The organism is Micromonospora cathayae (genome assembly GCF_028993575.1).
GTDB classification, from domain to species: Bacteria; Actinomycetota; Actinomycetes; order Mycobacteriales; family Micromonosporaceae; genus Micromonospora; species Micromonospora cathayae.
Genome location: NZ_CP118615.1, coordinates 6,925,363 through 6,983,033 on the forward strand (window position 1 = coordinate 6,925,363; position 57,671 = coordinate 6,983,033).

The window sequence follows — 57,671 nt, forward strand, 5'->3', positions numbered from 1 at the left end:
GTCACATCGGCTGACGCCCAGCAAGTGGACCTCCATACCGTCCTTAAGTACCGGTTTCACGGCTGCCAGACACGCCAGGATATCCCGTGACTTGAGCGGCACCATTCCGCCGAGCGCAATGTGACGGTAACCGAAATCCTGCAGCTTCTCGACCGCCGCGGCGTACGACTCCGGGCTCCAGCCTTGTGCCACTCCATACGGGGTAAACGTGACACCGCGCGCATCACAACGGTCACGAAACTTCTCCGCGAGTTCGAGCGTGATCCGCTGGCGCTTTGCCCAGCCCTTCTGCTCAGCCTCGTCGCTGCTGGCGGCCGGATCGTACTGGAAGATGACGTGGTCTACGGAGATCCCGTAGTCGAACCCGCATCCGTGATAGAAGTCAATCACCTCGTTCACCGTGTACGGCGGTTCCACCTCGGAGACGTAGGAGAACGCCCCACAGTCTCCCATGATCTTGAGGGGGGTGTTGCCGTGGTCAAGCCGGAAGAATCGGCGTGCGCCCTCCCGGTAGAGGCGGTGCCGCTGAGCGACGGTGTACTTCCCAGCGCTGCTGCCGACTTGGCCATCGACGATCGCCTTCGAGACCAGCAAGCCGTCGAACGGGGCTCCGGTCAGCACCTCGTGGGCATAGAGATCGTCGCGCTGCCGCACACGGAACGGATCGTGTTCCTCCGTAACGAAGTCGAAAGTGGGATCGACCTGGTCCTGACTGTCGGGGAAAAAGAACCTCACGCGAGTTCCGCCCGGGAGTTCCGGTGAACGCGAATGAGATAGCTGGACAACTCTTGAATGTGCCGATGCATGTTCTCTATCTCGTTCCATTGCATGTTGAGTTCGTCCCATTGACCCCCGGTCCAGCGGCAATATGGCGCGATGAGGGCGAGGTGCTGCCGAACAGTTTCGGAAGCGTTGGGACCACGAGGATCGACCACGCCGAGGATGCGGTCCATCAGCCGGCCCATCGCACGAATGCCGGCGCCGTGCATCAGCCTGCTCTTGCTTGCTGGCTTGCCCCACGCGTCCGGAAAAGTGTCCCGAACCGCTGACCAGTAGATGAACAAGGCCTGCAGGATGCCGTCGAAGTCGGTCTCGTTCCGGCTGACGTCCCGGTAGGGAAACAGGCATCCGGACGGTGAGGTGAGACTCTCATTCAGCATGTTGACAACCACGGTATCGGTGATGACCGCATGCGGCGCCTGGTCTCGCGCCGTGGAAGCGCGTTTGATCAGCCCGTACATCGGTGAAATGGGCTCTGTGTTGAGCACATCGCACAGCGCCGCCGGGGCCTTGCGAATCGCCAGCCGTGGAGGAAGTGGGCTGTCGACCTCGGGCAGCAGTTCGGTGACCAAACCTCGTGGGAGCGGACGGGTGTTGTTGACCCGCAAGAACTGGTCGCGCTGCAGGCTGACGCTGTCGGCAACGAACGCGGTCACCGGCACAGGGAACTCGCTGCGGTTGGTTCGTGACAGGGCAAGTGCACGCTGTTGGCCGTCCACGATCCAGGCAGGTTTTGTTTTCCCCTTAGCCGGCAGCGGAATCGTCAGACGGCCGGAGGTCGCGAGCCCATCACTGGCCCCCGGACCTCGGCTCGACTCGAATCGGCTTCGCGACGATAGCGCCAGGATTATCGGGTTAGGAAACAGTGATCCGTCGGTGTTGAGGTACTCGATGATCTCGGCGACGTGGCGACGCACCTCCGGTCGTTGGTACCCGATTAGGCTGCCGGCCTCGTCTCGGCTTACCCGGGAGATATCGGCGATCTGCAGAACCTCGTCGGCACGCAGGGCGAACATGAACATCGGGTACTTGCCGGTCTGCTCGATTCGGAGCGCACGACGGACCAACTGCGTGGCTGAGGAGTTGGCGGTCATCCTGCTTCCGCCATGATCTCGGCGAACAGGCCGTGGAAGCGGGCCTGCTCGCAGGACTGCCCCGCAGCACGCAGACGCCGCAGCAGGCTCGTGGCCGTGCTCGGGCCGTCGCTGAGGGACTGTCGAATGTAGTTGCGAACCTCTTGGTCGCCTAGCTTCTGGCCGACGGGCCGGCGGGCCGGATCGGGCGGTGCCGACTGGGCGGTCTCCCGAGCAAGCTTGCGTAGCACGCTGAATCTTAGGTTGTCGCCCGCTGCGATGAGCAGGTGCGTAGCGGTACGGACATTGAGCGCTTGCATGCTGCCGCCGACCACCGGGCGCAGCGCGGCTGTGACCGGCACGACGAACTCGTCAAGTTCCGCACATCGCTTGGGCGGCCCCAGGATCGCGAACTGCTCCCGATCGGCTAGGCCAGCGGCGGCGTCCTGGAGATCCTCGCTGCATGCCCGCATGTATGACTCGGACAGCACCGCGATGATGGTGGACCGCGGATCCCGCCGGGCCAAATCGGCGAACGATCGCGACGCGTCGGCGGCCGGCCACTCCCATCGGGTTAACTGCCGCCACCACTCCCGCATCGCGGCCGGCGACGAACCGGCGGAATCGTCCCCGCCGGGAGCAAACGTGGCCGAGTACGGAACGAGCTGTGCGTCCATCGACACAAGGCCGTACCCTGCGGAGCAGACCCAGAGGTGAGCGGCGCCGTTTACAGCCTGGTGGAGGGCACGGACCGCCTGCCAATGCTCTCCGCCGTAGAGGTCGATCGCGGGGATGCGCGGTGTAGTGGCGACGAGTCGTTCCGCCCAGATCGGGAATCGCTCCGCCTCGGGGTGATCTCGGAGATCTCCGAGCCGAAGGCCTTTGGGAATCGGGGCTCTTTTTCGGTTAGCGCAGGTGACGATGATGTGGATCGGCAAAGCGCCCGCTGCCACGCTGGACATCACACGTCCCCGGTGGCAGCGGTCGTCGTCCAGCCTAACTGCGCATAGGCAGCGTGATTGTGGATGCTCTCGTCGTTGACAACACGCACCCGGAAGCGGGCGACTCGAGCGTCTTGCCGCAGTGCGACCGCAACATGGCGCGCCATGTCCTCAACGAAGACCGGGTTGTCGTACCCGGTCATGGTGACGTGCCTTTCGTCGGGACGCTTCAGGAGCGCGTATACCGGCGATGACCCCGAGGCCTCCGCGACATCGATAAGGTCGTCGAACCAGATCTGCGATTGATGCTCCGGCGCTGCCGCAACGGTGACGTAACCGCGCTGGTTGTGTGCGCCCCGGTCGCTGATTGCCTTGCTGCAGGGGCAGACGCTGGTCACCGGGACTCGGACCTGAAGCTCCAGCGATGTACCATAGTCGCTCGAAGTGACCGATAGGCTACATTGATACTCGGAGAAAGACAGGGCTCCAGTCACCGGTGCCGGGCGCTCGAGGAAGTACGCGAACGATAGCCGGACCTGGGCCTTATCGGTGCCGAGCCGGGTCCGGACGTCCTCGGCCAGGCTCAGCGCGCTCGCCCGGTCGAGTTGGTCCCGCCAGGCGTGCAGTACCTCGACGAAGCGGCTCAGGTGTGCGCCCTTAACGTCCGCGCCGATGCCGACCGACATGTCGACGGTAGCGACCGTCTCGCGTTTGACGCCCTGCCCGTCGGCGATCAGCAGCGGGTACCGCAGGCCCTCGATGCCGACTTCGTCCAGGGCGACGCCCCGCTCGTCCGGCAGTCCCTGCACGTCTGGCAACATCACGGCTTTCCTTGATAGAGGCAGCCTGAGGTGCAGGTCTCGCGAACCATCACGGCAGACAGCGGCAGTTTGTCGATGAGCCGGTCCCAGATCCAGCGGGCGAGCACCTCGCTGGTCGGGTTCTCCAGCCCCGGCACCTCATTCAGGTAGTAGTGGTCGAGTTGGGCATGCAACGGCTGGAATGCCTTTTTTAGGTCGCCGAAGTCCATCAGCCAACCGGCTTGCGGGTCAACCTCGCCGGTGACGTGCAGTTGAATTCGATAGGAGTGACCGTGCAACCGGGCGCACTTGTGGCCTTCGGGCACGTTGGGCAGCCGGTGGGCGGCCTCGAAGGTAAACTCCCGGAATATTTCCATCATGCGATTCCTATGTATTTGTGCGTTTGTAGACTTAGACGCCATTGCGGATGCTTCATACAGTAGCGGACCGCCGCTTCGGTGTTTGCCACTCGGGCCGGCCCGTCCATTGGTTGAAGCATGAAGTGCTCGAACTCCAGGTCTTCGAACATTTCGGGTTCGGCCCCGACCTGCGGGAAGACTAGTTTCAAGTCGTGTCCGCGGGTCAACACCACCGGTGCACCAGCTTTCGGGCTGACGCAGATCCAGTCGAGACCGGCCGGGGCCGGCTGCGTCCCGTTGGTCTCGACCGCGACCTCGAAACCGGCGTCATGAAGGGCATGCACGGCATCGTCGTCGAGTTGCAGTAGCGGCTCGCCCCCGGTGCAGACGACATAGGGCTTGCTCCGCTCGTGTGGCTCACCTGCCCAGGCCCGGGTCACCGCAGAGGCCAAGTCCGCCGCAGTGTGGAAACGCCCGCCACCAGGACCGTCGGTGCCGACGAAGTCGGTGTCGCAGAACTGGCAGATGGCCCGATGTCGATCCTTCTCCCGGCCGGTCCACAGGTTGCAACTGGTGAACCGGCAGAACACGGCCGGCCGGCCAGCATGCGAGCCTTCACCCTGCAGGGTGTAGAAGATCTCCTTGACGCGGTACATCACTGATCACCTGGCGGCAGGTGCCAGAGCCGGGTCAGTGAGACCAAGCCCCGCGAACCCGCGGCCCCGCAGCAGGCATGAGTCGCACGTCCCACACGCCCGGCCGTCAACCGGGTCGTAGCAACTGTGCGTCAGGGAGTAGTCGACGCCTAACTCCAGCCCGCGGCGGATGGTCTCCGCCTTGGTCAACTCGATGAGCGGAGTGTGGATCCGCAGGCGCTGGCGACCTTCCACGCCGGCCTTCGTCGCCAGGTTCGCCATGGTTTCGTAAGCCGCGATGAACTCGGGACGGCAGTCCGGGTAGCCGCTGTAATCGAGCGCGTTCACCCCGATGAACACGTCGCAAGCAGCAAGTGTCTCCGCCCAGGCCAGGGCGAAGGACAGGAAGATTGTGTTACGTGCGGGCACGTAGGTAACTGGGATGTCCTGGCTCACGTCATCAACGCTGCCGTAGTGCGGCACCTCGATCCCGTCGTCTGTCAGCGCGGAGCCCCCGAAGGCGCGCAGGTCGATGTCGGCAATGACGTGGTTACGGACCCCGAGCTGCTTCGCGACCGCACTCGCGGCGTCCAGCTCGACCGTATGACGCTGTCCGTACCGGAAACTCAACGCGTAGGCCTCATATCCCTCATGCAAGGCCATCGCGAGCACCGTAGCGGAGTCAAGGCCGCCACTGAGCAGGACCACCGCCTTCTGCTTCGTCTCAGACATACGCTTCGTCTGCCTTCCCACTGCGGAAACTACGCCACCAAGCTCGACAGCCTAGTCGCAGTATCTTGTCCGACGGCGCACCGGCCCGAGCTGGACATCGATCGCGAGATCATCACCGCCCACCACGGCGGCACCCTGACCATCGAACGCCTCCCACCGGTGCCGCCACGCGCATCCGCCTGCCGCTCAGCGAGGGCCGGCGTGACCGGCCTAAGGGCGCCTACTGTCCGAACGCAGCGCTTCCTCAATCGCCTGGACGAACCCCGTGATGCCCCGGCCTCTCGGAAGGACCTGCCGGGAACGTGGTCGTGCATCGTCAATCGCGCCGGTAGCCGCGTGTGTGGCATGCCAGGTGTCCACCACCAGGTAGTCGGCCCGGGTGGCGAACGAGCGCAGCGTCGCTGTGGCCACGTGGTCGGCGTTGCCCACCACGTCGGCGGGAGTTGCGAGCCTGTTGAGGCGTTCCTTGAGGCGTTCCGCGGCTAGTGGCAGCAGCGAGTAGACGCCGACCAGTTTGCCGTCGAGGCGCGACCATACGTCGTCCTCGGCGGGCGCGTCAGCTGGCCTGGCCTTGACCGACAGGCCGAGCTCGGTCGCCAGCAGGGCAATCTCGGTGTCCTGCCGGCTGCTCAGCCGGTGCCGAAACTCTTGACTCCTGATGACTACCTGAGTTGCCACGGTACGGCGGATACCGTCGTCCGGAGCCGGAGCCTCCTGCAACATGTCGACCAGGGCGATTCCCCAATCGGCTGCGGAAGGCGCAGCGATCTTGTGCCATAGGGCGCCGGCGCCCTCCACCCACTCCCGATAGTCCTTGGCCGTCGGGCCGGTACCGACCAGCCTCTCCAGCAGGTCCAGGTAGGCGTCCCGGACTGGGCCACTGAGGTTGTCCTGTTCGCTCAGGACGGTCAGTACGGCGTCGGCAATCGTGCCGGCCACGGTTCCGACCGTCGTCGTGGCCGCCCGGCACAGCAGGTCGAGCGCGAGCCTCGTCTGGTCCTGGTTCACGCCGGTACATCCCTCGAAGAGGGCAACACTGAACGCGTCCGCTTCGTTTGCCGACAGCCGGCCGGCGTCCGGCCAGTCGCCGAACGACGACCGAAGGGTCTTCTCCGCCTCCGGCCAGCGCTCAGCCCGGGCGAGCCGCCGGGCCCAGTCCAGCCAGCCGTCGACGGTATTGCCGGCCAGGCTCTCCAGTTCCTCCAAATCCCGGTTGAGACGGCGGTGCCGTTTCACCTTCCCCGAGGCGAGGAACGCGTGGGCGTGCGCCAGAACCTGCCTGGCACGTGCGCTGTCCTCGCTGTTCAGCACCGATTCGACGGCCGCGTCCACGGCCTCGGCACTGGGCGAGCGGAGAAAAGCCGCCACTGCGGCCGGGTATCGGCCCTGCTGGTACAGGTGCGCCACCGACTCATCGGAAATGTGGATCGGGGCCTCGCGGGTGGGCAGCAGGCTCTGCAGCCAGACCCGCTCGGTCTCATCGGCTGCGGCGGCCAGAACTCGCTCGACCCTGCCGTGGTCGGCCTGGGCAACGCCGGACACCAGGACGGCCGCACGACCATGTGGGGTGCTCGGCACATCGACGGATCCGAGCAACGCCGCAAACCGGGACTCGGCATTTCCCGGCCCGGTCTTGCCCCGATCACCGAACTCGGTGTGCCAGACCATGTCAAGGAGGATCTCGTTGACGGCGCGTGGTCGTCGTGCCTGCAAAACTTCCGGCAGATTGGCCAACTCGGCCAACTCTCGCCAGCGTTCCAGCTTCCCCAGTTTCTCGATCTCAAGGAACCGCAGATTCTCCCGGCTCAGCCGCCCAGTACCGCGAAGCGCGGTCAGTAGGTTCTCGGCTTGTGTCCCGTCCCGCCGTAACAGCGCAAGGCGGAAGTCTCGCAGGAGATCCACGAACGAGTGCAGAAGCGGCCGGGTGTGAATCTCTCCCCGGTCCATCCGTACCGAGACGAGCGTTTCGATCCGCTGGAGCATCTGGCCGGGTTCGACGCCGAGTCGTCGGATCAGCGACAACCGCTCAAGACCGGCGTCCCGTAGCGCGGCGTCGACTGGGCACCCGCCAGGGTCCGGTTCCACCGATTCGAGGGTCGCTACCGCCGGGCCGAGGAATGCCTCTAGCACCTCACGTCCCTGTCGCTGCCCCTCATTGCCCGCGGACACCAGATAGAAGCCCTGAGGCTTGCGGACAAGCGGAAGGATCAGCCAGTGACCGACGCCGGGGGTCCAGCGGGTGAGCTGTTTGTCCAGCAGGATGTCGACCCGCTCGGCGAGCTCCCGAAATCGGCTGAGGTCTCCGGCCGCCGCCCGCAGGGCCGTCGCGTTGCTCATCGCGGCGCGTCTCCGAACCGGTCCCACATCTCCATCCGGGCCTCGGTAACGTACGGTAGGTCGGCCCGCAACTCCACCTGGCACTCCCGAAGTTCAATGCCACCGTAGGTGAGATCCATGCCACCGGTCAGCACGAAGTCATCGCCGACCAGCGTCTTCGCCCCGGACTGCTCGATGTCGTCGACGACGAACCGCACTCGGTCACTAACGCGCAAATCTTGAGCGAGGAACTCCAACCGGTGCCGAAATGCCCGATTTCGCTGGTCGAAGCTCGTCACGACCACGATCGACGCACCCCTATCGGCGAGAGCGCCAAGGACCTCGGCGAGCCGGATCGCGCGGCGCCCGAATCGCGACAACTCGGTGTACATCCCGGCACTGTTGTCCAGCATCTCCATGTCCGCCACCGACGGCGCCACCAGCCAAAGATGTGTGCTGGGCACTACCAACTCGGCGGCAAGGACGGCACCTAGCAGCTTCTTCGTCTCGATTTCGTTCTGCGCCTGCGACCTGTGGATGACCCGACTCACTGCGCCTCCCTCAGCAGAAGGCGTGCGCTAACCTCGTCCGGCCCTGCAGTGACCCCCACCACGACGGGATGGCACAACAGGGTGCCGACCTCGACCGGTGTGGTCTGCAGATCCAGGAGTGCGGCACGCAACTCCCGACGATCGGTGACGACGCAGCGGAGCACGATCTCGGCCTCGTCGAGTAGCGCCTGATGGATTTCCGCCCGCCGGTCGTCGTTCCACGGCGCGGCCTCTACCCGGACCGGCCCCAGGTGGGCAAGTCGCCGGATGTCGTCGAAGTCGACCCGCAACGACGGCGCATACGGGTTGTAGGTGATGTCCGCCTGAGCAGTGTCGGCCCACGGCCACAACAGGTTCGCCACGGCCCTGGCCCGCCGGCGGCTGTCGACCTGCCCGTCCAGGCGCAGCACCGGGTCTATCGCAATTTCATGGGCGAGCAGGCCGCCCAGGGTACGGCCGTCCACCGCCAACCCCGACGCCTGATCCGCCCGGTCACGCAGGTCAACCCAGGACCGCACGGTCTCCAGTAGGTCAGGATGAGCACCCGGACCGGCCAGCCGGGTGCTCAGCACCGACCGGGCCGGGCCGCCGAGGCGCAACCCGATCCGGGAGACGACGCCGTCCACGGCGTGGCTGGCACCGGCCACCGCGCTGTGGCCCAGCCGCCACGCGCCGCGCAGCTCGTGGAGCGCGGCGTCAAGCTCGCCGGATCCGAAACGCAGCAACGTCACGAGTTCAGCGTCCATGGTCTCGGTCTCACTGGGCCGCAGCGCGTCCTCCAGAGCCCGCCCGAAGGAGTCCGGGTCGGTGGTCGCCGCGAGGTGGAAGGCTTCCACCTGTCCGGTGCCCCCGGGGGAGCGTTCTGATAGCCAGAAGACATCGTCCTCGGACGGATCCAGATCGACCATGAGCTCCTCGATGTCCAGGCCGGGGCACATCGCCCCAAGCGCGGCAAGCGTCAACTGGGCCGACGACAGGGTGTACCGATGCCGCCACCACGCGATCCACGCGGGCGACCGGTCCCTGGCGGTGACCTCGTTGATGGCTGCCTCGACGGCGGCCAGCAGTCCCAGGTCACGAAGCCAGCCCTCCCAGTCCTCCACCTCACCGTCGCCGGTGGATTCCCGCGAACCCACCCCCAGGTCGGCCCGAGCCATGTCGAGATGATCGCGCAGCCCTGGTCCAGTCAGCGGTCCCGCGCCGTACATCCCGGCCCGAGCCACGCCGAGCAGGACGCAGCCGGCGAGAGTAGTCCGATCCAGGTCGGACATGGTCTCCGGCAGGCTCGCCTCGGCCGTCAGCACCTGTCGCAGCCGCTGTGCCCGCTCCAGCCCGGTGATCGCCGGCAGGCGGTCCGGCATCCGGGTTCGGCCCTGCAGCGCGTCCGCGTGCACGTCAACACCGAGGGCCGCAGGTTCCCACAGCTCACCGCTCATCGCACCGAACTTCAGCCGGACCGGTTCGGGCCGGGGACGCCAGATCGTCCCGTGGGCAGTACGCGCGAACCGGACCGTTCGCACGCCGCCGCCGTGCGCGTGCAAGTGGGCCGTCATACCGGCGATGAGCCGCTGGGTCCGGGCCGTCAGGTCTATCTGCTTGCCCTGCCCGAATGGGGTCACCTCGAACTCCCAGTCGGGCCGGACCGTCGATGCGTCCCGCACCTGCTCGTCATTCACACCCTCGAGCGTTGCCGCCACCGGGGAGTAGACGGGCACCCGTCGGTCGCCCGAGCCGATCACGTCGATCAGGGTTCCCCGGTAGGTCTGCCGCACGTCGACCCGCAGTTCCAGCTGGGTTGGATCGGCCTCCGGCAGCGGGATCCAGTGCCGCTTGTTGGCGGCCCAGATGCCAAAGTGCCGGGTAACGTTTCCGGGGCAGAACTCCCGCAGTGTACGCAATGCGGGGAGGTGCTCGACCATGATGACGTTGGACGCGCCGGGCAGTCGCAGCTCTACGTCCGGCACGATTAGGTCCTCGAAGAGATTCCCCGGCACGAACTGGCGCAACGGCGTCCGGCTCCGTATCCCGCGATCGTCATCTGCGGGCTCCTCACCCCGCCACTGATCCTGCAACTGCCGGTGGATCGTGGGCACCACAGCGAGCAGGAGCGGTCGTGGCGCCTCCCAGAAAAGAGTGTCGACCAGCGAGTCGCCCCACTCGCCCTCTAGGCTCAGCGCATCGCGGACATGGCGGCGCAAGCGCTCCCGCTCCGGTCCCGGATGCATCAGCCCGCCGAGCAGCTCGGCCAGCAGCAGCTGACGTGCCCTCGCCGCCTTCTGCCGGTCGGCGTTCTGGTGCAGCAACTCGGCCGGGCCGCAGAGGTCGGCCCATACCGAGTCCCGGCCCCGATAGCGGAGTTCGATGCCGAGCCAGTCGAGAAGCGCGTAGACGGCCTGGATGCGAAGTACGTACAGGTTTTCCAACGGTAGGTTCCGGGGCGGAAGCTCTGGATCGAAGAGCGCCTCGTAGCCGTCCCACGCGAACCGGTCCCGGCCCCAGTCGCTGAGCACCACAACGGTCCAGGGCCGAGTCGCCGGGTGTCGGCCCGCCCGCCCTTTCCGTTGCAGGAACTGGGCGGCGTCGTGCGGCGCCTTATGCTGGAGAACCGCACCGACCCGGTCGTCGTCGAAGCCTACCTCCAGGGTCGCGGTGGCCACCACGACCTGAGCGTTCGCCGCCACGCCGCGATCCTGGGAGCTCGTGCGGTCGATAATAAGCGGCTGGTCGTCCTCGATGCCGTGGCCGAGGTACTCGGGCATCCACCACCATTGGCCGTCGGCATCCCGGTCCGCCGCCGCTTGCGCGGCCCCCGGCCGGAGCCGGCTCTGCTCGGCACTGCGCAAATGCGCCAGCGTCAGCGGCCGGCGTTGCAGGGCCACACCCGGCCACCGCAGGCCCTCGGCGTCGAGCAGGTCCCAGTAGAGCCGGTTGGTGCTGTCGAGCTTGTCGGTGAAAACAAATAGGCGGCTGCCGAAGGCCCGATTCGACGACGGGATCTCCGAGAAAAGGTCGTCGTCGTCAACCTTGTCGAGGCTCCGGGCGAGCACCATCGCGGTCTGGATGCTTGTGGATAGCGTCCCAGCGCCGGAATGCGGATCGCTGCGCAATGCGAGAAGGTACTCGGCACCATCCTCCACCAACTCCTCGGCCTGCGGAGTGACCTCTAAGGCATGACCGGGTGGCAGCCCGACCAGCCGCGCGAAGAATTCCGGTGCCTGGTGCAGCGTCGCGGAAAGCCCCACCCAGGTGAGCGGGCGGCCGCCCAGACGGTGTTTCAGGCGACGAAGCAGGATCGCGTTCTGCGCGCCGGTGGTGCCCTGATAGGTGTGCACCTCGTCAAGGAGGACTGCTGACAGAGTTGCCGGATGCACGCCGAACGCGGCCAGGCTGCCCGGTGCGGCGAGCTGGCGATTGAGCGACTCCGTCGTGCTGAGCATGAGATGTGCCGGCCGCTCCCGGGCGCTGTCGCGGGTCAGCCGCAATGTGCCGTCGTCGATCTCGGTGCCGCAGTTGGCACACGTCAGCCGCTCGCGCTGAGCTTTCAGGTCCGGACCGGACCAGTAGAGGTCGCCGTCGGGGCAGTCGACGCATCGAAGGAAGGGGCAAAGGAAACCGTTGCGCCGGTCCGGCTGCCAGCCCTCGACCCAGCCGTTCGCGACATAGTGCGAGCTGGATGGGGTGAGACCGAACCACGTCGCGATGCTGATCGCCGGCCCGCCAGCAGCACGAATCCGACGAAGGTAGCGGACGATCGTACGCAACTGATCCTTCAGGAGTTCGTTGCGCGGATACAGCGCTAGCGCCACGGTCTCCCCGTGGCGGGTGCCCGCCATCTGGTCCGTCAGCCAACTCAGCAACGGCAGGTAGAAAGCCAGGGTCTTTCCGCTACCCGTGCCCGCGGTGATCATGACCCCGGCGGACTGCCCGCCCCGAAGGGCACCCAGTACGGCGCTCGCGCTGCGCAACTGGAAGCCGGAGACCGTCTCCGGGGCAAGCAGGCTGGCGGTCTGCTGCGCGGAGCGGCCCAGTGCGGCACTGACCTGATCGAGCAGCAGACCTCGGTCGAGATTGCGCTCCGGCCGGCGACGCGGCCGGTGCAGGAAACGATGGTCCAGAACCAGCGGACGGCCCTCGGTGACCCGCCGGCTGGGAAATGACTGGCGCAGGGTGGCGAGCAGCCGGATGGTCTCCGCGCTACGGCTCCGGAATCCGGCGCCGTCGGGCGTCCGGACGACGAGCGCGGCTTCCGTCAACGCCGCTAGGTCGGCCCGACCGGCCCCGTGCTCGGCCAGCAGAGCGAGCAGTTCCGCCTCGGTCCACCAGGCGCCCACCGCACCCCAGGTGAGCAACTCCGCCTCGCGAAGTTCGATCGCGGTGAGCAGGTCGGCCAGACGGGTCACGATTTCTGGTCCCCGCTGGTTCCGAACCGGACCCGCACGGAGCCGAGCAGGTTGTGCTCGGTGAGCCAGTCGCGGACACCGTCGAGCAGGTCGACGCTCGCCCCGCCAGGCCTCGTCGCGGCTATGACGAATGTACGTACACGCGCCGGCAGTTGCTTCTCGATCTGTTCGAATAGAACCGTGGCATGTTTGAGCGCCTGCACGTCGGCTTTCTTGGGTGGGCGTCTGAGCGCTGTCTCGAGGGGCCGCACGACGTTGTCGAGTTGGGCTACCTGGGCTTTAAGGCCAGTGTCGGCACCGCCGAGCATCTTAATCGCTCTCGCGAACTCCGGCATCTCACCGATCACTTCCTTGACGTGAGCGGACCACAGTGCCACGATGCCGACACGAATCTGCCGGTCGAGGAACTCTTTGAGGTCCCGCTCGAAACGTTGGACCGTCCGCTCGCTCGGATCGTTGGCCGTGTGTTGAAGCTTACGCAGATCGACATCAATCGAGGTTGGCACGGTGACGCCGGTCCACCAGTAGCCCTTGCCCAGTTCGGCGGCTTCCGCGAGGCCCGGCAGCTCGGCCAGGAGCCGATCCAGTGCCTCCTGAAGTTTGCCCAGCGTCTCGACACGTTTCCTGGTGCCGGCAACGTCGCTGGCTTTCCCCACCGCTGCCTCGGCGGTGGTGATCCAAGTGGGTAGCACTTCGGTCATACGGCACCTCCGCCGGCAAGGACCTGCATGAACTCCTCCACCCGGCTCAGGTCCTCGCGTGCGACCTGCGCCAACTGGTCAGGATCGCCGTGTACCCGGCTCTGCCGGACCGCCTCGGCCGCTGTCTGTTCGAGACACAGCTTCAGGAAGCGCAACGACTCTACGCCAGACAGCACGTCCCTGAGGTAAGGCCGGAGTGCGAGCACGTCATCCACCGGGTTGCCCGCCGTCGGGCGCGCAACGTCGGCAAGCAGCTCCGGACGCAGGTCGCGAAGCAGTTCGACCTTCTGGAGAAACATCTCCCAGCCGTTGGCCGGCCGGAACATGTTTACCCCGGCTCGGGCGGCACGCAGCCCGATCTTCTCTGCCGCGTCTGCGATGGTGGTCGGATCGCAGTGGGCGAGGCCCTCGGCGAGTTCAGTGATCAGGGCCTTCGCTGCGGCCAGCCGGGCTGGCCCCTCGGCGGTCAGGGCCTTCAACAGCTCGCTGGCGGCGAGGGCGACCACCGGCGCCGCGTCCTGGTATTCGGCGGCGGTCGCCCGGAGGAAACCGGCGGGTGACTCGGCGGCCTCTCGCAACGCACTATCGAGTTCGGCGATGTCGAACAACTGCGGGTTGGGCGCGGTGCCCTGGCGGACGGCCGCAAACTGGTTCGCATAGTCCAGGGCGGGAGCACGCCGCAAGGCAGCGCGCGCCGCCAGGTGGACCGGTCCCCAGTCCTGGGTCTCGCGCTGCTCGGGGATGTCGTCGCGGTATCGGAGCACCGCTGTGACGCCGTCCAGATCTTCGGGCGGCACGCCGAGCGCGCGCAGGGCGATGGTACGCACTCCCAGAGCGGCGCGGGCCGGTCCACGTCCCTTGACCTTTTCCCGGAAGCGCTGCCGAACCTGTTCGGCCCAATCGTCGAACCGGGCCTCGACCTCGGCCATGATCTCGCCAACCTGGTAAGAGTCCGGCCATTCCCAGGTGCCCTCATCGGGCTTCCAGTGGCCATGGATGTACCACCAGTAGGCGCCGAACAGAAACCGCACGTTCTCCTTGCCGCGCTTGAGCTCGAAAGGCCGGTTGGTCGCTGCGGCGACCCGCCCGTAAGGGCCCTCAATGTCGAACGAGGTCAGGCCTAGAATGGAGTTCAGCACATCCTTGCCGGCCCCCTTCTCGGTGTAGTACAGGTCCTGGTCGAGTTGGAGCCGGGCGCCGAGCATGTCGCGCAGCATGTTGCGATACCGGTCGACGTCGACGTTGGGCAGGTCCTTGCCGCCGCCCCAGGGCGCCAACTCCCGCATCGGCGTCCGCTCTTTGGCGACGGGCTGTGCCGGAGGGGCCGGGGGTTGTGGCCTGGGCTGCGGCGCGACCGGGCCCGCCGGCTTCGGCGCGGCCTGCCGGACCGGCAGGCCGAACGCCTCGACGATCTGCGGCGGCAGCGGCTTTTCCGCACCCCAGAGCACCAGGGCTCGCAGCAGACGCTGGGCATCCGGGCCCTGCTGTGTACCGATCAGGCTTTCCTCCGGACGTTCCTGCTGCCAGTTGAAGCGGTCCTTGATCTCGGGGTCCGGGTAGTGGCCGGCGGCTAGATGGGTGTCGGCCCGGATGAGCTCTCCTTGGATGAGGGTCTCCAGCAGGCGCCGTGGCGTGACGGCCTCTCCAGGCGGGTTGGCCTTCGGCCCGGCCAGCGCCTGCCGCAGTGCGTAGTCGTTGTACGGGAACAGCCCAACTCGGCCCAGGCCGCTGACCTCCACCGTGCCGAACCCCGCGTGGCACTCGCTCCGGAACCGGCATGGCGAGCCGTCTTCCCGGGTGTCGCACGCGTTCGGGATCCAATCCGTGGCGTCCGGGCTTTCACCGGCACGGGCCTCGTCGATGTTTTCGCGCCCGACCCGAACCAGGTTCAGGTAGCGAGCGAGAAAGGTTGAACGATCCTTCAACGCGGAGTCGTCGACCTCGAACTCATGGGTGATCCGGGTCAGAACCGTCTTTGGGATCCTGCTGTGACCGGTGGTGACGGCATAGACGACGCGCAGCGGCGCCAGGTCCGCACCGGGCTGGATCACGAACTGGTCGTACAGTTCGCCGTCTATCAAACCGAACTGGGCCAGGTCCTCGAAGAGCAGCACGAGTTCGAGCCCTTCGGCCCACAGCGCCTCCCGGGATTGCCGGAACAGCGAGTCTAGGGTGTCGCCGTCGGCCGCCCTGGTGCCGAACGCCCGTGGGACGGCGACTTCGAGCGCATCGCCCAACAATTCGAGAGCCGGTTCCGGGAAACTGACGATTAGATTCCGGATCTCCTGGAGCCCGGCTCGGCTCCGCGCCTCCTTCGCGAATTGAGCCTTCCGCAGGGGCAGGTCGTCGACGGTAAACCGATTGTGCTGCCGATCGCGCCGGGAACTCTCCGTCTGGCTGGTCCGGGCAATGTCGCGAAGCAGGCCCTCCTTGCGCAGCAGCCACCTGTTCAGTTCGGGCAGGGCCAACAGGTCGGCCAGCCCGTCACGGCGTTTACCGTTTTCGTCGCGTTCCCCGAGGAGGTTGTTGCGGTCCTCCCGCAGATCACGCTCCTCGTCCGACTCGCCGGGGACGGGCGACTGCTCCTCGATCTGCCAGGTGAGCGCGTACCGCATCTCCTCCAGCAGTTTGTCGGCCAACTGCTCTTCGCTGATGTTGCCGACCGCCGCGTCGATGCGCTTCATGAAGTCGCTGCCGTCGACTCCGGGCAGTTCGGTGACCAGGCGGCGGAGCAACTCCCGCAGCGTCTGGATCGCCCGGGGCACATAGAGAATCCGGTATTGGTCGTCCGCGGCGCGCAGGTGGGCGTGGACCCAGCGTACGATGTGGCTCTTGCCAGCGCCGGAGCCGCCCGTCACAGCGACGAGAGTGTTTCGCTCGCTGTCGCCGAAGCCCTCCATCAGGGCGGTCAACACCTGCTGCTCACCGGAGAACCCCGGGTTTAGCGCGATTCCCTTGGCATGCTTGATCGACATCGGGGTGTGCGCGGCAAGGAAGACGGCGTCGGCGTCGATGGATAGCGCGCCGATGTCCGAGTACACGGTCCTGCGAACGTCCGCAGTGCTCCAGCAGCGGAACGACTTCATCGTTTCGGTCATCAGGCCTTCTCCAGGGTGCGCACCGCGCCGATGGTCCAGGACGCTCCAGCGACTCGCAGGGTGACCGTCTGGGGCGAGTCATCCATCGGTGTGGTCTCGATGAACTTGCGCAGTGCGAGTTTGCGCACCGCTAGGGCGACGGCCGGGCTGACTCCCCCGTGTTCGTTGCGGTACGGCAGCGGCTGCCGGAGTTGCTCCCTGCCGAGAACCGGTAGGACTTCGAAAAGCCGGTCGAACCAGCGCTCAGCCGGCCCGTCGTCCAGCAGGTACAGGACGTGGGCGATGGCGACGGACGGGTCGGCGGCGAGTGCCTCCCGCGCCTTGCCCTTCAACCGGACAGCGAGGCCGAGAGCCAGCGTCCACCGCCGGAAGGCCCGCCACTGGTTGGCATTGATGATCAGGGTCTTCACCCGGTAGTGGCCGAATTCATTCTCGGGCCGGTCATTCCAGTCCCAGTCCAAGGCCTTGGCCGGGTCTTGGTCCAGGAACCAGGTGAGCGCCAGCGCGAGGTCGGGTACTTCCTGGCCGGTGCTGGCGGCCTCATGCGCCCGCATGCAGAGCTGCCGGAGAACTGCGCCGGAGAACTGCGCGGCGTCGGCGGACTTCACATCGGTGGCTTCCGGGGCGATGCTCCACCGCTCTGGGCGGGTCGCCGGGTCGGACGTGAACAGGTCCAGGTAGCGGCCGATCCGCAGCGACGCGGTGACCACGTCCGACTGGTTCGACGCTGGGCGGTCGGCATCCGCGTCGAGGGCCTTCAGGTCCGCCCGAATCTTATCTGTGGTGGCCGGTTGCGGGCTGCTCGCGAGGTAGTCGAAGATCACCCGCATCGCCGGAACACTCGCCAGCAGGTGAGTCGTTAGGAAGTTCACGCTCGTCCTCCAAGGACGTGTAGTGCGGTACTCGCATCGAGCGCCCCAATGTCCCGACCGACGGCTCGGTTGCCGATACTCGCGCCGGTCCTCACCAGTAGTACGTCGTAGACCCGTTCAGGGCCGAACGGATGACGGGCGCTCCGTCGCAGCCGTGCAATTAGCCAGGACGCCGGCACCCGCCGGTCATTGAGGTAACCGACGAACGACGAACACGGCGTCAAGTCGCCCGGCGAGATCGGCTCTGGATCGACGAAGATCGTCGCCGCGGTGCCCGTCTCCGGCACGCCGACCCCGCTGAAATGCCGCACGCCCCGGGCGAGTAGCGCCCCGGCGAGCTCAGCGGCGACGCTGTCCGGATACGGGTCGTGCAGGACGATTAGGCCGTCGGCCGCCGCGGCTGCCGCCGCTAGGTCGTCCAGGTCGGCCACGAAACCCGTCGCGACTGGCCAGGAATGGCGCGGCGCGGGATGCGGTTCGGCCGCACGGCGTACGCCCCCCGCCCGGCAGCCCGGACACCGGCCGCACCGTTCCGCGATCGCGGCTGTGTCGGCCGCATGCCCGAACAGGCGGTAGGGTTCCTCGCCGGGTTCGTAGTAGTTGGCAATGGCGGTGCAGGCCGGCATGGTTTTCCTGGCCAGTTCGGCCATCGTGCCGAGCATCGCGCCGGACCGAGCCATTTGTTTCTGCCGCCACGGTTCCCAATGCTCTTCCCAGAACTCGAGTTCCTCATGGTCGGTGCGCACCACCTCGACGGCGACCCAGTCGCGCGTCCTGCCGGGAGCGGCCGGCGGCAAGTCCCGGGTATCCTCTATGTAGGCCAAGCGCCTTCTCAAGACCTTCAACTCGACCAGGCCCTGTACCAGGTGCGCATTCCAGCGGCGATTATAGGAACCTTCGCGGGAAAATCCGCTGTGTTCCTCCAGATCGAGGAAAGCGCTGATCGCCCGTGAATCGCCGGTGCCGAGCCGGATTCGGTGTTCCCAGAGGTTCCGCCAGCGCTTGTGGGCCTTCCTCGGCGTGAGCAACGTGACGCCGAGGCTGTCTGCCTCCTTGATATCGGCCGGCAGGTGGGTGAGAAGCACAGCAGCGGACGGCTCGCCGTCCCTGCCGCCACGACCGATCTCCTGGTACCAGCGGTCGACGGTCTCGGGCAGGCACGCATGGACGACCGAACGCAGGTGCGGATAGTCGATGCCCAGGCCGAACGCCGACGTGGCCACTACCAGATCGACGGTAGGCGGCGAGCCGTCAACTCCGGCTCGCAGTCCAGTGAGCACTGCCTGCCGTTCCGTCCCGCCGGTTTGGCCTGTGACCACCCGCACCCGCTGCTGACCGTAGCCGTGGTCACGCAGCCAGCGCGCCCACGTCGTCGCCTCCTCCGGCCGCGTGACGTAAAGCGCGAGTGGGCGCGGCAGATGATCGACCGCGTCGAGAACCCATCGCTTCCGCTCCTCGGCGTCCTCGGTGCTGCCGATCCACATCTCCGGTTCGGCCCGCAGGGCATTGGCGGCGATAAGCGCGCACGGCCCGGGATCGCTGAACAACTCGTGCAGATCAGCGATTTCGTATGATCCCAGCGTGGCGCTCAGCAGAAGGGTTACCGGGGCGTCGTACTCGCCGACCCGGCTGAGCAGGTCACGGCGCAGATCGGCGAGCATTCGGAACTCCGGCCGGAACGAGCGTCCCCAGTGGGTCACCAGATGTGCCTCGTCTACCACGAATCCGGCTAGGCGGCCACGTGCTGCGGCTTCCGCGAGCGTGTTCCGAAGCGCGCGTGTCATCGACTCCGGTGAGGTCACCAACAGCGGCTGTTTCCCAGACAACACGCGCGATCGCATTTGTTCACGCACGTCTTCCTGGGTGTCGCCGGTCCAGGCGAACTTCAACTGCGACGGGTCACCGCGCACCATCCGCGGCGCATAGTGCTCCCGGAACCGGCGCTCGAAGTCATAGGCCAGCGCCACGGTCGGCACCACGATGAGAGTCGCCGAAGCTCGGCGTGAGTCCGCGAGGCTCAACGCCACCTCGGTCTTGCCCGAACCGGTGGGCAGCATCGCGATGATCGTGCTGCCAGGCTTCGCCGACACCACGGCCCGACACGCGGCCCGCTGCCCGGGGGTGCGATAGGTGTTGAATCCGGTGCTCGCCAGAAAGAACGGGTCGGCGGCCGGGAGTTCTCGATCGCCGTCCGGTGTACTCCAGCGGCTACCGGGGGCGGCGGCGTCATCCGGTCGGTCCGGATGACGACCGATATCGAACTTCTGCCAGTGCGGCTCCCAAGGACGCGCAACCCACTGTCCGGGAGAAACCTCCCGCAGGCCGACCTGGTCCGCGGAACGCCTCAGCCGTGCCGACACATCCAGGGACACCGAGACCTCGTCAGAGTACGCGGGGATGAGCCGCCATCGGCGCACAAGATGACGGACCAGCACCGCCAGATCGAGATCACTACCTCCCCCCTGGCCCATTACGTCGGCCACCCGCTGATACAACGCGTCCTTGAACGTACCGCCCGCCGGCTGACCGACGAGGATCGCGCGTAACCGGTCCGCCTCGTCGTCCGTCCAACTCCGTTCCATCAGCTGGTCTCCGGCTGGAGGACGATGACCCCGCACGCCACAGCGGTGATCCGTGGTGCGCTGATGCCACGCTGAAGCGCCTCGGCAAGCTTCTGCTCCCGCAGCAGTTCGTTACGGGCGCTCGCCTTCGCGGACTCGCCTCGCAGCCGCTGCGATCGTGACTGGAGGATCGCGGCGCGGGCAGTGTGTTCCTGCCCGGCCCGGGCCAGCGCCTCCCTGATCGACGAGTTCAGTGCGGGGTCCGAGCGCAGTTGGGCGTACGCCTCGTCTCGACCGAGCCGGCACAGGTGCTGCCAGTCCGGCAACTGGCGATTGAGTTCGTCCCAGCGGGTACCACTGATCGCACGGTCCCGGGACGGGTCGAAAGGGGCCCCCACCTCCCGGACGAGCCGGGCGTCGGTCAGCGGACCGTCGGCGGTGGACCGGATATGCAGCAGCATTGGTGGTAGCAGCGCGTCACCACGCCGCTGAAGCCGTGGCCGCAGGCCGAAGTTCTCAACCACCAGCGACGGATCGAACTCAACCATGAAGTCCACGGCCAGACAGAGCAGGGGAAAACGTACGCCACGGCTGACCCGGGAGAAGATCCGGGCACGGCCCCGTTCATCGGTGCGCAGGTGTTCGGCCAGCCAGTCCACCAGCGGATCACCGATTCGCAGCGGGACCACTCCGCCGCCTCGCTGAGTGGCCAGATCGCGGTTGAAGGTCACCCGCCGGGACAGCAGTGGCCGGATCTCGTCGGCCTGGTCCGTGGAGAGTCCCGGGTAACGTGCGCTGCGGGCATTGTTGAACCGCACGATGCCTTGATCGTCCTCGGACGGTTGCAGATTGATGCCGCCGGAGGAGAGCACCAACTTGGTGAACGCCTCCCGGAAACGCATGCCGTCCTTCTCGGACTCCCGCAACTCGGCCACCCGTGCGTCGTCGAAGTCGCTGCCCACGGCAACCGACTCCAACTCCTCGACTAGGTCGATCCCCTCCAGTTCCTCGTTCAGGTCGGTGCGCACTTCCTCGAGGTCGAGCTCGAAAGCGCGATGCCCGTCGCTGAGCATGCTGGCCCGGCGATCCTGATACATCTCTCCGAGTTGCGCGTGCAGCGTCGCGATCGACCGATCGAAAATGCCGATGCCGTCGGCCAGGAGCCGAATGTAGGCGCTGACCCAGGCACTCTCGGGCTCGTCGAAAACGACTACTTCGGCCGGTTCGCTGTGCCGTCCGAAACGATCGAGCCGACCGATCCGCTGTTCAAGCCGGTTAAAGTCGACCGGCAGATCGAGATTGATCAGTGATCGGGCGACCTGAAGATTCCTGCCCTCCTCCGCGGAGAGGTCGACGACCAGCACTCGTGGTTCGCCGCGATGGAAGTCCTGGACATCCCGATCGCGCTGCTCGGCGGACATCGACTCCAGATGCCCACCCGCCCGCCGCGGCCAGCGTTCCAGCGCCATCTCGTGGAAGGCGGCGGCCATCGAAGGGCTCCCTGCCACGACGACCTTGTGCCCCGCGGCCATTCGCTCGTCGGCGAGCTGCGCCGCGACCCGCAAGCGCAGACCGATTTCACTCATCCGGAGCCGGGCCGTCATGTTGTCGAAAAGGGCACGGAACCTCGCCGGGACCACGGCCGGTCCCTGGGTGGCGGCGAGCCGCGCCTCGAGGTAGTGCATCAGGGGCAATGGACCACCCAGTGCGTGCTCGACCAGTTCGGGGAAAAACTCGTCGGAATCGTCACCGAGGTCCTCGCGGAACTGCTCGACGAAGGCGTCCACGATCGCGCGTGCGGGATCGTGGATCGAAAGGACATTGCCCTTGCGGCCCACCACGGGATACTCCGTGGCAGCGACCGCGGTGCGCCGGTGACGGATCATGCGCCGGGAGATCCGGTACGTCTCCCGGACGTGGTCCGCCAGTTGGCCCCACCCCACCGCACCCAGATCGTCGGTGAGGCGGCACGCCGCCACCAGTCGGGCTACCACGGGATCGTCGGCGTGCCGTTCGATCAGCGTGTTGAGCACCCGCGACCGGTGCCTCCGGGCGGCCCGCGGGTTCCGCAGTAGTTGCAGGTCACTGGCCTCGGTGTCGCGTTCACGGAGCCGCGCAGCGAACTCCTCGGCGCTGTCGAGTGGGTAGGCGATCGGGTCGATCAGGTGAAGCAGCCGCAGCAGCGTCTCCGGATCTCCACCCCGCACCGGGGTCGCGGAGAGCAGCAGCAGTCCCTGCGAGCGGGTGAGTGACTGTTGCAGCGACTGGTTGCCATCGATAAACGGGAGTAATTGGTGCGCCTCGTCGATCACCACCATCGTGTGATCACAGAGACGCGGCTCGGCGCCCAACTGCTCGTGTGACACGACCCGCAGCCGCTGGGCGCGCAGCGCATCGCTGAGAGCAAGCCGGTCACGCAGCTCGGTGTGCCACTGCCAAACTAGTTGCGCGGGTACCGAGATCAGGGCGGTGGTTCCTGGATCGTCCAGGAGCAACTGTCGGAGGATAAGCCCGGCCTCGATCGTTTTACCGAGGCCCACCTCGTCGGCGAGTAGGTACCTCGGCACCGGGTCCTGGAGGACACGCGCCATCGTGTCCAACTGGTGCTGGTAGAGCTTGACCGGCGCGGATAGCACCGCCGAGTACCCACCGGCCATGCGCCGCTGGAGAACCATCTCATCCCGGAACAAGCGCCGTGCCTCGTACGACGCCGGGAAGTCGCAGAACCCTGCGACGACCGCAGCGACCGGGTCCGTCAGGGGCCGACTCCAGCGGATGGTAATCAGGCCAGCCGACACCTTAAGGGGACGCCCGAAGCCGGGCACGTGCAGGACGTACTCCTCATATCCTGCCCACGTGGTGACTTCGGCCGAGATCCATCCGTAGGGCTTTCCGGGCAACCACACATGGCTGCCGACGGGTATGGGCTTGATCTGGAGATCGGCGATCGGAATGGGTTTGAACTCGACCGCGACACCGGGAATGTCGACGAACTCGACGATGGCCATGCCACCTTCGGCTGCCGCTACCCGGCCGAACCCCAAATCTTGGGTTGCGGTCCACACCCAACGCCCAACATAGCCCCTTTTGTCGGATTTTCTAATCGCCACCTAGATTCCCGGAAAGGCGCTAGCCGACCACCACTGTCCCAAACTCATCCGTATCTTCCTCCCCCACGCCAACCCTGCGTCATCGAGTGCCACCGGACCGGATCCACCAAAATCGGACATTATCCAGTATCGGTCTCGGACCGGTGCGGCTAAGGATCACATATCACCGTTCTCCGCGACCGATTGAACACCGATCCACGCGACCCGGCAACCCTAGTCAACGCCGCTCGAATCACGGAGACCGACCTTACACGGCGAGTCTCACGGCGGGCGGTGGGCGGCAATCTGGGCCCCGGATAGACGGCCGGTGTCGAAGGCGAGGCCGCAGCCCATCGAGAGTGTGCTGCACCGGGTGATCTCCGCGAACCAGCCCTGCCCGCTCGACGGATCGGGCCCCAGCCGTCGCAGCGGCGCACGTCCCCCCACATTGAACGTCCAAGTGCTACGGTCCTTACTCTGCATCTTCGAGATCTAGAGGTCAACTTGGACGAGATCACCGTGGTAGAAGAAGAGCTGTACGCCCACGAGTGCCGCATACGTGACCTCTACGCATCTCGTCTACGAGAGTTCCGGCCGGACGAGCGACTGCTCCAGACGGAGCACACGTACGAGGAGAGCAAGGTCCGGGGTGACATGCGGACGATCGATCGAGTCGACACGATCCGGATCTGGGAGTTCAAGATCAACGCCGGATACGAAGGGCTGGGGCAGATCCTGACCTACCTGGCACTAGCCAGGAAAGACCTTGCCTTCAAGCGGCAGGTTCGAGGGGTCCTCGCGGCCTTCCATATCCAGCCGGAGGTAGCGCTGGCCATTGAGGTCCTCAACCTAGGAATCGAAGTTGTCATGCTTCCCGAGAAGATGCGCCTTGCCGGAGCCATACCGAGGGTTCGAGAGCCATTGCTCCTACCCCAAATCCCTGAGCTTTCAGCACTCCTGCCGCCACGAGCAAAGGACGAATGATGACGATCCCCGCAATCCCGAGGACCACCCTCGTTCCAAATGAAGCAATCCCCGCAGATGAAGCTTTCGGCGGCCTTAAAATTGTTCGATACCAGAGTAATGCTGAACAACGAGCCACCTACGAGGGGTTTCGTTACGAGTTTCAACACGAGCTCGCGAAAAGGCACATGGTTCATGGTGCAATCCTCGCCCTGAAGGGCGCGTCGCCCAACTACCGGATCACCGTGATGCTCCATCCCACCCTTCGGCAGTTCATTGAGATCGTTCGGTATGATCCGGCCGCGCCACCACTAGAGGACTACGAGGCGCTTGGCATGCGATCGGCACACGAGCAAACCCAGCAGGACTTCAAGGGCGCCAAGAAGGAGAACCTTCAAAACTTCAAGCAGTACAACGTCGAGGCCATAAGAGGGGACCGGACGGCCTACCTGCCACCGGTGAGCGGATGGCAGTCCAGCGAGGTATTTGCAGACACGATTTTCGTTGCCCTCGACGAAAGCAATCCGATGGCCCTGTACGGGATTCTGTACCTTCCCAAGAAGCCAGTGATGCAGTCTGACGGGCAGACCCAGACCGCTGCGCTTTTTCAGGCCGCAGCGGCAGGAGTCGCAATCAAGGCGGGTGCTCTTGACACTTTCGGCACCACCATTGAAATCGAACTCAACGTTACGCCACTCAAGGCTGGTCAGAGCTTCGCAGACCGCAACGGACGGGGCTCGAAGAAGAACAAGAACTTGGTCGCCCTCATGGATAACTCATCGGCGCTAGCCCGACTTAGGCAGAGCGCCATCACGGGCACAATCTTCGAGGGCCGATTGGCGGACGGTCGATCGGTGGGCGCGACTGAGACAGCCACGAAGAACATCGTTGACCTATCAACGATGGACCAGATGCTGCTCAACGTCATTTCGAAAGGCTCCAAAAAGCCAGAGCAGATTAAGCACTATCACGTTGAGCATCTGCTGCCCCACTGCCGCGAGTTCCTGCTAATGCTTCAAGATGAGTTTGGGCCATATTGGCTTGACCCCACCCCAAAGGATAGCGAACCGTACCGGCGGCTCTACATACATGGATGGGCGTTTGCGCTTAAGGCAATAGCGCTCGCTTATCACGACGCTCGGCGGGACGTCATCACACCACTTGCCGCCCCGATTGGGATCGGGCTACGCGATGAGCACACTACCACCGCGGAAGCCGAAGTAGCCTATATCAAGGCGACCAAGGATGCGACCTCACCAGAGGTGGCCGTAACGTTCGACGAATTCAGAAGCCGCCTCAGCAGGATCGACTGGCTTCGTTACCGCAAACACTGGATCGACATCACCGGCTACAAGCTCAGTACGACGGGATCCAAGAAGACCAGAATAATCAAGGATGGCAGTCCTTATGGCAAGAAGATCGTCGACGGGAAGGCAGAAAACACAGCCGCTGCAATTTCCAATGTAGCTCGGAAAATCATGTCTGATCACTGGATTGACCTCACCTCCAAGGAGGACGCTCCGGCCGATTAACCTCACTGGCGCCGCGCCCTCGCTAACGCAGACGTGCCACGAGGGTGCGGCTGGCGACTCAGGCTAAAGGATGTCTCGTCACTCGGTGAAAGCCTGGCCGGTCAACGGTCGACGTTCAGCCGGCAACGATGATGTTGTGGAGATGAGCGATGCCGGATGCGGTGTCGGTCAATGTGCTGGCGGCACGCCGGTAGTCGCGCAGGATCTTGAAAGTCTTCATGCGGGCCAGGGCGTGTTCGACCTGCGCGCGGACGGTGCGGTGTTGCTTGTTCAGGTCCGCCTTCCACTCGGGTAGCTCGCTGCCGTCGGCGGGCTTGCGGTACGGGATGATCACCTCGGGTTGCCGCGGTAGGCGCCGTCGGCCATGACCGGCCGTCCGGCCAGCTTCTGGTCGATGCCGCTGGTGCGGTAGACGATGGTGTCGTTGCGGTTGCCGGGTTGCGGATCACCGAGGGCGACGACGAGGCGGGTGTGGGCATCGATGGCGACCTGCAGGTTCGTGCTGCGGTAGTTCTTGCTCGGGGCGGCCAGCCGGTGGTCCCGAGTCGGGATGAGCGTGCCGTCGACGATGGTGATCTGCTCGACCCGACGCCGACGCCCCGGCGTCAGAGCGAGCAGGGGGCCGACGGTGTCGATGACCCGATGCGCAGCGGAGTGCGACACCCCGAACAGCGGGCCGATCTGCCGCATCGTCAGGTTCGTGCGCCAGTACGCGGCCACCAGCATACCCGGTCGGCGAGATCGAGAGACCACTGCCGGCCCGGCCGACCGTCAGCGATCGCGTCACCGCCACGCTAGGCGACCAGCCAAACGAGGCGGCGGAACTGGGCGGGCTGCAGCCCAGTGAAGGGAAAGAACCACTCCGGGCGGGCTGCCGCGATCACCTGCACCCGGACATGATCCACCATGGACCGGCCACGGAGTTACGACCTGGCCGCGGACGGTGCGGTGCTGGCTGCTCAGGTCCTTCTTCCAGCCCCACGGGGACATTCGGTAGCTCGCTCGCACCACGAGCAGCACCACGGAAAGCTCGGCTAACCTGCATTCTTCCTGGTGGGGCGGGCGGGGCTCGAACCCGCGACCGAGGGATTATGAGTCCCCTGCTCTAACCGGCTGAGCTACCGCCCCCCGTACCAGCGCGGGGATATTAACCCGGTCGCGCAACCACCGGCCACCACGCACCGACGCGGCGTCGACGATCGTCGGCACGATGGGCAACGCGAGGATAACAGCCTGCACTGATCATCGACGCCCGGTGGGGGCGGCTCCGGGCGCCCGGGGACCTCCCTGACCCGCCCGCAGGTCGTGCAGCACGGCCCCGGCGGCACGCCAACCGCTGGCCAGGGCCCCCTGGATGGACGGGCTGTCCCGGTGGTCACCGGCCACGTAGAGACCGTCGCCGAGGGCGACCGGCTTGCGTAGCCGGCCCTGCGGGGGCGGGGCGGCCGGCAGGGCGTGCGGGATCGAGATCGTGGTCAGGTGTTCCCACTCGTCGGTCGGGCGGCCGTAGAGGCGGGCGGCCTCGGCGCGTACGACGGGTTCGGGCGGGGCGGACGGGCCGACCACCGAGGTGGCGACCAGGTGCCGTCCGGCGGGGGCGTACCCGGGTACGGCGTTGCTGAGCACCACCGTGTTGGCGACCAGTTCGCGGCGGTCCCCGTCGAGCAGCAGGATCGGCTCGATGAGCGGCGGCGCGGCGGCGCTGTGGTAGTACGTGGTGTAGCTGTGCATCCGTACCGGGGGCAGGGTCGGCAGCAGTTCGGCGGCGGCCGGCGGGTCGACGGCGACCAGCACGGCGCGGCAGCGCAGCTCGCCGTCGGCGGTGCGGACCCGGCCGGACGCGACCGCCGTCACCGGTGTCCGTAGGTCGATCAGGTCGGCCGGCAGCGGCGCGGCGACGGCCCGGGGCAGCGCGCCCATCCCCTCGGCGGGCAGCCCGATCCTGCCCCGAACGAACGAGCGCAGCACCATCGCCAGCACCCGGCTGGAGGTCTCCAGTTCCCGGTCGACGAGGACGCCGGAGAGGAACGGCCGCAGCAGCTCCTCGATGATGGCGTCGGAGAGACCGGCCCGGCGCAGCGCGGTCTCGCTGGTGCTCTCCGCGGCGTCCAGCAGCCGGCGCGGCGGCAGGGTGGCGCAGCCGGTGGCGAGCAGGGCGAACCGGAGCCGGTCGGTGAACGTGCCGATGCCGGCCAGGGCGGTGCCGGGGGTGCCGGCCGGCTCGCGGACCGGATGGACCAGGCGGACCAGCTCCCCGCCCCGGCGGACCAGCACGCCGGAGGTGAACCAGCCGAGGTTCAGGGTGTCCGGGTCGAGCAGGGTGCCGAGTTTCGGGTACGCGGTGTTGAGGACCTGGAAGCCCCGGTCGAGCCGGTATCCGTCGACCTCGTCGGTGGCTACCCGGCCGCCGATCCGGTCGCCGGCCTCGACCAGTCGCCAGGGTACGCCGGCGCGGTGCAGGCGGCGGGCGGCGGCCAGGCCGGCCAGGCCGCCGCCGACGATGACGACGTCGGGGTCAGCGGGCATCGGTCGGTCTCTCCTCGGGTTGGGGAGCGCGGGACAGTCGGCCCGGCCACCAGATCCGGGGGCCGAGGTCGTGGGCGAGCGCGGGGACCAGCAGCGACCGGACCACGATGGTGTCGATGAGGACGCCGACCGCGACCGCGACGCCGAGTTCCACCAGCACCACCAGCGGGAGTACGGCCAGCGCGGAGAAGGTGGCGGCGAGGACGACCCCGGCGGACGTGATGACGCCGCCGGTCACCACCAGCCCGTGCCGGACGCCGGGTCGGGTGCCCCGCCGGACCGACTCCTGCCGGACCCGGCTCATCAGGAAGATGTTGTAGTCGATGCCGAGCGCGACCAGGAAGACGAAGGCGAACAGCGGGAAGGACGCGTCGACACCGGGGAAGTCGAACAGGTACCGGAAGACCAGCGCGCACAGCCCGAGGGTGGCCGCGTACGACAGCAGCACGGTGAGGATCAGCAGCAGCGGGGCGAGCAGGGCGCGCAGCAGCAGGGCCAGGATCAGCGCGATCACCGCCAGCACCACCGGGATGATCACGTTCTGGTCGCGGGTGGCCGCGTCCGAGGTGTCCACGTTGATGGCGGTGAAGCCGCCGACCACCGCGTCGGCCCCGGGTACCCGGTGCACGGCCTCCCGCAGGTCACGGATGGTGCGTTCGGCGGCGTCGCTGTCCGGTGGGTCGGCGAGGGTGGCCTCGAGTTCGATCCGTCCGTCGACCACCCTGGGCGGGGCGGCCGGGTCGGGCGGGCCGGCGGTGTCCCCGGTGACCGGACGGACGGCGGCCACCCCGGGTACGCCCCGGGCCACCTCGGCGACCTGCTGGGCGGTCTGCTGCCGGGTGAAGATGGTGGCCGGGCTGCCGGTGCCGCCCGGGTAGTGCCGGGCGATCACCTCCTGCCCGGCGACCGAGTCGGTGCGGGTGGTGAACAGGTCGGACTGGCCGAGGGTGGTCGCGCCCAACTGGGTGAGACCGAGCGCGAGGACGGCCAGCGCGACGGCGGTGACCAGCCAGACCGGCCGGGCCCGGCGGGCCACGAAGTCGGCGATCCGGGTCCAGAGGCGGTGTTCGGTCTGCGGGTCGGCCCGGTCGGGGTGCGGTACCCGGGGCCAGAACGCCCAGCGTCCGCCGAGGACCAGCAGGGCGGGCAGGAAGGTGAGCATCACCAGCAGGGTGGCGGCGATGCCGATGGCGGCGACCGGCCCGAGGGCCCGGTTGGAGTTGAGGCTGGACAGCAGCAGGCAGAGCAGGCTGGCGATGGTGGTGCCGCCGGAGGCGACGATGGCCGGGGCGGCGCCCCGCCAGGCGGCGCGCATGGCGGCCGGGGGTCGGTCGTGCCGGTGCAGTTCCTCCCGGTACCGGGCGATCAGCAGCAGCGCGTAGTCGGTGCCGGCCCCGAAGACCAGTACGGTGAGGATGCCCTGCGCCTGCCCGTTCAGCTTGACCACGCCGGCGTCGGCGAGCAGGTACACGAAGACGGCGGCGAGGGCGAAGGACATGCCGGCGGCGAGCAGCGGGGCGATCCAGAGCACCGGGCTGCGGTAGACGATCAGCAGGATGACCAGCACCACGACCAGGGTGACCACGAGCAGGGTGCCGTCGATGGCGGTGAAGACCTCGATCAGGTCGGCGAGCAGTCCGGCCGGTCCGGCCACGTTGACGGTCAGCCCGCCGGATCCGTTGCCGGCGATGCGCCGTAGCTCGTCGACGACCTCGCTGATCCGTTCCCCCGCCGAGTCGTCGATCGGAACGACCACCTGGAGGGCCTGGCCGTCCTCGCTGGGGATGGGCGGGGGCAGCGGGCCGACCACCCCGGGCACCCGGGCGAACTCGGCCGCGTCGGCGGCGGCCTGTTGGCGGTCGGCGGCGGTGATGCCGCTGGTGCGTTCGTACACCACCAGGGCGGGGGTGGTCGGTTCCTTGACGAAGCCGGCGGCCAGGTCCTGGGCCCGGGTCGCTTCGGCGTCGGTGGGGAGGAAGGCGGCGTTGTCGTTGGTGGCGACGTCGCCGAGCTTGCCCGCGTACGGGCCGGCGACCGCGCCGACCACCAGCCAGCCGAGCACGACGGCCACCGCGACCAGCGTGGCCGTGCCGTGCCGCGGTTTCCCGGCCATCTCCCCCCGTCCGTACCGGAAGCGACGCATGAATCGACGCAGCCGGAGTCTAAGCCGACACTGGTCATCCTGCCGGGCGGTGCGGCGCCACGGGGCAAAACCGGCGGTACGGGAGCGGCGCGGGAGCGAAACCGGGGGTCGAGGCCGAGCGCCGGGCCGGGGATACGACGAAGCCCGCCGGGAGTGACCGACGGGCTGAGGAGTGGAGAAGCTCCCCCGTTTGGACTCGAACCAAAAACCTGCCGGTTAACAGCCGGCTGCTCTGCCAATTGAGCTACGGGGGATCGCGTCCCGGTGCGGATCTCTCCGCTCGGTGCGACGGGACAAGAGTACAGGACTCCGGGGGGTGTTGGTCCAGGGGGTTACCCGGCAACAGTCCAGGGGGTTACCCGGCAACTTAGAAACGCCACGAAGGCGGACAAATCGTCATCCGGGCGCAAGGAGGTATGAGCGCGGAGCAGGATGGGTAGTTAGCTGCCGACAGCGGAAGCAGGCGCGACACGACCGCCTCGGCCGGATTCCCGGCACGGGGTCGGTGGCGCGTCAGGTACGAAGGGAGCCGCCATGCGCGGAAAGATCATGTTCCTTGGCGGGCTGGCTGCGGGATTCGTCCTGGGCGCCCGTGCCGGCCGGGAGAAGTACGAGGAGCTGGTCGTACGGGGCCGCAAGGTGCTGGACCACCCGACCGTGCAGGAGGCGGCGGGCGTCGCCCAGGCTCAGGCGAACCGGCTCTACAGCGAGGGCAAGGACAAGCTCAGCCACTCGAAGCTGGGTGAGAAGCTGGCCACCGGCAACGGCGACCGGCAGCAGCTCACCTCGGCCGACGACGCGTTCGCTGGCACGCCGGCCACCGTCGGCGCGAAGACGGGGGCCACCACCGGGACCACCGCCGGCGGCACGTCGTCGGTCGGCAGCACCGGACCGGGCAGCACCAACCGCAGCAAGCCGACCGGGGCGGGGAACACCCCCGCCTGACATAACCGATCCGTAGCGGGCCGGTCACCTTCGGGTGGCCGGCCCGCTGTCGTGTGCGCGGCGACTCACCATCAGCGCTGTTCAGCCCACTTTTGTTTCAGGGAGCGAAAGTAGGAGCACTTCCAAAAAAACTCCTCCCTTCGGCTACTTCTCTTTCGGCGGTGTCACAAATATGGTCCTGCTACGAACCTGGCCAGGCTCTCAACCCGCTAACCACCCTCCTCAGCCCGTCCCCGGCTGAGGCGGACCCGCCTCCCCAGAGCGAGGTTCGATGCGCAGACCGATCGGCCGCAGGGCCGCCACCCACCTCAGCCTTCTCGCCCTCGTCGGGGCGAGCCTGGTGGCGACGACGCCACCACAACCGGCTCCGGCACTCGCTGCCGCCACCACCACCCCCGCCTCCCCCAACGGCATCCAGTACAAGGTCCTCGTCTTCACCAAGTCCTCCGGCGGCAACCACGCCGCCACCGCCGCCGGCGTGCAGGCCGTGCGGCAGCTCGGCAAGGACCGGCGGTTCACCGTCGAGGTCACCGACGACGCCCGCAAGTTCGACGAGGCGCACCTCAAGCAGTTCCGCGCGGTGGTCTTCCTGAACACCGCCGGTGACGTCCTCAACGACACCCAGCAGGCCGCCTTCGAGCAGTACTACCGTGAGGGCGGTGGCTTCGTCGGCGTGCACTCGGCCATCGAGGCCGAACCCGAGTGGTCCTTCCTGACCGACGTCCTCGGTACCCGCGCCACCGGGGCCGCCGAGGTCAGCCCGGCCACCATCACCGTCGCCGACCGGGTGCACCCGGCCTCGGAGGCCCTGCCGGAGCGCTGGCAGCACACCGACCGGTGGTACAACTTCGCGACCAACGTCCGTGGCGTCTCGCACGTGCTCGCCACGGTGGACGAGAAGACGTACACCGGTGGCACCATGGGCTTCGACCACCCGGTCACCTGGTGCAAGGACTACCAGGGCGGCCGGTCCTTCTACACCGGGCTGGGCGCCACCGCGCAGAGCTTCCGCAGCGTGGACACCCAGGCCCACCTGGGCGGGGCGATCCAGTGGGCCGCCGGGGTGACCGACGGCGACTGCGGCGCGACCGTGTGGGCGAACTACCAGATGACCGTGGTCGGGGCGCAGCCCAACGTCAACGAGCCGATCGGGTTCGACGTGCTCCCGGACGGCCGGGTGATCCAGACCGACCGGCGCGGCGGCGTCCGCCTGCACGACGCGACGACCAACGAGACCACCGTGTTGGCCCAGATCCCGGTCTACACCCACAGCGAAGACGGGATGTACGGCCCGGCGATCGACAACGACTTCGCCAACAACAAGTGGGTCTACCTGTACTACGCCCCACCGCTGGACACCCCCACCGGCGCGGCGCCGGTCACCAGCACCGACCCGAACGCGTGGGAACAGTGGAAGGGCTACTTCCAGCTCTCCCGGTTCAAGTTCGTCGACGGGCCGAACCCGTCGCTGGACGTGAGCACCGAGCAGAAGATCATGCAGGTCCCGGTGGACCGGGGCGCCTGCTGCCACGTGGCCGGTGACATCGCCTTCGACTCGAAGAACAACCTCTGGCTGGTCACCGGCGACGACACCCCGTCCGGGGCGGGCGGCTCGGGCGGCTTCTCCCCGCACAACGACTCGGTCAGCGCCACCGGCGTCTACCAGCCGCCGTTCGCGGACGCCCGGCGTACCTCGTCGAACACCAACGACCTGCGGGGCAAGATCCTGCGGATCAGCGTCCAGCCGGACGGCAGCTACACCATCCCCTCCGGGAACATGTTCCCGGAGGCGCAGGACCCGGGTGACAAGACCCGCCCGGAAATCTACGCGATGGGCCTGCGGAACCCGTTCCGGATCACCCTCGACAAGAACGACGTCGCGTACATCACCGACTACTCCCCCGACTCCTCCACCGCCGCTGTCGGGCGGGGGCCGGCGGGCACCGGTCGGATGATGGTGGTCGACGCGCCGGCGAACTACGGCTGGCCGCTGTGTGTGCAGCCGAACCTGCCGTACATCGAAATGAACTGGACCACCAGCCCGATCTCGCCGGTCGCGCCGTTCGACTGCGCGGCACCGAAGAACACCTCGCGGCACAACACCGGTCTGACCGCCCTGCCGGCGGTGAAGAAGTCGGAGCTGTGGTACTCGTTCCAGGCGCCCACGCCGTGCCCGGAGTCGTACCTGTCGACGCCGACGCAGACCTGTCCGGTGCTCTTCCCGGAGCTGGGCACCGGCGGGGTCGGCCCGCACGGCGCGGCGAAGTACGACTACGACCCGAACCTGGCGTCGGAGACCAAGTTCCCCGAGTACTTCGACCAGTCGATCATCTTCGGCGAGTTCACCCGGGACACCCTGAAGGAGGTCCGGCTCGACGCCAACGGTGACATCCTGAAGATCAACAACCTGTTGAACTGCGGGCCGGCGCCCGCGACCCCGGCCCGGCCGTTCCTCTGCGACAACCCGATGGACATGCGCTGGGGCGCGGACGGCAACCTCTACCTGCTGACCTACGGCGACGGCTTCTTCAACATCAACCCCGACGCGGCGATGCTGAAGTTCAGCTACGTCAAGGGTCTGCGCGCCCCCAACGCGGTGCTCAACGCCACCCCGACCAACGGACGCGCGCCGCTGACCGTCGCCTTCTCCAGCGAAGGGTCGAACGACCCCGACCCGGCCGACTCGATCTCGTTCGCCTGGGACTTCGACGGCAACGGCACCACCGACTCGATCGACCCGAACCCGTCGTTCACCTACACCACCAACGGCGTCTACACGGCGCGGTTGACGGTGACCGACTCCAGCGGGAAGTCCTCGTCGGCCAACACCACCATCACCGTCGGCAACACCGCGCCGACCGTCACCGTCACCACCCCCGTCGAGGGCGGCTTCTTCGAGTGGGGCGACAACATCCCGTTCACCGTCACCGTCACCGACCCGGAGGACGGGCCGGTCGACTGCTCCAAGGTCGAGGTCACCTTCGTCCTCGGGCACGACGAGCACGGCCACGGCGGGGCCAACACCTTCGGATGCTCCGGCGTGCTGCCGACCGACCCGGACGACGCCTCACACGGCGGCTACATCTTCGGGGTCATCAGCGCGTCGTACACCGACAAGGGCGCCAACGGTCAGCCCGCGTTGACCACCGTGGACCAGCAGATCATCCAGGCCAAGTTGCAGCAGGTCGAGTTCGCCCGGGAGCAGTCCGGCACCACCGTCGGCAACACCGGTGACGTCGGCGGCGGGCAGCAGCGCGGCAGCCTCGACCCGGGTGACTGGATCGCCATTAACGGCACCGTGAACCTGACGAACATGCAGTCGGTCACGCTGCGTACCTCCGGCGGCAGCGCCGCCACCGCCGGTCAGCCCCGGTTCGGCGTCGAGTTCCGGCTCGACTCCCCCACCGGCCCGCTGCTGACCACCGCCACGGTCAACGCGACCACCGGCAACACCGCCTTCACCAGCACCACCGTCCCGTTCACCGACCCGGGTGGCAGCCGCCGGCTCTACCTGGTCTTCACCACCGTCCCCGGTGGTCCGACCAGCGGTTTCGGCAACCTCAACTGGGTCCAGTTCACCGGCCAGGGCATCGGCGTCACGCCCTGACCTCCGACCGGGGGTGGGATCGACTGCGGCGGTCCCACCCCCGGCAACCACCACCAACCGGCAGGCCCACCACGTCCGTCCGGGCCGCCACCACCCCATCAAGGAAGGCAGCACCTGACATGAGCGACAACCAGCAGGGCATGAGCCGCCGTCGGCTGCTCGGCACCGCCGCCGGTGTGGCCGGCGCGGCGGCCCTCGGCGCCACCGGGATCTCCGGCACCGCCAGCGCCGCCAACGGCGTCCTGGTCCCGCCCGGCAAGCGCGGCATCATCCTCTACAGCGTCCGGGACCGGATCTCCGCCGTCCCGGACGACAGCGGCGTCCCGTACGGCTTCGAGCGGGTGCTGGGCCGGCTGGCCGAGATCGGCTACAAGGAGATCGAGTTCGCCGGCTACAACCAGAACACCTCGATCCTGGGCCGGCAGATCACCGCCGCCGAGATCCGCAAGATCCTGGACGACAACGGGCTGCGGGCCAACGGCAGCCACGCCTCCGTCCCGAGCACCATCACCCCGACCACCCTCGCCGCGTTCGAGGCGCAGCTCGACATCGCCGCGACCCTCGGGATGAACTACATCGGCACCGGCTCGGACCCGACCAACAGCAACTACAAGGCCGACTGGGACGCCGCCGCCGAGCGGTGGAACATCCTGGGCGAGCTGGCCGCCAGCCGCGGCCTCAAGCTCTACACCCACAACCACGACGCCGCGTACAACTTCCTGCTGGACAGCGGCCCGCTGGACGCCCTGGGTCGGCCGACCCGCTCGTCCGGCATCCGGAAGCTGGAGTACTTCTTCGAGCAGACCAACCCGGAGCACGTCTTCTTCGAGCTGGACATCTACTGGGCGCACGTGGCCCAGCACCGGTGGCACACCTACACCGACCCGGACGGTGTGGCCCAGACCAACATCTTCGACCCGCTGGCCATGGTGCGGGCCCGGACCATGCGGTTCCCGCTGTTCCACGCCAAGGACGGCAAGCGCAACCCCAACGTCACCAACGGGTACGAGTTCGCGCCGCTCGGCCAGGGTGACATCGACTACGGCAACTTCTTCGCCAACATGGGCGCGAAGGGATACCACAACCCGATGTGGGAGCAGGACAACGCGCCGGGCGGCACCGCCGACCCGGGCCGGTCGCTGCGCTACGCCGAGATCAGCTACCAGCACATGTCGAAGCTGCGCGGCTGAGAACCGAACGGCCCGGGGCCGGGTCCGGATGATTCCGGACCCGGCCCCGGCCGGTTGTGCGGCGGGGCCGTTCCGGTACGCCCGGACCCAGCCCCGCCGAGCGTTCTCAGTCCTTGCTGCTGAACGCGGCGTCGAAGGCCGCCGACGGGGCGTCGAAGGCGAGCCGGCGGACGAACTGGAGCGCCTCGGGCGCGCCGACCAGCCGGTCCATTCCGGCGTCCTCCCACTCGATCGAGATCGGCCCGTCGTAGCCGATCGCGTTCAACGCCCGGAAGCAGTCCTCCCACGGCACGTCACCGTGGCCGGTGGAGACGAAGTCCCAGCCGCGCCGCAGGTCCGCCCAGGGCAGGTGGGACGCGAGCCGGCCCCGCCGCCCGTCACCGGTACGCACCTTCGCGTCCTTGCAGTCGACGTGGTAGATCCGGTCGGCGAAGTCGAAGATGAAGTTCACCGGGTCCAGCTCCTGCCAGACGAAGTGCGACGGGTCCCAGTTCAGGCCGAACGCCGGCCGGTGCCCGATCGCCTCCAGGGTCCGCTTGGTGGTCCAGTAGTCGTAGGCGATCTCACTGGGGTGTACCTCGTGGGCGAAGCGCACACCCACCTCGTCGAAGACGTCGAGGATCGGGTTCCACCGGTCGGCGAAGTCCTGGTAGCCGCGCTCGATCATGGCCGGCGGCACCGGCGGGAACATCGCCAGGGTGTGCCAGATCGACGAGCCGGTGAACCCGACGACGGTGTTCACGCCGAGCTTCGCGGCGGCCCGCGCGGTGTCCTTGATCTCCTCGGCGGCCCGCTGGCGGACCCCCTCGGGCTCCCCGTCGCCCCAGATCCGGGCCGGCAGGATGTCCTGGTGGCGCTCGTCGATCGGGTGGTCGCAGACCGCCTGGCCGACCAGGTGGTTGGAGATCGTGAAGACCTGGAGGTTGTACTTGGCCAGCGTCTCCTTCTTGCGCTCGACGTACGAGTCGTCGGCGAGCGCCTTGTCGACCTCGAAGTGGTCGCCCCAGCAGGCGATCTCCAGCCCGTCGTAGCCCCACTCCGAGGCCAGCCGGCAGACCTCCTCGAACGGCAGATCGGCCCACTGGCCGGTGAAGAGCGTGATCGGTCGCGCCATGGTCCTTCTTCTCCCCTGATCTGGACGGGGGATTCCGGTGGGTGCGGGACCGGGGCGAGGGTGACCGGCCCCGGGACACGGGGCCAGGCCGCTGCGGTGGGCCGGCGGGCGCGTACGCACCTGGAACCCAGCGGGTTGCGCCTCCCGCCGGGTCACCGGCCGCCGACGACGGCTGCCGCTGCCCACTCTAGGACCGTCGCCGCCGCGGGGGAAGGCCCGATCCGGGGACTCTCCCGCCGGGCCGGGCGACGCGGCCGTCATGACGGCCGGAGCCCCCGCTGCCGGTCCGGGCCGGCAGCGGGGGCTCCGTCTTCACCTACCGGGTCAGGGCAGGGTCCACTTCTGGTTCGCGCCGCCGTGGCAGGACCACAGGTGGACCGCCTGACCGTCGGTGGCGCTGTTGTTGGAGACGTCCAGGCACTTGCCGGTCGCCGGGTTACGCAGCGAGCCGTCCGCCTGGGCGGACCAGTTCTGCGGGCCGCCGCCGCTGCAGGTCCAGAGCTGGATCTTCGTGCCGTCGGCCGACGCGCCGGCGTTGACGTCCAGGCACTTGTTCAGCGCCTTGATCGGGCCGTTCGGCGTCACCGTCCACTGCTGGCCGGTCGCACCGTTGCAGGTGAAGATCTGGATCTGCGTGCCGTCCGTCGACGAGCCGTTCCGCACGTCCAGGCACTTGCCGCCCAGCCCGACGATCCGTCCCCCGGTGCCGGGGTCGGGGTTGGTGCCGGAGCGGACGAGGGTGAACTCGTCGATGTCGAACAGGCTGCCGCCGGAGCCGGTGAACGTCAGGTACAGGTTCTGGCTGCCGGACGGGACCCCGGACAGGTTGGCGGTGACCGTGGTGAAGCTGTCCCAGCTGCCGGTGACGGGCACCGCGACCTGGCCGAGCACGGTGCCGGTGGGCGAGCCGGTACGGACCTGGATGGTGCCGCCGGCCCCGGCGGAGGCGGTCCGGGCGCGCAGCGCGGTGACCCCGGTCAGGTTGACCGACTGGTACGCGGTCCAGTCGCCCGGATCGATGTAGCCGACGGCCTGTCCGCCGTTGGCGGAGGACTTGGAGACCTTGGTGACCCCGCTGGCCGAGGTGTACGCCTCGGCCTGGACGACGGTGTTGCCGCCCGGCGGCGGGGTGGTGCCCAGTTCCTTGATCCGGATGTTGCGGAACGAGACGTCGTCACCGGTGCCGTGGTTCTGGATGCCGATGTGGCCGGCCAGCCCTCGGGCCGGGTCGGTGTTGGTGAAGTCGTTGATCTTCGTACCGTTGAGGAAGACCTGGAGGCGTTCCCCCTCGACCAGCAGTTCGTAGCTGTTCCACTCGCCCGGTGGGTTCAGTGCGGCGTCCCGGGCGGCGATGTCGGCGGACTTCACCCCGTAGATCGCGCCGGTGGTCCGGTCGGCCGCGTCGGTGGCGTCGATCTGGACCTCGTAGCCGCTCGCCAGGGCCCCGTCCGGGCTGCTGCCGGCCGGGAAGCCGAGGACCACGCCGGAGTTGTCGTCGCCGGGCATCCGCCAGTCCAGCTTCAGCGAGTAGCTGGCGAACTCCTTGGCGCTGTACCAGAGCATTCCCATGCCACCCACGGAGGTGAGGGTGGCGTCGCTGTTGGTGAAGCTGCCCGGCCCGGCCTGGGTCCAGCCGGTGGTGGAGCCGTTGTAGAGGGCGGTGTAGCCGGTCTCCGGACGGCAGTCCGCCTTGGCCCGACCGGACGCGTACCGGATGCCGCCGAGCAGGTGCGACCGGAACGCCGCCTCCGAGTACGACGCCTGGGTGTGGCCCAGGCCGGTGTAGAACGACCGACCGGAGTTGACCGTCTTGCACCAGGAGATCGGATGGTCACCACCCATCGACCCGCCCGAGTACGACGACTCGTCCAGGGCGGCGAGGACCCGGGCCGAGGACCGGGGGTTGGCCCGGAAGTTGTACCACTCGTCGGTGCGGGTCCAGTTGGACGACAGGTGGCCGGTGGCCGGGTGGGCCCGGTTCTCGACCTTGATGGTGGCCTGCTGGATGGCCGGGTGGGAGGAGAAGTAGCCGCCCACCAGGTTGCCGTAGTAGGACCAGTCGTACTCGGTGTCGGACGCCGAGTGGACGCCGACGTAGCCGCCGCCGCCGTTGACGTACGACTCGAAGGCGGTCTGCTGGCTGGCGTCCAGGACGTCACCGGTGGTGTTGAGGAAGATCACCGCCTCGTACTGGGCCAGGTTCGCCGTGGTGAACCGGGACGCGTCCTCGGTCGCGGTGACGGTGAAGTTGTTCGCCGTGCCGAGTTCCCGGATCGCCTGGATGCCCACGGCGATCGAATCGTGCCGGAACCCGGCGGTCTTCGAGAACACCAGCACGTCGTACGGAGCGTCCGCCGCACTGGCCGGGGTGGCAGGGGTGGTGCAGGCGAGCACCGCGGCGGCGGCGGTGACCGCGCCGAGGGCGGATCGGAGGAGTCTGCGCATGTCGCTCTCCCAACGGAGGGTCAGGCGGGGTCCTCACCGGTGATTATCCGGCAGGGACCCCGTCCTTGCTGGTTACGGCAGGGTCCACTTCTGGTTGGCGCCACCGTGGCAGGTCCACAGGTGGACCGCCTGACCGTCGGTGGCGCTGTTGTTGGAGACGTCCAGGCACTTGCCGGTCGCCGCGTTGCGCAGCGAGCCGTCCGCCTGCGCGGACCAGTTCTGGTTCCCGCCGCCGTTGCAGCTCCAGATCTGGATCTTCGTACCGTCGGCCGACGCGCCGGCGTTGACGTCCAGGCACTTGCCCAGCGCCTTGATCGGGCCGTTCGGCGTCACCGTCCACTGCTGCCCGGCGGCACCGTTGCAGGTGAAGATCTGCACCTGGGTGCCGTCCGTCGACGAGCCGTTCCGCACGTCCAGGCACTTGCCGCCCAGCCCGACGATCTGCCCGCCGGGGGCCGGGTTGGTGGTGCCGGTGTTGAGCGTGAAGGTGTCGACGTCGTACAGGAAGCCGGTGCCGCTGCCGGCGAACGTCAGGTACAGGGTGGTGGTGCCGGACGGCGGGCCGGCGACGGTCCCGGTGACGTTGGTGAAGGTCTCCCAACCGCCGGTCACCGGCACGGTCGCCGAGCCGAGCACGGTGCCGGTGGGCGACCCCGCCCGGACCTGGATGGTGCCGCCGGCCCCGGCCGAGGAGACCCGGGCGCTGAACGAGGTGACGTTGGCCAGCCGGTACGGCTCGAACGCGATCCAGTCCCCGTTGTTGATGTCACCGACGGTCATGCCGCCCTCGGCGGCGGTCTTGCTGTACGTCAGCACCCCGGAGGAGGTCTTGTAGTGCTCCGCCTGCCGCTTGCGCGGCTGGAGGATGTGCTGCTTGTGGGTGGTCAGCCCACCGGCGTCGGTGTACTCGGCGTCGAAGATGCCGAAGACGTTCGCCGCGTCGTCGTGCTCGCCGTCGACCGGGATGGTCACCGAGCCGGAGCAGCCGGTGTGCGAGCTGATCGCGTGGCCGTGCTGGTCGTGGCCCAGCACGTAGGTCAGCTTGACCTTGGTGCAGTCGATGGTGCCGTCCTCCGGGTCGGTGACGGTGATGCTGAACGGCACCGTCTCCCCGTACGAGAACAGGGTGCCGTTGACCGGGCCGTTGATGGTGACCGTGGGGGCGGTGTTGCCGACGCCGATCTGCACGCTGGCGGTGCCGGTCGCGCCCTGCGGGTCACGGACGGTCAGGGTGACGTTGTAGGTGCCGTTGGCGGTGAACGTCTTGCTCGGGTTCGCCGCCGTCGAGGTGGTGCCGTCGCCGAACGCCCACGAGTAGCTGAGCGCCCCGCCCTCCGGGTCCGACGACCCGGCCGACGAGAAGTTCACCGTCAACGGGGCCTGCCCGGACGTCCGGTCGGCGGTCGCCACCGCGGTCGGCGCGCGGTTGTTGCCGCTGCCGACGTAGTCGTACCGGTACAGCGCCGAGTTGGCGTCACCGCTGTAGTAGCCGGTGCCGTAGTCGAGGACGTACAGCGCGCCGTCCGGGCCGAACGCCTGGTCCATGACCTGCTTGCCGTTCCACGGGAACGACGAGTCGATGGTGCCCCGGGAGCCGTCGGCGTTGACGTGGATCGGCTTGATCCAGCCCCGGCCGAACTCGCCGGCGAAGAACTGCCCGTCGAACGACTGCGGCCACTTGGTGGTGGAGGGGTTGTTCGCGTCGTACCGGTAGACCGGTCCGGCGGACGGGGACTCGGAGCCGCCGCCGAACTCGGGCGGGCTGCCGGAGTCGCCGGCGTACTTGATCCAGGACGACTTGGCGGCCGCCAGGGTGGTCAGGCCGCTGTTGCGGAACGAGTTGTTGGTGGGGCCGCCGGTGCAGTTGTACTTCGCGCCGGCGGTGTTGTTGCCGAAGTCCCACTCCGCGTACGTCTCGGTGCTGGTGTTGGTGCCGGTGCAGTACGGCCAGCCGTAGTTGCCCGGACCGGTCACCCGGTTGAACTCCACCTGCCCGCTCGGCCCACGGTTGCTGGTGGTGCCGGCGTCCGGGCCGTAGTCACCGACGTAGACCACCCCGGTGGCCTTGTCCACGCTCATCCGGAACGGGTTACGGAACCCCATCGCGTAGATCTCCGGACGGGTCCGCGCGGTACCCGGCGCGAACATGTTCCCCGCCGGGATGGAGTAGCTTCCGTCCGCGTTCACCTTGATCCGCAGGATCTTGCCCCGCAGATCGTTGGTGTTCCCGGCGCTACGCTGCGCGTCGTACGCCGGGTTGCGGTTGGTCCGCTCGTCCAGCGGGGAGTACCCGGCGGACTCGAACGGGTTGGTGTCGTCACCGGTCGACAGGTACAGGTTCCCGGCCGCGTCGAAGTCGATGTCCCCACCGGCGTGGCAGCAGATACCCCGGTCGGCGGCCACGTCCAGAATGTTCACCTGGCTGGACGTGTTGAGCGTCCAGTTGGCGTTGAGGGTGAACCGGGACAACCGGTTCACGCCCTGCCAGGCGGAGAAGTCGGTCCCGGTGCTCGGGGCGTTGCCACCCGGGGTGTTCAGTGGCGGGGCGTAGTACAGGTAGATGTGCCGGTTGGTGGCGAAGTTCGGGTCGACCCCGACGCCCTGCAGACCGTCTTCGTCGTGGGTGTAGACGGGGATGGTGCCGACCACGGTGGTGGTGCCGGCCGCGTCGGTGCGACGCAGCGTGCCGTTGCGGGCGGTGTGCAGCACCGACCGGTCCGGCAGCACCGCCATCGTCATCGGCTCGCCCATCTCGGCGACGCCCTTGGCCAGGGTGACCTGCTGGAAGTCGCTGGCGTTGATCGGGTGGGCGGCGGCGGGGGAACCACCGGCCGCGAGGGTGACCAGGCCGGCCGTGGCCACCAGGAGCAGCGCGGAGCCGGCCGACGATAGTCGTCGGCCGAGCCTGCTGTCGGATCTGGACATGGTGAGGGGTCCGTCCCTTCCTGACTGCTGAATGCCAGGCAGGGCGCGCCGTCGCGCCGGGTGCCGTAGCTGGGGGTTGCGGGGGTGCCGCAGCTCCGTCCCGGCCGACCGTGCCCATGGACCCACGGCGACACACGCTCGCGGGTCACCCTGTCGGTGGTGATCCGCGCCCTCGGTTCACCTCAACGAAACATCGCCGTGACGATGAAACATTAAACCGAATCGATTCGACTGTCTACATCTTCCCGACCCGGCACCCTAACTTCCGTCCACATTGCGCAAAGTTGACCCTTCCGTTACCGCAACGGCGCGACCGCTGCCCGGAGGCGGGCCCCGGCCGTCTCCGGGGAGATCGACCGGGGCCCGCCCGACGGACTACGGCAGGGTCCACTTCTGGTTGGCGGCCGACAGACAGGTCCACAGGTGGACCGCCTGACCGTCGGTGGCGCTGTTGTTCGACACGTCCAGACACTTGCCCGACTGCGGGTTCCGCAGCGTGCCGTCCGCCTGCGCCGACCAGTTCTGCGCCCCGCTGCCGTTACACGTCCACAGCTGGATCTTCGTACCGTCGGCCGAACCACCACCCGACACGTCCAGGCACTTGCCCAGCGCCTTCACCGTGCTGTTCGGCGTCACCGACCAGGTCTGCGCGGCCGAACCGTTGCAGGTCCAGATCTGGATCTGGGTACCGTCGGCGGTCGCCGCGTTCCGCACGTCCAGGCACTTGCCGGCCAGCCCCACGATCGGGCCGGTGCCCGGGGTACCGGGGGTGCCGCCGCCCCGGACCAGGGTGAAGTCGTCCACGTCGAACAGGCCGGTCCCGGAACCGGTGAAGGTCAGGTGCACGGTCTGCGTACCGGTGGGCACCCCGGTCAGGGTGGTGCTGACGTCGGCGTACGTGGTCCAGCTTCCGGTGTTGGGCACCGCCACCTGGCCGAGCAACGGGCCGGTGGGCGAACCGGTACGGATGCCGATGGTGCCGCCCGCCCCACCCGAGACCACCCGGGCCCGGAACGAGGTGACCCCGGTCAGGTCCAGGCCCTGGTACGCGGCCCAGTCGCCCGGGTCGACGTACCCGAGGGTCTGCCCGCCGTTGGCTCCCGCCTTGGTGAACGGGGTGACCCCGCTGGCCGAGCTGAACGCCTCGGCCTGCACGGTGGTGTTGCCGCCCGGCGGCGGGGTACCGCCCAACTCTTTGATCCGGACGTTGCGGAACGACACGTCGTCGCCCGTACCGTGGTTCTGGAGCCCGATGTGGCCGGCGAGCGAGCGGGCCGGGTCGGTGTTGGTGAAGTCGTTGATCTTCCGCCCGTTGAGGAAGACCTGGAGCCGTTCCCCCTCGACCAGCAGCTCGTAGCTGTTCCACTCCCCCGGCGGGTTCAGCGCGGCGTCCCGGGCGGCGAGGTCGGCGGACTTGAAGGTGTAGACCGCGCCGGTGGTCCGGTCCGCCGCGTCGGTGGCGTCGATCTGGATCTCGTACCCGTTGTTCACCGCCGACCAGGGGTCGGTCGACGGCGGGAAGCCGATGAAGACGCCCGAGTTGTCGTCGCCGGGCATCCGCCAGTCCAGCTTCAGCGAGTAGTTGGTGAACTGCTTGGCGCTGTACCAGTACAGGCCCATGCCGCCGACCGAGGTGAGGGTGGCGTCGGCGTTGGTGAAGCTGCCCGGCCCGGCCTGCGACCAGCCGGTGGTGGAGCCGTTGTAGAGGGCGGTGTAGCCGGTCTCCGGACGGCAGTCCGCCTTGGCCCGACCGGACGCGTACCGGATGCCGCCGAGCAGGTGCGACCGGAACGCCGCCTCCGAGTACGACGCCTGGGTGTGCCCCAGCCCGGTGTAGAACGACCGCCCGGAGTTCACCGTCTTGCACCAGGAGATCGGATGGTCACCACCCATCGACCCGCCCGAGTACGACGACTCGTCCAGGGTGGCCAGGACCCGCGCGCCCGAACGCGGATTGGTCTGGTAGTTGTACCACTCGTCGGTGCGGGTCCAGGTCTGCGGCAGGTGCCCGGTGGCCGGGTGCGCCCGGTTCTCGACCTTGATGTTCGCCTGCTGGATGGCCGGATGCGAGGCGAAGTACCCACCGACCAGGCTGCCGTAGTACGACCAGCCGTACTCGGTGTCGGCGGCGGAGTGCACGCCCACGTAGCCGCCGCCGCCGTTGACGTACGACTCGAAGGCGGTCTGCTGGCTGGCGTCCAGGACGTCACCGGTGGTGTTGAGGAAGATCACCGCCTCGTACTGGGCCAGGTTCGCCGTGGTGAACCGGCTGGCGTCCTCGGTCGCGGTGACGGTGAAGTTGTTCGCCGTGCCGAGTTCCCGGATCGCCTGGATGCCCACGGCGATCGAGTCGTGCCGGAACCCGGCGGTCTTCGAGAACACCAGCACGTCGTACGGGGCATCCGCCGCACTGGCCGGAGTAGCGGACGTGGTAGCGGCGAGCACCGCGGCGGCGGCGGTCACCACGCCGAGGGCGGATCGAAGGAGTCTGCGCATGTCACTCTCCCGAACGGGGGTGGGGGTGGTCGCCGGGGGCCCCTGCGAACAGGTGCCCCCGGCGCGCGGGTTACGGCAGGGTCCACTTCTGGTTGGCGGCGGCGAGACAGGTCCACAGGTGGACCGCCTGACCGTCGGTGGCGCTGTTGTTCGACACGTCCAGGCACTTGCCCGACTGCGGGTTCCGCAGCGTGCCGTCCGCCTGCGCCGACCAGTTCTGTGCCGCGGTGCCGTTGCACGTCCAGAGCTGGATCTTCGTACCGTCGGCGGTGCCGCCACCCGACACGTCCAGGCACTTGCCCAGCGCCTTCACCGTGCTGTTCGGCGTCACCGACCAGGTCTGCGCGGCGGTGCCGTTGCAGGTCCAGATCTGGATCTGGGTACCGTCGGCGGTCGCCGCGTTCCGCACGTCCAGGCACTTGCCGCCGAGCCCGACGATCGGGCCGGTACCGGCGGTGGCGCCGCTGGTGACGAAGGTGAACGAGTCGATGTCGAACAGCGCCCCGGTGCCACCGGCGAAGGTGAGGTAGAGCGTGCCGGTGCTGGCCGGCGCGCCGGAGATGGTGCCGGTGACCGTGGTGAAGACGTCCCAACCGCCGGTCACCGGTACCGTCGCCTGACCCAGCACGGTGCCGGTGGGCGAACCCGTCCGCACCTGGATGGTGCCGCCGGCCCCGGCCGAGGAGACCCGGGCGCTGAACGAGGTGGCCTTGTCCAGCCGGTACGGCTCGAACGCGATCCAGTCCCCGTTGTCGATGCTGCCGACGGTCCGGCCGCCCTCGGCGGTGGCCTTGTCGTGCAGGCCCACCCCGGAGAAGGTCTTGTAGTGCTCCGCCTGCCGCTTGCGCGGCTGGAGGGTGTGCTGCTTGTGGGTGGTCAGCCCACCGGCGTCGGTGTACTCGGCGTCGAAGATCGCGAAGATGTTCGCCGCGTCGTCGTGTTCCCCGTCGACCGGGATGGTGATCGAGCCGGAGCAGCCGTTCTTCGAGGTGATCTGGTGGCCGTGCTGGTCGTGCCCGAGTACGTAGGTCATCTTGACCTTGGCGCAGTCGATGGTGCCGTCCTCGGGGTCGGTGACGGTGATGCTGAACGGCACGGTGTCGCCGTAGGAGAACAGCGAACCGTTGGCCGGGCCGGTGATGGTGACGGTCGGGGCGGTGTTGCCGACGCCGATCTGCACGCTGGCGGTGCCGGTCGCGCCCTGCGGGTCACGGACGGTCAGGGTGACGTTGTAGGTGCCGTTGGCGGTGAACGTCTTGCTCGGGTTCGCCGCCGTGGACGTGGTGCCGTCGCCGAACGCCCACGAGTAGCTGAGCGCCCCACCCTCCGGGTCCGACGACCCGGCCGACGAGAAGTTCACCGTCAACGGGGCCGCCCCGGAGGTCTTGTCGGCGGCGGCGACGGCGGTCGGCGCACGGTTGCCACCGGCCACGTAGTCGTACCGGTACAGCGCCGAGTTGGCGTCGCCGTTGAAGTAGCCGGTGCCGTAGTCGAGGACGTACAGCGCGCCGTCCGGGCCGAACGCGGAGTCCATCACCTGCTTGCCGTTCCAGGGGAAGGACGCGTCGATCGCGCCGGGCGAACCGTCGGCGTTCAGGTGGATCGGCTTGATCCAGCCCCGGCCCAGCTCGGCGGCGAAGAACTGCCCGTCGAAGGACTGCGGGAACTTCGTGGTGGACGGGTTCGACGCGCTGTACCGGTAGACCGGGCCGGCCATCGGCGACTCGGAGCCGCCACCGAACTCCGGCGGGCTGCCGGCGTCCCCGGCGTACCGGATCCAGGCCGGCTTCGCCCCGGGCAGGGTGGGCAGACCGGTGTTCCGGAACGAGTTGTTGGTCGGCCCGCCCGTGCAGTTGTACTTGGCCCCGGCGGTGCCGGCGGCGAAGTCCCACTCCGCGTACGTCTCGGTGGCGGTGTTGGTGCCGGTGCAGTACGGCCAGCCGTAGTTGCCCGGACCGGTGACCCGGTTGAACTCCACCTGCCCGCTGGGGCCGCGCGTGCTGGTGGTGCCGGAGTCCGGGCCGTAGTCACCGACGTAGACGACGCCGGTGGCCTTGTCCACGCTCATCCGGAACGGGTTACGGAAGCCCATCGCGTAGATCTCCGGACGGGTCCGCGCGGTACCCGGCGCGAACATGTTCCCGGCCGGGATGGAGTAGCTTCCGTCCGCGTTCACCTTGATCCGCAGGATCTTGCCCCGCAGGTCGTTGGTGTTCGCCGCACTGCGCTGGGCGTCGTACGCCGGGTTGCGGTTGGTGCGCTCGTCGATCGGGGCGTAACCGGCCGAGTCGAACGGGTTGGTGTCGTCCCCGGTCGACAGGTACAGGTTCCCGGCCGCGTCGAAGTCGATGTCCCCGCCGACGTGGCAGCAGATGCCCCGGTCGGCCGGCACGTCGAGGACGTTGACCTGGCTGGACGTGTTCAACGTCCAGTTGGCGTTGAGGGTGAACCGGGACAACCGGTTCACGCCCTGCCAGGCGGAGAAGTCGGTGCCGGTGGCCGGGGCGTCCCCGGCGGGGGTGGACAGCGGCGGGGCGTAGTACAGGTAGATGTGCCGGTTGGTGGCGAAGTTCGGGTCGACCCCGACGCCCTGGAGGCCCTCCTCGTCGTGGGTGTAGACGGGGATGGTGCCGACCACGGTGGTGGTGCCGGCCGCGTCGGTGCGACGCAGCGTGCCGTTGCGGGCGGTGTGCAGCACGGAGCGGTCGGGTAGCACCGCGATGGTCATGGGTTCGCCGACCTCGGCGACGCCCTTGGCCAGGGTGACCTGCTGGAAGTCGGTGGGGGTGATGGTGTGGGCCTGGGCGGGGGCCGGGCCGCCGAGGGCGACCAGCCCGGCGGCGGCCACCAGCAGCAGCGCGGAGCCGACCGAGGTGAGCCGCCGGCCGGATGCGCCGTCGTGTGTGGACACTGTCTGTCCGTCCCTTCCTGACGTTCGAATGCCAGGGCGGGGCGCGCGCCGTCGCGCCGGATGCCGTAGCGGGGGAGGACGGTCGATGGGTCACCGCGCCGCCGGTTCACCTCGCCGAAACACTTTCGTGATGGCGAAGACATTAAGCTTTTTCGATCCCGCTGTCCATACCTTCTGCCCAACCACATCGGACTTTCGCTCGAACCACGAAAAGTCCCCGCCGTCGCAGCACAGGGCCGGGACGGCGGGGACCGGGAAACGCGGGTCAGGACTGGCGGTGGATGGTCTGGGTGGCGAGGTCGGCCAGCACCTGTCGGGCCTCCGGCGTGACCGGGGCGCGGTCCAGGGCGGCCAGGGCGGCGTCCGCGCGTACCGCGATCATCTGCTCGATCTGGTCCCGCGCGCCGGTGGACAGGATGATCTCGCGCAGCTCGGCCGCGCCGCCACCGTCCAGGTCCGGGTTGCCGAACAGCTCCCGCAGCCGGGCGGTCTGCGCCCGGTCGGCGGCGTCCCGGGCCAACGCCATCATCACCGTCGGCTTGCCCTCCCGCAGATCGTCCAGGACCGACTTGCCGGTCACCGCCGGATCACCGAAGACCCCGAGCACGTCGTCCCGGAGCTGGAACGCGTCCCCGAGCGGATCACCGAACTCGGCCAGCGCGGCGAGCAGGTCCGCGTCCGCCCCGGCCAGCGCCGCGCCGATCTGCAACGGACGGGTCACCGTGTACCGGGCCGCCTTCATCCGGATCACCGTCAGCGCGCTCGCCACCGAGCCGTCACCGACCCCGGACACCAGGTCGAGGTACTCCCCCGCGATCACCTCGGTACGCATCCGGGCGAAGACGCCGTACCCCCGGTGCACCTCCTCGACGCTCAGCCCGCACTCGTGGAACATCTGGTCCGACCAGGCCGCGCAGAGGTCACCGCAGAGCAGCGCGGTGTTCCGCCCGTACGACGCCGGATCGCCCCGCCAGGACGACCGGCTGTGCAGGTCGGCGAAGAGCCGGTGCACCGACGGCTCGCCCCGGCGCTGGTCGCTGCCGTCCAGGATGTCGTCGTGGATCAGCGCGAACGCGTGGAACAACTCCAGCGCCGCCGCGGCGGCCACGATCGGGGTACCGTCCGGCCCGCCCGCTCCCCGCCACCCCCAGTAGCAGAACAGTGGACGCAGCCGCTTCCCGCCGGCCAGCACGAACCGGTGCAGCGTGGTGAAGACGCCCCGGGGCGCGCCGTCCGGCCAGTCCGGGTCCTGCCGTTCCAGGAAGGCGGTCAGCTCGGCGTCGAAGCGGGCCCGCAACCGGCCGGCGTCGGTCGGCGACTCGGCGGTGACCGTCATCAGCCGGCCTCTTCCGGCGAACCCGCCGGCGACACCTCCGCCGCCTCCCCCGACGCGACCGGACCGGACGACACCGGATCCGTCGCGGCCGGGCCGGACGGGGCCGTCGGCGACAGGCCGGCCAGCTCCAGCAGCAGGCCCTTGACCCCGGTCGCCTCGACCCGCTCCCGGACGGCCGCCGGATCGGAGCAGAGCAGCACCGGGGCGTCCGCGTCGTCGGTGGGCAGCCGGCCGTGCGAGCCGCGTACCGCCCGCGCACCGGCGTCCAGGCCCACCACGCTCATCAGGTACCGCATGCCGAGCTTCTTGCGGGCCAGCGCCACCCCGGCCCGGCGTTTCGCCGCCGCCGGCGCGGCCGGGTCGAACAACAGCTCCGCCGGGTCGTACCCGGGTTTACGGTGGATCTCCACCAGCCGGGCGAAGTCCGGGGCCCGCCGGTCGTCCAGCCAGTAGTAGTAGGTGAACCACGCCGCCGGCTCGGCCACCAGCACCAGCTCACCGGCCCGCTCGTGGTCCAACCCGTGCGCCGCCTTGCCCTCGGCGTCCAACACCTCCGCCACCCCGGGCAGGCCGGCACAGAGCTTCGCCACCAGCGGCACGTCGGCCGGGTCCCGCACGTACACGTGGGCGACCTGGTGGTCCGCCACGGCGAACGCCCGGGACGTCCACGGGTCCAGGTACTCCATGCCGTCCTGGGTGTGCACCCGGAGCAGCCCCTCGGCCCGCAGCAGCCGGTTGACGTGCACCGGCTGCGAGACCTCGGTGATGCCGTACTCGGAGAGCACCACCACCGTCGCGTCCCGGCGGCGGGCGGCGTCCAGCAGCGGACCGAGCACCCCGTCCAGCTCGGTCGCGGCGGCGGCCGCCTGCGGCGCGGACGGGCCGAACCGTTGCAGGTCGTAGTCCAGGTGCGGGACGTACACCAGGGTCAGGTCCGGGTCGTGGTCGGCCATCACCTGCTCGGCGGCCCGGCAGATCCACGTCGACGAGGCGATCCCCGCCCCCGGCCCCCAGTAGGTGAACAGCGGGAAGGTGCCCAGCTTCGCGGTCAGCCGGTCGTGCAGCTCCGGCGGGTCGGTGTAGCAGTCCGGCTCCTTGCGACCGTCGGCGTAGTAGACCGGCCGGGGGGTCACCGTCCAGTCCACGTCCGCGCCCATCGCGTACCACCAGCAGATGTTGGCGACCGTGTAGCCGGGCCGGGCCCGGCGGGCGGCGTCCCACAGCTTGTCCCCGCCGACCAGGGCGTTGTGCTGCCGCCACAGCAGCACCTCGCCCAGGTCCCGGAAGTACCAGCCGTTGCCGACGATGCCGTGCCCGGCCGGCAGCTCGCCGGTGAGGAAGGTCGACTGCGCGGAACAGGTCACCGCCGGCAGCACCGTGCCCAACGGCGCGGTGAACCCGCCGTCGGCCACCGACCGCAGGTTCGGCATGTGGGCCAGCAACCGGGGGGTCAGGCCCACCACGTTCAACACGACCAGTTTGCGGGTCACGAGTTCCTGCCTTTCGTTCGCGACTGCGGGGCTCGCAGAACCGGCTCACTCCTCGCGCTCACCGGGAGGTCACTCCCACCGGCGCGGTCAGGCCCAGCGCCGTCAGCTCGTCCCGGGTGAAGGCCAGTTCGGCGGCGATCCCGGTGGCCAGCTCCGCGTCGGTGCGCGGCCGCCGCGCCTCCGGCAGCACCCCCCAGGTGTACGTCTCGACGTCGAGGTGGTCGCAGCCGGCCACCGGACCGCCGAGCAGCCCGGCCAGCGCGGCACGCAGCACCGGCACGGTGGACGCCAGCGGCGGCTCCGGCGGGGCGTGCAGCGGCACGTGGTAGTGCACCCGCCAGGCGTCCGGCAGGCCGGCGTCCAGCGCGGCGTCCAGGTCGTCGGCGGCGTACGCCGGGTCGGCCGGGTCGTAGCCGTGCGCGCAGCGCGCCGACCGGGTCTGGTGCAGGAACCTCGGCTCCACCCAGCGGCGCAGCTCCTCGGCGTCAGCGACCGGGTCGGCCGCCTCGATCGCCGCGGACACCTGCACCTTCACCACCGGCAGGCCGGCGTCGCGCAGCCGGGTCAGCGCGGTGACCGGGTCCTCCCAGGCGCAGGCCAGATGGGCCAGGTCCAGGCAGATCCCGATCCGTTCCGGGTCCACCCCGGCCAGCGCGGTGGCCGCCTGACCGGTGCTCTCCACCACGCAGCCCGGCTCCGGTTCGAAACCCACCCGCACCGGCCGGCCGGTGTCCCGCTCGATACCGGCCAGCCCGACGGCCAGCTCGTCCAGCCGGCGGCGGGCCGCGTCGGCCCGGTCGGCGTCCCACGGGGTCCGCCAGGCCAGCGGCAGGGTGGACACCGAGCCCCGGGCCGCGTCGTCGGGCAGCAGGTCGGCCAGGACCCGGGCCAGGTCCAGGGTGTACGCCAGCCGCTCGGAGGTGGTCCAGTCCGGGTGGTACACGTCGCCCTTGACCACCGGGGCCTGGAACGCCGCGTACGGGAAGCCGTTGAGGGTGACCACCTCCAGCCCGCGTACGGTCAGCTCCCGGCGGAGCCGGCCCCGGGCCGCCGGGTCGGCGGCCAGCTCGGCGGCGGCCGGCGCGGCCAGCCACAGCCCGAGCCCGAGCCGGTCGGTGCCGAGGCGTTCCCGCACCGGCACCGCGTACGTGTCGAGCTGGGCGAGCACCCCGGTCAGCTCCTCGGCCGGGTGGACGTTGGTGCAGTAGCTGACGTGGACGGTGCTGCCGTCGGCGTGCCGCAGCCGCATCACGAGCCCCCGCGCAGGATCGAGTTGCCCTCGAAGGTGGGCTCCGGGGCGTCCAGGTCGGTCAGGTCCAGCCGGCCGGACTGCCCGTAGAACTCCACCGGGTTGCGCCACAGCACCCGGTCCACGTCGTCGTCGCTGAACCCGGCCAGCAGCATCGCCTCGCCGGTGGCCCGGGTGAGCAGCGGGTCCGAGCGTCCCCAGTCGGCGGCCGAGTTCACCAGCATCCGTTCGGTGCCGTACCGGCGCAGCAGTTCCACCATGCGCGGCGGCGACATCTTGGTGTCCGGGTAGATCGAGAAGCCGGCCCAGCAGCCGCTGTCCCGGACGATCTCGACGGTCACCTCGTTGAGGTGGTCGATCACCACCCGGCCCGGGTCGATGCCGGACTCGGCGACCACCGACAGGCTGCGCTCGGTGCCCCGGGCCTTGTCCCGGTGCGGGGTGTGCACCAGCGCCGGCAGGTCGTGCGCCACCGCCATGGCGAGCTGGGCGGCGAACACGTCGTCCTCCTCCGGGGTCATCGAGTCGTACCCGATCTCCCCGACCGCGACCACGCCGTCCTTCTCCAGGTAGCGCGGCAGCAGGTCGAGCACCGGACGGCAGCGCGGGTCGTTGGCCTCCTTCGGGTTCAGCGCGATGGTGGCGTGGTGCCGGACGCCGAACTGCCCGGCCCGGAACGGCTCCCAGCCGACCAGCGAGTCGAAGTAGTCGGTGAACGACCCCGGGTTGGTGCGGGGCTGACCGAGCCAGAACGCCGGTTCGACGACCGCCCGGACCCCGGCGGCGGCCATCCGCTCGTAGTCGTCGGTGGTGCGGGACGTCATGTGGATGTGCGGGTCGAAGATTCGCATCGGGCCTCCCTGGGGCGGTGCGGGGCGTCACGCCTCCCGGGCGCTGAGCCGGTCGAGCAGTTCGGTGGCGTCGGCGGGCATCGTCCGGCCGGCGGCCCGGCGTTCGTCGGCCAGCCCGGCGAGCATCACGGCGAGTTCGGCGTCCGCGCGGTCGTCGAGGTCGGCGACCACGTCCAGCGGTACGCCCATGAACACGCACTTGAGCACCGCCTGCCGCCAGGCCGGCGGGTCCAGGTGCCGGGCGTACGGGCCGAGCGCGGCGGCCACCAGCCGGGTGTCGTTGGTGCGGATCGCGTCGTGCAGCAGCGGGACGGCCGCCGCGCCGACCGGCAGCAGCGGCAGGGCGCGCAGCACGGCCCGCTTCTCCGCCGCGTCACCCTGCTGGTAGCGGGCGGTGACCTGGTCGGCGTGGTCGGCGCGGAGCGCGGTCAGCAGCAGCACCCGGGCCGCCTCGTCGACCGTCCACCCGGGGGTTCCGTCCAGCGGCCCCCGCCCGCAGCGCCGACCGGCGGCGGCGAAGTACCGGCCGAGCGTGCCGGGGTCCGCCGCCACGTCCCGCAGCGCGCCCGCCAGCCACTCCGGATCGGGTACGCCCCGCAGCGCCGTGCGCAGTTGATCCGGTGTCATCCCGTCTCCCCTTTTCGTACTGGTGGGCTCGGCTCCGGCCGAGGTGGTCGCCGGGGCCGCTGCTACCGGGATTCCCTCCCTGCCGTGGCGGCGGCGCGGAGGAACTCCAGCGACCGGGTGGCGACGCCCGGCGCGTCGTGCGAGTGCCGGGGCAGCTCCACCGCGACCAGACCCCGGTAGCCGGCGTCGGCCAGCGCGCGCAGCACCGGCGGGAAGTCGATCTCGCCGGTGCCGAACTCCAGGTGCTCGTGCACCCCCCGGCGCATGTCGTCGATCTGCACGTTGACCAGGTGCTCCGCCACGGCGGTGACGCAGTCCGGCACCGGCAGCGGTTCCAGGCAGCGGCAGTGCCCGATGTCGAGGGTGATGCCGAAGGCCGGTGGCGCGCCGAGCGCGTCGCGCAGCCGCCGCCAGTCGGCGATCGACTCGACCAGCATGCCCGGCTCCGGTTCGAAGCCCAGCGGCACGCCGGCCCGGTCGGCGACCGCGACCACCTCGGCGCAGCCGGCGACCAGCCGGTCCCAGGCCAGGTCGGGGGCGACGGTGGCGGGGCGGACGCCGGCCCAGAACGAGACCGCCTCCGCGCCCAGGTCCGCGCCGATCTGCACGGCCCGGGTGAGGAAGTCGATCCGGCGGGCGTGGTCGTCGTGCAGCAGGGTCGGCGCGTGCTTCTGCCACGGGTCCAGCAGGTAGCGGGCCCCGGTCTCGACCACCACGGCCAGGCCGAGGCTCTCCAGCCGGCGGCGGACCGCGGCGGTCCGGTGGGCCAGTCCCGCCTCGAACGGGTCGAGGTGGCCGTGGTCCAGGGTGAGGGCGACCCCCTGGTAGCCGAGGTCGGCGAGGACGGCCAGCGCGTCGTCGAGGCGGTGGTTGGCGAAGCCGTTGGTGCCGTACCCGAACCGCAGCCGTCCGGTGCCGACCTCCGTCACCCCGGATGCGCCGGTCATGTCGGCGAGACCTTCCGGGCCAGCCGGCGGGCCAGTGGCGCGGCGGCGGCCACCGCCACCCCGAGCAGCCCGGCCCCGGCGCGGGCGGTCAGCGCGCCCTGGAGGGCGGGCAGACCGGTGATGCCGGCGCCGACGGCGGCCCGGACCTGGCCGGCGGACGGATCGGCGTACACCCGGGCCTGGGCGGCCCCGTACCGGGCGGCGTACCAGGCGGTCAGGGCGGCCGGCAGGGCCGCGCGGAGCGTGTCGGGGGTGCCGCGCAGCGCCGTGCGGAGCGTGTCCGGGGTGCCGCGCCGGCCCGCCGCGTCCAGCGGACCCCGGTCGGCGGCCCGTCCGGCGGTCGGCCCGGCGGCCCGTCCGGCGGTCGGCCTCTTCGTGCCGAGCACGGCGCTGGCCGCGACCACGGCGGTGCCGGCCAGGGTACGCACCGGCAGCCGCTGGTCCGCGCCGTCGACCTCACGCCGGGACAGCGCGGTGACCGTCCAGGTGTGCGCGGCGACGGTCAACGCCGCCGGCACGGCCCGGCCGACCCGGCCACCGGACGCGCCGAGCAGCACGTCCAGCCCCCGGCAGACGGCCATCACGGCGGGGCCGGCGGCGGTGTTCTTGGCGGCCAGGTCGTACCCCCACACGGCGGCGGCCAGCGGGACCGCGACGGCGGCGGCGCGCCGGCCCCCGGCGGCGGTGGCGAGCGCCACCCCGGCGGCGGTCAACCCGACGGCGAGGCCGAGCGCGGTACCCGGGGTCACCCGGCCGCTCGGGATCGGCCGGTCCGGCCGTTCCACCGCGTCCAGGTCCCGGTCGGCCCAGTCGTTGGCGGCCATGCCGGCCCAGTAGAGCAGCACCGACGCGCCGGCCAGGGCGGGCGTACCGGCACCGAGCGTCCCGGCGGCCGCCGCCCCGGCGAGCACGTCACCGGGGACGGAGAGGGCGGCCGGAGCCCGGACCAGCTCGGCGAGGTCAGCGGGCGTCGGCATCGGGACCTCCGGCGTGCAGTCGCGCGGCGTACGCGGTCAACCGCTGCCACTGCTCGGTGAGCGACCCGGTGGCCGCGTCGAGCGGGTCCTTGAAGAAGAAGGCCAGCTCGGCCAGGGGTCCGGTGTGGCCGGCGGCGTGCCCGGCGGCGGTGAGCCGGGCCAGGTCCAGCACCAGCGGGGCGGCCAGCGCCGAGTCACAGCCGTGCCAGGTGAACTCCATCCGCATGCCGGTGCCGAGGAACCCGCTGAAGGTGATCAGATCCCAGGCGGTCTTGAAGTCGCCCAGGTCCTCGACGTACTCGATGCGGGTGGTGCCCTGCGGCTGGTAGCCGAGCGTCTCGGCGAGGACGCGCTGTTTGCTGGCGGTCTTCGCGGCGTTGGCGGCCGGTTCGGCGAGGGTGGCGCCGTCCCCGCCGCCGAGCAGGTTGGTGCCCGACCAGGACCGCACGGCCAGGTTGCGCATCGCGAACATCGGGGCGAGCACCGACTTGACCAGGGTTTCCCCGGTCTTGCCGTCGTGCCCGGCGTACGGCAGGCCGCGTTCGGCGGCGAGCGCGGCCAGGGCGGGCAGCCGGGCTCCGGTCGACGGGGTGAAGTCGACGTACGGGCAGCCGGCGGTGAACGCCGCGTACGCGTACCGCGAGCTGGCCGGCAGCACGTCGTCGGGGCCGTCGAGGGCGGCCCGCAGGGCGACGGGGTCGGCGTGGGCGGGGTGCGGCACGGCGGCCGGTTCGGTGGCGGAGACGTTGACCACCACCACCCGGGCCAGCCGGTGCCGGTCCCGGAACGCCTCCAGGTCCCGCACCACCGCGGCGATCTGGGCGGCCTGGGTGCCGTCGACCGGGGCCGGGCGGATCTCCTCGTCGACGGCGGCGAGTTCGGGGCGGACGGCGTCGACCAGCCGGCCGGGGACCACGCCGGCGACGGCCAGCGCCTCGGCCTTCTTGGTCAGCGGGGTCTCGGCGACGTCGTGCCCGCCGAAGACCAGGTCGGCGAAGGAGGGCAGGGCGGGACCGCGGACGCCGGGCAGTTCCGTGACGCAGCCGGTCGGCCCGGTCAGCCCGGCACGCAGGGCGAGCGCCCCGACGATGCTGGTGGTCGCGACTGAGCCACGTGCCCCCACCAGCCAGACACCGGTACGCATGGTGCTCCCTCCGGGCGCAGTGACTTTCATGGATATCAGATGTCCGGCGGAGCGACACCTGCTGGGTCGGATGCCCGGCGGAGCGACATCTGGCGGGACGCCCCGTCCGCCCCTTCCGGTTCGGGGAGGCACCCCGTGCCGGCGTCGACGTCGGCGGCGTCGACGTCGGCCCGGGGACCCGGTCGGACGGGAACGGACGGGGCAGGTAGGCAGGGTCGGTCGGCGTCTCGACCCTGCCTCCCCCGCTTCGACCGGCTGGGACGCTGGCACCGTCCCGGCCGGACGTCTACCGGAGCGTGCCCCGGCCGGGGCGTCGACGGGTGGACGGGCGGATGTGGCCGGCCATCGGATCCTCCGGACTGCTCGGGGACTGTCGGGCCCGGCCCTCCGACGCGACCGGGGAATCCCGGTCCGGCCGCGTCGGAAGGCCGTCGTGCTGTCGTGCGCCACCTGGCCGGTACGGCCGGGTCGGGCACGCCCTTCCGGGCCGACCTCGTCCCGGCCGCGGGGCGCAACCGCGGCCGGCCCTCGCCGGTCGGTCCGGAAAGTCCTCGGGTGGCCCCGGCCGTCCCGGCCGGTGCCACGGTGGGTGGGGTTCGGTGCGGGGGTCGGCCGCGGTGACCCGCGGCCGACCCCCGCACCGGTCAGGCTGGTGCCGTCACCAGGGCCGGTTCCACCTCGGTCCAGGACGAACCGAGGTCCGCCGACCGGGTCACCGCGTCCAGCACCAGCTGGACCTGCAACGCGTCGGCGAACGAGGGAGCCGGGTCGGTGCCGGTGGCGACCGCCTCGACGAAGTCGCGCATCTGGTGGGTGAACGAGTGCTCGTAGCCGATGATGTGCCCCGGCGGCCACCAGGCCGACATGTACGGGTGGTCGCCCTCGGTGACCAGGATCCGGCTGAAGCCCTGCTCCGCGCCCGGTCGGGTGGCGTCGTAGAACTCCAGCTCGTTGAGGCGTTCCAGGTCGAACACCACGCTGCCGAGCGAGCCGTTGATCTCGACCCGCAGGGCGTTCTTCCGGCCGGTGGCGAACCGGCTCGCCTCGTACGTGGCCAGGGCGCCACCGTCGAGCCGGGCGACGAAGACCGCCGCGTCGTCGACGGTGACCGTTCCGGTGGCCGGGGCGGCACCGTCCGCGCCGTTCGCGCTCGCGGCGAGCCCGCTGGACTCGGCCGGCAGCGGCCGTTCCTTGACGAACGTCTCGGTCACCGCGCTCACGCCGGTGATCCGCTGCCCGGTCACGAACTGGGTCAGGTCGATGATGTGCGCGCCGATGTCGCCGAGCGCACCGGAGCCCGCCCTGTCCTTCTGCAACCGCCAGACCAGGGGGAACTGCGGATCCA

Annotated in this window: 36 protein-coding genes, 2 tRNA genes and 1 pseudogene (2 of these 39 only partly in view); 5 read left to right on the forward strand and 34 right to left on the reverse strand. The window is 69.2% G+C overall.

Annotated elements, in window-relative coordinates; genetic code table 11:
• The 15 genes from dpdA to dpdE form a co-directional block, all read right to left on the reverse strand.
• Positions 1-735, reverse strand: partial view of a tRNA-guanine transglycosylase DpdA gene (dpdA, locus tag PVK37_RS30465; protein ID WP_275031283.1) — the 5' portion only. The gene continues 507 nt to the left of window position 1, outside the view; 735 of the gene's 1,242 nt are visible here — the first part of the coding sequence; it begins with the start codon at positions 733-735; the stop codon falls past the left edge of the window.
• On the reverse strand, positions 732-1,874 hold the full coding sequence (gene dbpB, locus PVK37_RS30470; RefSeq protein ID WP_275031284.1) for a DGQHR domain-containing protein DpdB: 1,143 nt from the start codon (positions 1,872-1,874) through the stop codon (positions 732-734). Before dbpB ends, dpdA begins: the two co-directional genes overlap by 4 nt.
• Positions 1,871-2,815 (reverse strand): hypothetical protein, encoded by a 945-nt coding sequence (locus PVK37_RS30475; protein ID WP_275031285.1) that lies wholly within the window; start codon positions 2,813-2,815, stop codon positions 1,871-1,873. Before PVK37_RS30475 ends, dbpB begins: the two co-directional genes overlap by 4 nt.
• Positions 2,815-3,615: a GTP cyclohydrolase FolE2 gene (gene folE2 / locus PVK37_RS30480; protein WP_275031286.1), complete on the reverse strand. Its 801-nt coding sequence runs from the start codon at positions 3,613-3,615 to the stop codon at positions 2,815-2,817. Before folE2 ends, PVK37_RS30475 begins: the two co-directional genes overlap by 1 nt.
• Positions 3,615-3,974: a 6-carboxytetrahydropterin synthase QueD gene (gene queD, locus PVK37_RS30485; RefSeq protein ID WP_275031287.1), complete on the reverse strand. Its 360-nt coding sequence runs from the start codon at positions 3,972-3,974 to the stop codon at positions 3,615-3,617. The genes folE2 and queD overlap by 1 nt, the downstream gene beginning before the upstream one ends.
• Positions 3,971-4,609: a 7-carboxy-7-deazaguanine synthase gene (gene queE, locus PVK37_RS30490; protein ID WP_275031288.1), complete on the reverse strand. Its 639-nt coding sequence runs from the start codon at positions 4,607-4,609 to the stop codon at positions 3,971-3,973. The genes queD and queE overlap by 4 nt, the downstream gene beginning before the upstream one ends.
• 6 nt (positions 4,610-4,615) lie before the next feature.
• On the reverse strand, positions 4,616-5,320 hold the full coding sequence (gene queC, locus PVK37_RS30495; RefSeq protein ID WP_275031289.1) for a 7-cyano-7-deazaguanine synthase QueC: 705 nt from the start codon (positions 5,318-5,320) through the stop codon (positions 4,616-4,618).
• 210 nt (positions 5,321-5,530) lie between these two features.
• A complete protein-coding gene (gene dpdD, locus PVK37_RS30500) occupies positions 5,531-7,657 on the reverse strand; it encodes a protein DpdD (RefSeq protein ID WP_275031290.1) in 2,127 nt (708 codons plus the stop codon).
• On the reverse strand, positions 7,654-8,187 hold the full coding sequence (gene dpdK, locus PVK37_RS30505) for a phospholipase D-like domain-containing protein DpdK (protein ID WP_275031291.1): 534 nt from the start codon (positions 8,185-8,187) through the stop codon (positions 7,654-7,656). The genes dpdD and dpdK overlap by 4 nt, the downstream gene beginning before the upstream one ends.
• Positions 8,184-12,587: a protein DpdJ gene (dpdJ, locus tag PVK37_RS30510; protein ID WP_275031292.1), complete on the reverse strand. Its 4,404-nt coding sequence runs from the start codon at positions 12,585-12,587 to the stop codon at positions 8,184-8,186. The genes dpdK and dpdJ overlap by 4 nt, the downstream gene beginning before the upstream one ends.
• Entirely contained in the window at positions 12,584-13,288 is a 705-nt protein-coding gene (locus tag PVK37_RS30515) for a hypothetical protein (protein ID WP_275031293.1), read from the reverse strand. Before PVK37_RS30515 ends, dpdJ begins: the two co-directional genes overlap by 4 nt.
• Positions 13,285-16,386 carry a hypothetical protein gene (locus PVK37_RS30520; RefSeq protein WP_275031294.1) on the reverse strand — a complete coding sequence of 1,034 codons (3,102 nt, stop codon included), beginning with the start codon at positions 16,384-16,386 and terminating at the stop codon, positions 13,285-13,287. Before PVK37_RS30520 ends, PVK37_RS30515 begins: the two co-directional genes overlap by 4 nt.
• Complete coding sequence (locus PVK37_RS30525) at positions 16,386-17,258, reverse strand: hypothetical protein (protein ID WP_275031296.1); 873 nt, start codon at positions 17,256-17,258, stop codon at positions 16,386-16,388. Before PVK37_RS30525 ends, PVK37_RS30520 begins: the two co-directional genes overlap by 1 nt.
• Positions 17,255-19,840, reverse strand: a complete 2,586-nt coding sequence (dpdF, locus tag PVK37_RS30530) for a protein DpdF (RefSeq protein WP_275031298.1) — start codon at positions 19,838-19,840, stop codon at positions 17,255-17,257. Before dpdF ends, PVK37_RS30525 begins: the two co-directional genes overlap by 4 nt.
• On the reverse strand, positions 19,840-22,929 hold the full coding sequence (gene dpdE, locus PVK37_RS30535) for a protein DpdE (RefSeq protein ID WP_341483407.1): 3,090 nt from the start codon (positions 22,927-22,929) through the stop codon (positions 19,840-19,842). Before dpdE ends, dpdF begins: the two co-directional genes overlap by 1 nt.
• Before the next feature lie 483 nt (positions 22,930-23,412).
• On the opposite strand from dpdE, the gene PVK37_RS30540 reads away from it, so the two are divergent.
• Together PVK37_RS30540 and PVK37_RS30545 are read left to right on the forward strand one after the other, a co-directional pair.
• A complete protein-coding gene (locus PVK37_RS30540) occupies positions 23,413-23,892 on the forward strand; it encodes a hypothetical protein (RefSeq protein ID WP_275031302.1) in 480 nt (159 codons plus the stop codon).
• Positions 23,892-25,403, forward strand: a complete 1,512-nt coding sequence (locus PVK37_RS30545; RefSeq protein ID WP_275031303.1) for a hypothetical protein — start codon at positions 23,892-23,894, stop codon at positions 25,401-25,403. The genes PVK37_RS30540 and PVK37_RS30545 overlap by 1 nt, the downstream gene beginning before the upstream one ends.
• 115 nt (positions 25,404-25,518) lie before the next feature.
• Here the strand turns inward: PVK37_RS30545 and PVK37_RS30550 are convergent.
• The 5 genes and pseudogenes from PVK37_RS30550 to PVK37_RS30570 all read right to left on the reverse strand — a co-directional run bounded on the left by PVK37_RS30550 (position 25,519) and on the right by PVK37_RS30570 (position 30,326).
• Positions 25,519-26,293: pseudogene (locus tag PVK37_RS30550) on the reverse strand (transposase family protein).
• Between the two features lie 161 nt (positions 26,294-26,454).
• Positions 26,455-26,531 (reverse strand) — tRNA-Ile (locus tag PVK37_RS30555).
• 114 nt (positions 26,532-26,645) lie between these two features.
• A complete protein-coding gene (locus PVK37_RS30560; RefSeq protein WP_275031304.1) occupies positions 26,646-27,929 on the reverse strand; it encodes an NAD(P)/FAD-dependent oxidoreductase in 1,284 nt (427 codons plus the stop codon).
• Complete coding sequence (locus tag PVK37_RS30565; RefSeq protein WP_275031306.1) at positions 27,919-30,042, reverse strand: MMPL family transporter; 2,124 nt, start codon at positions 30,040-30,042, stop codon at positions 27,919-27,921. The genes PVK37_RS30560 and PVK37_RS30565 overlap by 11 nt, the downstream gene beginning before the upstream one ends.
• 211 nt (positions 30,043-30,253) lie before the next feature.
• A tRNA-Asn gene (locus tag PVK37_RS30570) sits at positions 30,254-30,326 on the reverse strand.
• A 280-nt stretch (positions 30,327-30,606) separates the two neighbouring features.
• On the opposite strand from PVK37_RS30570, the gene PVK37_RS30575 reads away from it, so the two are divergent.
• The 3 genes from PVK37_RS30575 (at position 30,607) to PVK37_RS30585 (ending at position 35,814) form a co-directional block, all read left to right on the forward strand.
• Positions 30,607-31,017 carry a hypothetical protein gene (locus PVK37_RS30575; RefSeq protein ID WP_275031308.1) on the forward strand — a complete coding sequence of 137 codons (411 nt, stop codon included), beginning with the start codon at positions 30,607-30,609 and terminating at the stop codon, positions 31,015-31,017.
• A gap of 271 nt (positions 31,018-31,288) precedes the next feature.
• On the forward strand, positions 31,289-34,624 hold the full coding sequence (locus tag PVK37_RS30580) for a ThuA domain-containing protein (protein ID WP_275031309.1): 3,336 nt from the start codon (positions 31,289-31,291) through the stop codon (positions 34,622-34,624).
• 119 nt (positions 34,625-34,743) lie between these two features.
• On the forward strand, positions 34,744-35,814 hold the full coding sequence (locus PVK37_RS30585) for a sugar phosphate isomerase/epimerase family protein (protein WP_275031311.1): 1,071 nt from the start codon (positions 34,744-34,746) through the stop codon (positions 35,812-35,814).
• A gap of 106 nt (positions 35,815-35,920) precedes the next feature.
• On the opposite strand, the gene PVK37_RS30590 is transcribed toward PVK37_RS30585, so the two are convergent.
• The 14 genes from PVK37_RS30590 to PVK37_RS30655 all read right to left on the reverse strand — a co-directional run.
• A complete protein-coding gene (locus PVK37_RS30590; RefSeq protein WP_275031312.1) occupies positions 35,921-36,928 on the reverse strand; it encodes a sugar phosphate isomerase/epimerase family protein in 1,008 nt (335 codons plus the stop codon).
• Positions 36,929-37,252: 324 nt separating this feature from the next.
• The gene (locus tag PVK37_RS30595; RefSeq protein ID WP_275031313.1) at positions 37,253-39,373 is read right to left on the reverse strand and encodes a ThuA domain-containing protein; all 2,121 of its coding nucleotides are present in this window, start codon (positions 39,371-39,373) and stop codon (positions 37,253-37,255) included.
• 72 nt (positions 39,374-39,445) lie between these two features.
• The gene (locus PVK37_RS30600; protein ID WP_275031315.1) at positions 39,446-42,298 is read right to left on the reverse strand and encodes a lectin; all 2,853 of its coding nucleotides are present in this window, start codon (positions 42,296-42,298) and stop codon (positions 39,446-39,448) included.
• A 375-nt stretch (positions 42,299-42,673) separates the two neighbouring features.
• Positions 42,674-44,794: a ThuA domain-containing protein gene (locus PVK37_RS30605; protein WP_275031317.1), complete on the reverse strand. Its 2,121-nt coding sequence runs from the start codon at positions 44,792-44,794 to the stop codon at positions 42,674-42,676.
• Between the two features lie 70 nt (positions 44,795-44,864).
• Positions 44,865-47,705 (reverse strand): PQQ-dependent sugar dehydrogenase, encoded by a 2,841-nt coding sequence (locus PVK37_RS30610; protein WP_423790972.1) that lies wholly within the window; start codon positions 47,703-47,705, stop codon positions 44,865-44,867.
• Positions 47,706-47,970: 265 nt separating this feature from the next.
• Entirely contained in the window at positions 47,971-49,041 is a 1,071-nt protein-coding gene (locus PVK37_RS30615; RefSeq protein WP_275031318.1) for a polyprenyl synthetase family protein, read from the reverse strand.
• Positions 49,041-50,531 (reverse strand): alkaline phosphatase family protein, encoded by a 1,491-nt coding sequence (locus tag PVK37_RS30620; protein WP_275031320.1) that lies wholly within the window; start codon positions 50,529-50,531, stop codon positions 49,041-49,043. Before PVK37_RS30620 ends, PVK37_RS30615 begins: the two co-directional genes overlap by 1 nt.
• A 58-nt stretch (positions 50,532-50,589) precedes the next feature.
• Entirely contained in the window at positions 50,590-51,780 is a 1,191-nt protein-coding gene (gene eboE / locus PVK37_RS30625) for a metabolite traffic protein EboE (protein WP_275031321.1), read from the reverse strand.
• Positions 51,780-52,631: a TatD family hydrolase gene (locus PVK37_RS30630; protein WP_275031322.1), complete on the reverse strand. Its 852-nt coding sequence runs from the start codon at positions 52,629-52,631 to the stop codon at positions 51,780-51,782. Before PVK37_RS30630 ends, eboE begins: the two co-directional genes overlap by 1 nt.
• Positions 52,632-52,658: 27 nt before the next feature.
• Positions 52,659-53,258 (reverse strand): EboA domain-containing protein, encoded by a 600-nt coding sequence (locus tag PVK37_RS30635; RefSeq protein ID WP_275031323.1) that lies wholly within the window; start codon positions 53,256-53,258, stop codon positions 52,659-52,661.
• Positions 53,259-53,320: 62 nt separating this feature from the next.
• The gene (locus tag PVK37_RS30640) at positions 53,321-54,205 is read right to left on the reverse strand and encodes a sugar phosphate isomerase/epimerase family protein (RefSeq protein ID WP_275031324.1); all 885 of its coding nucleotides are present in this window, start codon (positions 54,203-54,205) and stop codon (positions 53,321-53,323) included.
• Positions 54,202-55,182 (reverse strand): SCO3242 family prenyltransferase, encoded by a 981-nt coding sequence (locus PVK37_RS30645; RefSeq protein WP_275031325.1) that lies wholly within the window; start codon positions 55,180-55,182, stop codon positions 54,202-54,204. Before PVK37_RS30645 ends, PVK37_RS30640 begins: the two co-directional genes overlap by 4 nt.
• Positions 55,166-56,326 (reverse strand): inositol-3-phosphate synthase, encoded by a 1,161-nt coding sequence (locus PVK37_RS30650; protein ID WP_275031326.1) that lies wholly within the window; start codon positions 56,324-56,326, stop codon positions 55,166-55,168. The genes PVK37_RS30645 and PVK37_RS30650 overlap by 17 nt, the downstream gene beginning before the upstream one ends.
• Positions 56,327-56,970: 644 nt before the next feature.
• Positions 56,971-57,671, reverse strand: the 3' portion of a protein-coding gene (locus tag PVK37_RS30655; RefSeq protein ID WP_275031327.1) for a Gfo/Idh/MocA family protein. The gene runs 517 nt beyond the window's last position; 701 of the gene's 1,218 nt are visible here — the last part of the coding sequence; its start codon lies beyond the right edge, outside the window — the gene reads right to left on this strand; it ends in the stop codon at positions 56,971-56,973.

Coding starts and splice junctions, on each gene's coding strand:
- PVK37_RS30590 (WP_275031312.1), bottom strand. CDS start 36,928: ATGGCGCGACCGATCACGCTCTTCACCGGCCAGTGGGCCGATCTGCCG.
- folE2 (WP_275031286.1), bottom strand. CDS start 3,615: ATGTTGCCAGACGTGCAGGGACTGCCGGACGAGCGGGGCGTCGCCCTG.
- queC (WP_275031289.1), bottom strand. CDS start 5,320: ATGTCTGAGACGAAGCAGAAGGCGGTGGTCCTGCTCAGTGGCGGCCTT.
- PVK37_RS30600 (WP_275031315.1), bottom strand. CDS start 42,298: ATGTCCAGATCCGACAGCAGGCTCGGCCGACGACTATCGTCGGCCGGC.
- PVK37_RS30605 (WP_275031317.1), bottom strand. CDS start 44,794: ATGCGCAGACTCCTTCGATCCGCCCTCGGCGTGGTGACCGCCGCCGCC.
- PVK37_RS30580 (WP_275031309.1), top strand. CDS start 31,289: ATGCGCAGACCGATCGGCCGCAGGGCCGCCACCCACCTCAGCCTTCTC.
- PVK37_RS30475 (WP_275031285.1), bottom strand. CDS start 2,815: ATGTCCAGCGTGGCAGCGGGCGCTTTGCCGATCCACATCATCGTCACC.
- queD (WP_275031287.1), bottom strand. CDS start 3,974: ATGATGGAAATATTCCGGGAGTTTACCTTCGAGGCCGCCCACCGGCTG.
- PVK37_RS30645 (WP_275031325.1), bottom strand. CDS start 55,182: ATGCCGACGCCCGCTGACCTCGCCGAGCTGGTCCGGGCTCCGGCCGCC.
- PVK37_RS30615 (WP_275031318.1), bottom strand. CDS start 49,041: ATGACGGTCACCGCCGAGTCGCCGACCGACGCCGGCCGGTTGCGGGCC.
- PVK37_RS30515 (WP_275031293.1), bottom strand. CDS start 13,288: ATGACCGAAGTGCTACCCACTTGGATCACCACCGCCGAGGCAGCGGTG.
- PVK37_RS30560 (WP_275031304.1), bottom strand. CDS start 27,929: ATGCCCGCTGACCCCGACGTCGTCATCGTCGGCGGCGGCCTGGCCGGC.
- PVK37_RS30630 (WP_275031322.1), bottom strand. CDS start 52,631: ATGCGAATCTTCGACCCGCACATCCACATGACGTCCCGCACCACCGAC.
- PVK37_RS30585 (WP_275031311.1), top strand. CDS start 34,744: ATGAGCGACAACCAGCAGGGCATGAGCCGCCGTCGGCTGCTCGGCACC.
- dpdF (WP_275031298.1), bottom strand. CDS start 19,840: ATGGAACGGAGTTGGACGGACGACGAGGCGGACCGGTTACGCGCGATC.
- PVK37_RS30595 (WP_275031313.1), bottom strand. CDS start 39,373: ATGCGCAGACTCCTCCGATCCGCCCTCGGCGCGGTCACCGCCGCCGCC.
- queE (WP_275031288.1), bottom strand. CDS start 4,609: ATGTACCGCGTCAAGGAGATCTTCTACACCCTGCAGGGTGAAGGCTCG.
- PVK37_RS30520 (WP_275031294.1), bottom strand. CDS start 16,386: ATGACCGAAACGATGAAGTCGTTCCGCTGCTGGAGCACTGCGGACGTT.
- PVK37_RS30650 (WP_275031326.1), bottom strand. CDS start 56,326: ATGCGTACCGGTGTCTGGCTGGTGGGGGCACGTGGCTCAGTCGCGACC.
- PVK37_RS30575 (WP_275031308.1), top strand. CDS start 30,607: ATGCGCGGAAAGATCATGTTCCTTGGCGGGCTGGCTGCGGGATTCGTC.
- PVK37_RS30545 (WP_275031303.1), top strand. CDS start 23,892: ATGACGATCCCCGCAATCCCGAGGACCACCCTCGTTCCAAATGAAGCA.
- PVK37_RS30640 (WP_275031324.1), bottom strand. CDS start 54,205: ATGACCGGCGCATCCGGGGTGACGGAGGTCGGCACCGGACGGCTGCGG.
- PVK37_RS30565 (WP_275031306.1), bottom strand. CDS start 30,042: ATGGCCGGGAAACCGCGGCACGGCACGGCCACGCTGGTCGCGGTGGCC.
- dpdD (WP_275031290.1), bottom strand. CDS start 7,657: ATGAGCAACGCGACGGCCCTGCGGGCGGCGGCCGGAGACCTCAGCCGA.
- PVK37_RS30635 (WP_275031323.1), bottom strand. CDS start 53,258: ATGACACCGGATCAACTGCGCACGGCGCTGCGGGGCGTACCCGATCCG.
- eboE (WP_275031321.1), bottom strand. CDS start 51,780: ATGCGGCTGCGGCACGCCGACGGCAGCACCGTCCACGTCAGCTACTGC.
- dbpB (WP_275031284.1), bottom strand. CDS start 1,874: ATGACCGCCAACTCCTCAGCCACGCAGTTGGTCCGTCGTGCGCTCCGA.